This is a genomic window from Janthinobacterium woesei (assembly GCF_051380875.1).
GTDB lineage: Bacteria > Pseudomonadota > Gammaproteobacteria > Burkholderiales > Burkholderiaceae_D > Janthinobacterium.
Genome location: NZ_JBNYXW010000026.1, coordinates 1 through 54,386, shown reverse-complemented (window position 1 = coordinate 54,386; position 54,386 = coordinate 1). Strand labels below are relative to the sequence as shown.

The 54,386-nt window shown below is 61.6% G+C and carries 48 protein-coding genes and 2 tRNA genes; 18 read left to right on the top strand and 32 right to left on the bottom strand.

From position 1 onward, the window contains the following. The 8 genes from ACQ4W6_RS24480 to ACQ4W6_RS24445 form a co-directional block, all read left to right on the top strand. The coding region (locus ACQ4W6_RS24480; protein ID WP_436569767.1) for a zinc ribbon domain-containing protein at positions 1-287 on the top strand (287 nt) is incomplete at its 5' end. Positions 288-454: 167 nt separating this feature from the next. After that, positions 455-1,459, top strand: a complete 1,005-nt coding sequence (locus tag ACQ4W6_RS24475) for a sulfate ABC transporter substrate-binding protein (protein WP_436569766.1) — start codon at positions 455-457, stop codon at positions 1,457-1,459. Between the two features lie 63 nt (positions 1,460-1,522). Continuing rightward, positions 1,523-2,089 (top strand): RBBP9/YdeN family alpha/beta hydrolase, encoded by a 567-nt coding sequence (locus ACQ4W6_RS24470; protein WP_436569769.1) that lies wholly within the window; start codon positions 1,523-1,525, stop codon positions 2,087-2,089. A 56-nt stretch (positions 2,090-2,145) separates the two neighbouring features. Next, the gene (locus ACQ4W6_RS24465) at positions 2,146-2,784 is read left to right on the top strand and encodes a peroxiredoxin (protein WP_436569765.1); all 639 of its coding nucleotides are present in this window, start codon (positions 2,146-2,148) and stop codon (positions 2,782-2,784) included. Between the two features lie 271 nt (positions 2,785-3,055). Continuing rightward, complete coding sequence (gene cysT / locus ACQ4W6_RS24460) at positions 3,056-3,934, top strand: sulfate ABC transporter permease subunit CysT (protein WP_436569764.1); 879 nt, start codon at positions 3,056-3,058, stop codon at positions 3,932-3,934. Next, positions 3,931-4,866, top strand: a complete 936-nt coding sequence (gene cysW / locus ACQ4W6_RS24455) for a sulfate ABC transporter permease subunit CysW (protein WP_436569763.1) — start codon at positions 3,931-3,933, stop codon at positions 4,864-4,866. Before cysT ends, cysW begins: the two co-directional genes overlap by 4 nt. Before the next feature lie 2 nt (positions 4,867-4,868). Next, on the top strand, positions 4,869-5,942 hold the full coding sequence (locus tag ACQ4W6_RS24450) for a sulfate/molybdate ABC transporter ATP-binding protein (protein WP_436569762.1): 1,074 nt from the start codon (positions 4,869-4,871) through the stop codon (positions 5,940-5,942). A gap of 12 nt (positions 5,943-5,954) precedes the next feature. Continuing rightward, positions 5,955-6,887 (top strand): CysB family HTH-type transcriptional regulator, encoded by a 933-nt coding sequence (locus ACQ4W6_RS24445; protein ID WP_436569761.1) that lies wholly within the window; start codon positions 5,955-5,957, stop codon positions 6,885-6,887. Here the strand turns inward: ACQ4W6_RS24445 and ACQ4W6_RS24440 are convergent, their stop codons facing one another. Beyond that, entirely contained in the window at positions 6,888-7,247 is a 360-nt protein-coding gene (locus ACQ4W6_RS24440) for an MmcQ/YjbR family DNA-binding protein (protein ID WP_436569760.1), read from the bottom strand. Continuing rightward, on the bottom strand, positions 7,244-7,492 hold the full coding sequence (locus ACQ4W6_RS24435; protein WP_436569759.1) for a hypothetical protein: 249 nt from the start codon (positions 7,490-7,492) through the stop codon (positions 7,244-7,246). Before ACQ4W6_RS24435 ends, ACQ4W6_RS24440 begins: the two co-directional genes overlap by 4 nt. 507 nt (positions 7,493-7,999) lie before the next feature. On the opposite strand from ACQ4W6_RS24435, the gene ACQ4W6_RS24430 reads away from it, so the two are divergent. Next, positions 8,000-8,545, top strand: a complete 546-nt coding sequence (locus tag ACQ4W6_RS24430) for an FxDxF family PEP-CTERM protein (RefSeq protein ID WP_436569758.1) — start codon at positions 8,000-8,002, stop codon at positions 8,543-8,545. Between the two features lie 84 nt (positions 8,546-8,629). On the opposite strand, the gene ACQ4W6_RS24425 is transcribed toward ACQ4W6_RS24430, so the two are convergent. From ACQ4W6_RS24425 to ACQ4W6_RS24415, 3 genes are all read right to left on the bottom strand, one after another. After that, the gene (locus ACQ4W6_RS24425) at positions 8,630-11,098 is read right to left on the bottom strand and encodes a TonB-dependent receptor plug domain-containing protein (RefSeq protein ID WP_436569757.1); all 2,469 of its coding nucleotides are present in this window, start codon (positions 11,096-11,098) and stop codon (positions 8,630-8,632) included. Between the two features lie 305 nt (positions 11,099-11,403). Continuing rightward, positions 11,404-12,450 (bottom strand): aldo/keto reductase, encoded by a 1,047-nt coding sequence (locus tag ACQ4W6_RS24420; protein WP_436569756.1) that lies wholly within the window; start codon positions 12,448-12,450, stop codon positions 11,404-11,406. A gap of 9 nt (positions 12,451-12,459) precedes the next feature. Further along, the gene (locus tag ACQ4W6_RS24415) at positions 12,460-13,509 is read right to left on the bottom strand and encodes a quinone-dependent dihydroorotate dehydrogenase (protein ID WP_436569755.1); all 1,050 of its coding nucleotides are present in this window, start codon (positions 13,507-13,509) and stop codon (positions 12,460-12,462) included. Between the two features lie 183 nt (positions 13,510-13,692). On the opposite strand from ACQ4W6_RS24415, the gene ACQ4W6_RS24410 reads away from it, so the two are divergent. Then, positions 13,693-17,007, top strand: a complete 3,315-nt coding sequence (locus ACQ4W6_RS24410; protein ID WP_436569754.1) for a S41 family peptidase — start codon at positions 13,693-13,695, stop codon at positions 17,005-17,007. Between the two features lie 30 nt (positions 17,008-17,037). Here ACQ4W6_RS24410 and ACQ4W6_RS24405 read toward each other — a convergent pair whose 3' ends face one another. Genes ACQ4W6_RS24405 through ACQ4W6_RS24395 form a run of 3 tightly spaced genes read right to left on the bottom strand, consistent with a single transcriptional unit; the run spans position 17,038 to position 19,146 of the window. Continuing rightward, positions 17,038-17,760, bottom strand: a complete 723-nt coding sequence (locus tag ACQ4W6_RS24405; protein ID WP_436569753.1) for an arginyltransferase — start codon at positions 17,758-17,760, stop codon at positions 17,038-17,040. A 60-nt stretch (positions 17,761-17,820) separates the two neighbouring features. Beyond that, entirely contained in the window at positions 17,821-18,537 is a 717-nt protein-coding gene (gene aat / locus ACQ4W6_RS24400) for a leucyl/phenylalanyl-tRNA--protein transferase (RefSeq protein WP_436569752.1), read from the bottom strand. 21 nt (positions 18,538-18,558) lie between these two features. Further along, positions 18,559-19,146 carry an NUDIX hydrolase gene (locus tag ACQ4W6_RS24395; RefSeq protein WP_436569751.1) on the bottom strand — a complete coding sequence of 196 codons (588 nt, stop codon included), beginning with the start codon at positions 19,144-19,146 and terminating at the stop codon, positions 18,559-18,561. A 198-nt stretch (positions 19,147-19,344) separates the two neighbouring features. Between ACQ4W6_RS24395 and ACQ4W6_RS24390 the strand changes: the two genes are divergently transcribed. Both ACQ4W6_RS24390 and ACQ4W6_RS24385 read left to right on the top strand, forming a co-directional pair. Beyond that, positions 19,345-19,421: transfer RNA gene (locus ACQ4W6_RS24390), tRNA-Met, on the top strand. A gap of 130 nt (positions 19,422-19,551) precedes the next feature. Further along, positions 19,552-19,628 (top strand) — tRNA-Met (locus tag ACQ4W6_RS24385). A 123-nt stretch (positions 19,629-19,751) separates the two neighbouring features. Here ACQ4W6_RS24385 and ACQ4W6_RS24380 read toward each other — a convergent pair. From ACQ4W6_RS24380 to ACQ4W6_RS24350, 7 genes are all read right to left on the bottom strand, one after another. Next, positions 19,752-22,058: a xanthine dehydrogenase family protein molybdopterin-binding subunit gene (locus ACQ4W6_RS24380; RefSeq protein ID WP_436569750.1), complete on the bottom strand. Its 2,307-nt coding sequence runs from the start codon at positions 22,056-22,058 to the stop codon at positions 19,752-19,754. Continuing rightward, positions 22,055-22,531: a (2Fe-2S)-binding protein gene (locus ACQ4W6_RS24375; protein ID WP_436569749.1), complete on the bottom strand. Its 477-nt coding sequence runs from the start codon at positions 22,529-22,531 to the stop codon at positions 22,055-22,057. Before ACQ4W6_RS24375 ends, ACQ4W6_RS24380 begins: the two co-directional genes overlap by 4 nt. A gap of 159 nt (positions 22,532-22,690) precedes the next feature. After that, entirely contained in the window at positions 22,691-23,473 is a 783-nt protein-coding gene (locus tag ACQ4W6_RS24370) for an anti-sigma factor family protein (protein ID WP_436569748.1), read from the bottom strand. Beyond that, positions 23,470-23,991 (bottom strand): RNA polymerase sigma factor, encoded by a 522-nt coding sequence (locus ACQ4W6_RS24365; RefSeq protein WP_436569747.1) that lies wholly within the window; start codon positions 23,989-23,991, stop codon positions 23,470-23,472. The genes ACQ4W6_RS24370 and ACQ4W6_RS24365 overlap by 4 nt, the downstream gene beginning before the upstream one ends. Positions 23,992-24,012: 21 nt before the next feature. After that, on the bottom strand, positions 24,013-24,387 hold the full coding sequence (locus ACQ4W6_RS24360) for a COG4315 family predicted lipoprotein (RefSeq protein WP_436569746.1): 375 nt from the start codon (positions 24,385-24,387) through the stop codon (positions 24,013-24,015). Positions 24,388-24,445: 58 nt separating this feature from the next. Then, entirely contained in the window at positions 24,446-25,363 is a 918-nt protein-coding gene (locus ACQ4W6_RS24355; protein ID WP_436569745.1) for a DNA-3-methyladenine glycosylase family protein, read from the bottom strand. Positions 25,364-25,367: 4 nt separating this feature from the next. Further along, positions 25,368-26,375: an XdhC family protein gene (locus tag ACQ4W6_RS24350; RefSeq protein WP_436569744.1), complete on the bottom strand. Its 1,008-nt coding sequence runs from the start codon at positions 26,373-26,375 to the stop codon at positions 25,368-25,370. A gap of 99 nt (positions 26,376-26,474) precedes the next feature. Here ACQ4W6_RS24350 and ACQ4W6_RS24345 point away from each other — a divergent pair, with 99 nt between their 5' ends. Next, complete coding sequence (locus ACQ4W6_RS24345; RefSeq protein WP_436569743.1) at positions 26,475-26,615, top strand: hypothetical protein; 141 nt, start codon at positions 26,475-26,477, stop codon at positions 26,613-26,615. Between the two features lie 142 nt (positions 26,616-26,757). On the opposite strand, the gene ACQ4W6_RS24340 is transcribed toward ACQ4W6_RS24345, so the two are convergent. The 14 genes from ACQ4W6_RS24340 to ACQ4W6_RS24275 all read right to left on the bottom strand — a co-directional run bounded on the left by ACQ4W6_RS24340 (position 26,758) and on the right by ACQ4W6_RS24275 (position 43,773). Then, positions 26,758-27,864, bottom strand: coding sequence for a M48 family metalloprotease (locus ACQ4W6_RS24340; RefSeq protein ID WP_436569742.1), 1,107 nt, complete (start codon positions 27,862-27,864; stop codon positions 26,758-26,760). Positions 27,865-27,875: 11 nt separating this feature from the next. Further along, positions 27,876-28,325 (bottom strand): dUTP diphosphatase, encoded by a 450-nt coding sequence (dut, locus tag ACQ4W6_RS24335; protein WP_436569741.1) that lies wholly within the window; start codon positions 28,323-28,325, stop codon positions 27,876-27,878. Between the two features lie 20 nt (positions 28,326-28,345). Continuing rightward, positions 28,346-29,566 (bottom strand): bifunctional phosphopantothenoylcysteine decarboxylase/phosphopantothenate--cysteine ligase CoaBC, encoded by a 1,221-nt coding sequence (gene coaBC, locus ACQ4W6_RS24330; RefSeq protein WP_436569740.1) that lies wholly within the window; start codon positions 29,564-29,566, stop codon positions 28,346-28,348. Between the two features lie 22 nt (positions 29,567-29,588). Then, positions 29,589-30,098, bottom strand: a complete 510-nt coding sequence (gene lspA, locus ACQ4W6_RS24325) for a signal peptidase II (RefSeq protein ID WP_436569739.1) — start codon at positions 30,096-30,098, stop codon at positions 29,589-29,591. A gap of 103 nt (positions 30,099-30,201) precedes the next feature. Beyond that, positions 30,202-33,102 (bottom strand): isoleucine--tRNA ligase, encoded by a 2,901-nt coding sequence (gene ileS / locus ACQ4W6_RS24320; protein WP_436569738.1) that lies wholly within the window; start codon positions 33,100-33,102, stop codon positions 30,202-30,204. An 82-nt stretch (positions 33,103-33,184) separates the two neighbouring features. Continuing rightward, positions 33,185-34,156 (bottom strand): bifunctional riboflavin kinase/FAD synthetase, encoded by a 972-nt coding sequence (locus tag ACQ4W6_RS24315; RefSeq protein ID WP_436569737.1) that lies wholly within the window; start codon positions 34,154-34,156, stop codon positions 33,185-33,187. A gap of 296 nt (positions 34,157-34,452) precedes the next feature. Beyond that, positions 34,453-35,664, bottom strand: a complete 1,212-nt coding sequence (locus tag ACQ4W6_RS24310; RefSeq protein ID WP_436569736.1) for a tetratricopeptide repeat protein — start codon at positions 35,662-35,664, stop codon at positions 34,453-34,455. Between the two features lie 77 nt (positions 35,665-35,741). Next, positions 35,742-36,173 (bottom strand): ExbD/TolR family protein, encoded by a 432-nt coding sequence (locus ACQ4W6_RS24305; RefSeq protein ID WP_436569735.1) that lies wholly within the window; start codon positions 36,171-36,173, stop codon positions 35,742-35,744. Between the two features lie 105 nt (positions 36,174-36,278). Continuing rightward, the gene (locus ACQ4W6_RS24300; RefSeq protein ID WP_436569734.1) at positions 36,279-36,707 is read right to left on the bottom strand and encodes an ExbD/TolR family protein; all 429 of its coding nucleotides are present in this window, start codon (positions 36,705-36,707) and stop codon (positions 36,279-36,281) included. A gap of 5 nt (positions 36,708-36,712) precedes the next feature. Next, entirely contained in the window at positions 36,713-37,642 is a 930-nt protein-coding gene (locus ACQ4W6_RS24295; protein WP_436569733.1) for a MotA/TolQ/ExbB proton channel family protein, read from the bottom strand. 86 nt (positions 37,643-37,728) lie between these two features. Beyond that, positions 37,729-38,385, bottom strand: a complete 657-nt coding sequence (locus tag ACQ4W6_RS24290; RefSeq protein WP_290607162.1) for an energy transducer TonB — start codon at positions 38,383-38,385, stop codon at positions 37,729-37,731. Positions 38,386-38,923: 538 nt separating this feature from the next. Beyond that, entirely contained in the window at positions 38,924-40,525 is a 1,602-nt protein-coding gene (locus ACQ4W6_RS24285) for a SpoVR family protein (protein ID WP_436569768.1), read from the bottom strand. Continuing rightward, positions 40,525-41,793: a YeaH/YhbH family protein gene (locus ACQ4W6_RS24280; protein ID WP_436569732.1), complete on the bottom strand. Its 1,269-nt coding sequence runs from the start codon at positions 41,791-41,793 to the stop codon at positions 40,525-40,527. Before ACQ4W6_RS24280 ends, ACQ4W6_RS24285 begins: the two co-directional genes overlap by 1 nt. A 57-nt stretch (positions 41,794-41,850) precedes the next feature. Then, positions 41,851-43,773 (bottom strand): PrkA family serine protein kinase, encoded by a 1,923-nt coding sequence (locus tag ACQ4W6_RS24275; protein WP_436569731.1) that lies wholly within the window; start codon positions 43,771-43,773, stop codon positions 41,851-41,853. A gap of 595 nt (positions 43,774-44,368) precedes the next feature. On the opposite strand from ACQ4W6_RS24275, the gene ACQ4W6_RS24270 reads away from it, so the two are divergent. Together ACQ4W6_RS24270 and ACQ4W6_RS24265 are read left to right on the top strand one after the other, a co-directional pair. Continuing rightward, positions 44,369-45,400: an adenosine deaminase gene (locus ACQ4W6_RS24270; RefSeq protein WP_436569730.1), complete on the top strand. Its 1,032-nt coding sequence runs from the start codon at positions 44,369-44,371 to the stop codon at positions 45,398-45,400. Between the two features lie 35 nt (positions 45,401-45,435). Continuing rightward, entirely contained in the window at positions 45,436-47,967 is a 2,532-nt protein-coding gene (locus ACQ4W6_RS24265; RefSeq protein WP_436569729.1) for an ABC transporter permease, read from the top strand. Here the strand turns inward: ACQ4W6_RS24265 and ACQ4W6_RS24260 are convergent. Together ACQ4W6_RS24260 and ACQ4W6_RS24255 are read right to left on the bottom strand one after the other, a co-directional pair. Further along, positions 47,964-48,971: a response regulator gene (locus ACQ4W6_RS24260; RefSeq protein WP_436569728.1), complete on the bottom strand. Its 1,008-nt coding sequence runs from the start codon at positions 48,969-48,971 to the stop codon at positions 47,964-47,966. The two genes, ACQ4W6_RS24265 and ACQ4W6_RS24260, sit on opposite strands and share 4 nt — an antisense overlap. Before the next feature lie 3 nt (positions 48,972-48,974). Beyond that, the gene (locus ACQ4W6_RS24255) at positions 48,975-50,282 is read right to left on the bottom strand and encodes a sensor histidine kinase (protein ID WP_436569727.1); all 1,308 of its coding nucleotides are present in this window, start codon (positions 50,280-50,282) and stop codon (positions 48,975-48,977) included. Positions 50,283-50,434: 152 nt separating this feature from the next. Between ACQ4W6_RS24255 and cqsA the strand changes: the two genes are divergently transcribed. The 3 genes from cqsA to ACQ4W6_RS24240 all read left to right on the top strand — a co-directional run bounded on the left by cqsA (position 50,435) and on the right by ACQ4W6_RS24240 (position 53,559). Beyond that, complete coding sequence (cqsA, locus tag ACQ4W6_RS24250) at positions 50,435-51,685, top strand: alpha-hydroxyketone-type quorum-sensing autoinducer synthase (protein ID WP_436569726.1); 1,251 nt, start codon at positions 50,435-50,437, stop codon at positions 51,683-51,685. A 73-nt stretch (positions 51,686-51,758) separates the two neighbouring features. After that, on the top strand, positions 51,759-52,169 hold the full coding sequence (locus ACQ4W6_RS24245) for a group II truncated hemoglobin (RefSeq protein ID WP_436569725.1): 411 nt from the start codon (positions 51,759-51,761) through the stop codon (positions 52,167-52,169). Between the two features lie 4 nt (positions 52,170-52,173). After that, entirely contained in the window at positions 52,174-53,559 is a 1,386-nt protein-coding gene (locus ACQ4W6_RS24240; protein WP_436569724.1) for a DNA recombination protein RmuC, read from the top strand. A 36-nt stretch (positions 53,560-53,595) separates the two neighbouring features. Here ACQ4W6_RS24240 and ACQ4W6_RS24235 read toward each other — a convergent pair whose 3' ends face one another. Further along, positions 53,596-54,249, bottom strand: coding sequence for a hypothetical protein (locus ACQ4W6_RS24235; RefSeq protein WP_436569723.1), 654 nt, complete (start codon positions 54,247-54,249; stop codon positions 53,596-53,598). Positions 54,250-54,386 lie beyond the last annotated feature (137 nt).

The following is a 54,386-nucleotide window of genomic DNA, read 5'->3' as shown; positions in this document are numbered from 1 at the left end:
CAAAATCCGTGCTCGACGCCAGTTGGTCGATGTTCCGAACCATGCTGCATTACAAAAGCGATGACGCTGGCGTGTGGTTCGAGGAAGTCAACGAAGCTTATTCAACCCAAACCTGTTTTGCCTGCGACGCACGCAGCGGCCCGAGAGGGCTGCAAGGTCTTGGAATAAGAGAGTGGAGCTGCTCGAACTGCGGTGCAGTGCATGACCGCGACGTCAACTCGGCAAATATCATTCTCGCGCGCGGACATGCGCGTCTCGCAGGAGGAATCCCCTTCCTTTCCGCCTAAGCGGCAGCCGCAAGGCTGAGGTGGGGGAGGATATCAAACTCTACATCCCCCGTTGTGCTGCGTTCATATGCGAAAAACGCATATCAAACGGCAAAACGCTTCGTTCTCTTTGCGGCCGATGCGCCGTAATCTGGTGGCTCTGAAAGTTCAACCACTGGGGATCTTAGATGCTGTCGAAAAAAATCATCATTGCCGCCGCCATCAGCGCGTTTGCCGTCCTGCAAACCGCGCAAGCTGCCGATATCACCCTGCTCAATGTGTCGTATGACCCGACGCGCGAGCTGTACCAGGATGTGAATACGGCGTTTGCCAAGGAGTGGAAAGGCAAGACGGGCGACAACGTCAAGATCAAGCAATCGCACGGCGGTTCCGGCAAGCAGGCGCGCGCCGTCATCGACGGCCTGGAAGCGGACATCGTCACCCTGGCGCTGGCCTACGACATCGACGCGCTGGCCGAGCGCAAGCTGCTGGCCGCCGACTGGCAAAAGAAATTGACGCACAACAGCTCGCCTTACACCTCGACCATCGTCTTCCTCGTGCGCAAGGGCAATCCGAAAGGCATCAAGGACTGGAATGACCTGATCAAGCCGGGCGTGTCCGTCATCACGCCGAACCCGAAAACCTCGGGCGGCGCCCGCTGGAACCATTTGGCAGCCTGGGGCTACGCGCTGCGCCAACCGGGCGGCAATGACGCCAAGGCCAAGGATTTCCTCGGCAAGCTGTACAAGAACGTACCGGTGCTCGATTCCGGTGCCCGTGGCGCCACCACCACCTTCGTCGAACGTGGCATCGGCGACGTGCTGATTGCCTGGGAAAACGAAGCCTACCTGGCTGTCAAGGAACTGGGCCCGACCAAGTTTGACATCATCACCCCGTCCGTCAGCATCCTGGCCGAGCCGCCGGTCGCCGTCATCGATAAATTTGCCGATAAGCATGGTACGCGCAAGGTGGCCGAGGCTTACCTGAACTACCTGTACACGGACGAAGCGCAAGACATCATTGCCAAGAATTACTACCGTCCGGCAACGGAAAAGGCTGCGAAGAAATACGCATCGCAGTTCGCCAAGGTCAATCTGTTCACCATCGAGCAAGTTGCCGGCGGCTGGACGGCCGCACAAAAGGCGCACTTTGCTGATGGCGGCATCTTCGACCAGATCTATCAGCCTAAGTAATCTTAGGTAAGCTCGACCGGCGGGCGGCAACGCTGGCCGGAACGCATGACGAAAGGAAGCATCATGGCGCTGCGCAGCTTTTCCGATTATCGTGTACTGATCGTGCCGGGCTTGCATAACAGCGGCCCCGAGCATTGGCAGAGCCGCTGGCAGCGCCTGTATCCGCAATTCGAAAGAGTCGAGCAGGACGACTGGGCCAAGGCGGACCTGGCCACCTGGTCGGCGCGGCTGGACCGGGTGCGGCGGCAAGAGTCGCGTCCGACACTGATCGTCGCCCACAGCTTCGGCTGCCTGGCAACAGCGCACAGCCTGGCGCGCGACCCGCATGGCGTGGCCGGCGTGCTGCTGGTGGGGCCGGCCGATCCGGACAAGTTCGGCGTGGCGAAAGCCTTGCCGCAGAAACGTCTGCCTTGCCCCGGCATCCTGATCGCCAGCCAGACGGACCCGTGGATGACGGCCGAGCACGCCACGCAGTGGGCGCGGCGCTGGAATTGCAAATACATCGATGGCGGCGCCTTGGGCCACATCAACGGGGAATCGGGCCTGGGCGACTGGATTGATGGCCAGGCGCAATTGCAGGCGCTGTTTGATCTGGCGCAAAATGAACGCCGCCAACGTCAGGCAGCCTGATTGTCTGGCGATGCACTACACTCAAGTTCTATCCACTACCTGTTGAGGAGATCACGATGACCTTACGCCTGGGCGATGTCGCCCCTGATTTTGAACAAGACAGCTCGATCGGCACGCTCAAGTTCCACGAGTGGGCCGGCAATTCCTGGGTGGTGCTGTTTTCCCACCCGGCCGACTTTACCCCCGTGTGCACCACGGAACTGGGCTTGACGGCCAAGCTCAAGCCGGAATTCGACAAACGCAACGTGAAGGCCATCGCCCTGTCCGTGGACGCGGCCGAGTCGCACAAGCGCTGGATCAAGGATATCGAAGAGACGCAAAACACGGTAGTGGGCTTTCCCATCATCGCCGACGTCGACAAGAAAGTGGCCGTGCTGTACGACATGATCCACCCGGAACAGTCCGTCACCGCCACCGTGCGCTCCGTGTTCCTCATCGATCCGAACAAGAAAGTACGCCTGATCCTCACGTATCCGCTCAGTACGGGCCGCAACTTCGATGAAATCTTGCGCGTCATCGACGCCCTGCAATTGACGGATGGCTACACGGTGGCCACGCCCGGCAACTGGAAAGATGGCGACGACGTCATCATTCCCCTCACCGTGCAAGATCCGGAGGTGATCGAGCAGAAATATCCGAAGGGGTTTACGGCAGCCAAACCGTATCTGCGCTTGACGCCACAGCCCAACAAGTAAGAGCACCGAAAAAACGTCCATGGCGTTGTTGCATTGCCTCGCCGTACATTCGTACTGTCTTCGGCAACGCGCCTAGCCCTGAACGTTTTATTCGGCACTCTTTGCTCCCTCAAAAACGCACCTCGCCGGTGCGTTTTTTTCGCCCGGCGATTCCCCGCTCAAGTATGCAAAATTCATCTAAGCAAATGAGAAATGGTTAGTTCTTTTTATAACGATTGCATGTGAATATTGCACCCTGTTAGTCGAAAATGTAATAAGAAGGAGTTTTTCTATGTCTGCAGCATCAGCAGCGTCAACCTCGGCAGTGCCGTTCAAGGCGCGCGGAGCGCCGTTTCGCGTCATGCCAGGGTTTAAGTTGTCACTGGGCTTTACCATTTTCTACCTGGCGCTGATCGTCCTGATCCCGCTGTCGGCGGTGTTCCTGAAAACCTTCACCATGACATGGGAGGCCTTCTTCAATGCCGTCACATCCGAGCGCGTGATGGCGTCGTACCGCCTGACCTTTGGCGCGTCGCTGATCGCCGCCTTTTTGAATGTGATATTTGGCGGCATCCTGGCTTGGGTGCTGGTGCGCTACAAGTTCCCTGGCAAGCGCATCATCGACGCGCTGGTCGATTTGCCGTTCGCCTTGCCGACGGCCGTGGCCGGCATCACGCTGACGGCGCTGTACTCGTCGAACGGCTGGTTCGGCCAGTTCATCGAAGGCGTGCTGGGCATCAAGGTGGCGTTCACGCCGCTGGGCGTAGTGGTGGCGCTGACCTTCATCGGCTTGCCGTTTGTCGTGCGCACCGTGCAACCGGTGCTGGAAGACGCGGAAAAGGAACTGGAAGAGGCCGCTGCCAGCCTGGGCGCCAATTCGCTGCAAACTTTCCTGCGCGTCATCTTCCCCACGATCCTGCCGTCCCTGTTGACGGGCTTTGCGCTGGCCTTTGCCCGCGCCACGGGCGAATACGGCTCCGTAATCTTTATCGCCGGCAACATGCCGATGATCTCGGAAATCACGCCGCTGTTCATTATTACCAAGCTGGAGCAATACGATTACGCTGGCGCCACGGCCATTGCCGTGGTGATGCTGGTGGCGTCCTTCCTGCTGTTGTTGACGATTAACCTGCTGCAAGCATGGACGCGCGGAAAGGCGAAGAAATCATGAGTACGAATGTTAGCCCCGCCTCTGCTGTTGCCAAGGTGGAAGATGCGCTGCCGAAAGCGCGCCGCTTCGAACCGAATGTCGGCCCCGTCGTGCTCGAACCGCTGTGGGTGCGCACCGTCCTGATCACCATCGCTTTGCTGTTCCTGACGGCTTTCCTGATCGTGCCGCTGGTGGCCGTATTTGCCGAAGCGTTCAAGAAGGGCTGGGAAGCGTATATCGCCGCCATCATCGATCCGGACGCGATTTCCGCCATTAAATTGACCCTGATTACGGCCGCCATCGCCGTGCCGCTGAACCTGGTATTCGGCGTGGCCGCTTCGTGGTGCATCGCCAAGTTCGAGTTTCGCGGCAAGAGCATCCTGCTGACCCTGATCGACTTGCCGTTTTCCGTCTCGCCCGTCATTTCCGGCCTGATCTATGTGCTGATGTTTGGCGCCCAGGGCTGGTTCGGTCCGTGGTTGCAGGAACACGACATCAAGATCCTGTTTGCCGTGCCCGGCATCGTGCTGGCGACCATCTTCATTACCTTCCCGTTTGTTGCGCGCGAATTGATACCGCTGATGCAGTCGCAGGGCAGCGAAGAGGAAGAGGCGGCGCTGGTGCTGGGCGCGTCGGGCTGGAATACGTTCCGCCGCGTGACTTTACCGAATATCAAATGGGGCTTGCTGTACGGCGTGATCCTATGCAATGCCCGCGCCATGGGCGAGTTCGGCGCCGTCTCGGTGGTCTCCGGCCATATCCGCGGCGAAACCAACACCATGCCGCTGCAAGTGGAGATTCTGTACAACGAGTACAACTTCGCCGCCGCGTTTGCCGTCGCCTCGCTGCTGGCCCTGCTCGCCCTGGTGACCCTGGCCTTGAAAGCCTTCATTGAGTGGCGTTTGAACGAGAGCGACGCCGACGATTCCGCCTTACGTTCCACGGAGCACTGATCATGACTATCGCAGTTAAAAACATCCACAAGCGTTTCGGCGATTTCGTCGCCCTCGACAATGTCTCGCTGGATTTTCCCGCCGGCGAACTGACGGCCCTGCTGGGGCCATCGGGTTGCGGCAAGACAACCTTGCTGCGAATTATTGCTGGCCTGGAACATCCGGACAGCGGCCAGGTGCTGCTGGACGCGGAAGATGCGTCGAACCGCCACGTGCGCGAACGGCAAGTGGGCTTCGTGTTCCAGCATTACGCGCTGTTCAAGCACATGACCGTGTTTGAAAACGTGGCCTTTGGCTTGCGCGTGAAGTCGCGCAGCGAGCGCCCGTCGGAAGACCAGATCCGCCGCAAGGTGAAAGATTTGCTCGAATTGGTACAGCTGGACTGGCTGGCCGACCGCTATCCGCCGCAACTGTCGGGCGGACAGCGCCAGCGCATCGCCCTGGCGCGCGCCTTGGCTGTCGAGCCGCGCGTGCTGCTGCTCGACGAGCCGTTCGGCGCGCTCGACGCCAAGGTGCGCAAGGAATTGCGCCGCTGGCTGCGCCGCCTGCATGACGACTTGCATGTCACCAGTATTTTCGTCACGCATGACCAGGAAGAGGCGCTGGAAGTGGCCGACCAGGTGGTGCTGATGAACAAGGGTACCGTGGAGCAACTCGGATCCCCCGAGCAAGTCTACAACCACCCGGCCTCGCCCTTCGTGTATGGCTTCCTGGGCAACGTCAACCTGTTCCACGGCCGCGTGCATGACGGCGTGATGGCCACCGGCGACGCCAGCTTCGAGGTGCCCGACTATGCAGGCGTGAGCGACAGCAAGGGCACGGCCTATGTACGTCCGCACGACCTGGAAATCGACCGCTACACGCCGGGCGCGGAAGGCATCGTGGTCAAGCTGAGCCGCGCGCATGCGATCGGCCCGCTGGCCCAGCTGGACTTGCAGCGTGTGGATAACAGCGAACTGATCGAAGCGGTGATGTCGAACGAGCGCTTCAGCCATTTGCAGCTGAAGGAAGGCGAGACGTTAGTTGTCCGCCCGAAACGCCTGCACGTCTTCGTCGAACCCACAGCACGAACTTAATACTGGAATGCCATGAACTTTCAACAACTGCGCTCGATCCGCGAAGCGGCGCGCCGCGGCTACAACCTGACCGAGGTGGCCAACGCCCTGTTCACGTCGCAGCCGGGCGTGAGTCGGCAAATCCGCGAACTCGAAGATGAGCTGGGCGTGGTCATTTTTGAGCGCAACGGCAAGCGCCTGACGGGCTTGACGGAGCCGGGCAAGGGCATACTGAAGATCGTCGACCGCCTGTTGATCGAGGCGGAAAACCTGCAGCAGGCCAGCCTGGAATACAGCGGCCAGACCAGCGGCACCTTGTCCGTGGCGGCCACGCACACCCAGGCGCGCTATGCGCTGCCGAAAGTGGTGCAAAGTTTCCGCGCCGCCTTTCCCGACGTGCGTATTGCGCTACAACAAAGCGCGCCCGAACATATCGCCGAATGGGTGTTGTCGGGCAAGACGGACATCGGCATCGCCACGGAAGGCCTGAGCCAGTTCCCGGACCTGGTGTCGTTCCCGTGCTACCGCTGGAGCCATCTGATTGTCGTGCCGGACGGCCACCCGCTGCTGGAGCACTCGCCGATCCGCCTGGAAGACCTGGCCAAGTATCCGCTGATTACCTATGACAAGGGTTTCACGGGACGCGGCCATATCGACGACGCGTTCGCCAAGGCGGGCGTGGCCACCGACATCATCTTGACGGCCATGGATTCGGATGTCATCAAGCAATACGTGGCGCTGGGGCTGGGCGTGGGCATCGTCGCCTCGATGGCGTTCGACCATGGCCGCGACAAGGGCTTGCGCGCCGTGGAAGCGTCGCATTTGTTTGCCACCAACACGACGCGCCTGGCCGTGCGCCGCGGCGCCTACCTGCGCGCGTATGCCTACGAATTCATCCTGCAACTGGCGCCGGACCTGACGCGCGCAGACATCGACCGCGCCATGGCTGGCGAGGGAGCCCTTTAACTATTTATTCGCCAGCGCGGCCCGCTGCGCGCGCGTCAGGCTGGCGACGGCGCGCGTGTGGGAATCCTGCACCAGTTCCAGCAGATAATCGGCCGGGAAGCGTGCCACGTCAACGACAGTCACCCAGTGAAAGCGGCCCATGTAGCGGGCCGGTTTCACGCCGGGCATGTCCGTCAATTCAATGAAACGCTCCGCGCTGACGCGCAGGCTGAAACGCCACTGCTCGGGCGTGCTGGTTTTAAAGTAGGCAAATTTCTTGCCACTCACTTCATAGACGAGGATATTCGACGGCGGGCCGTACGGCACGGCCTGCGCACCGGGCTGGGCCGCGCAATAATCTTTCACCTCATCGCTTGTCATGCGTCAACCGCCACGTAGCCTTGCGTGGCATGATCGAAGGCGAAAGCCGAGCCGGCGGGCGCATCGAGCAGTATCCACATGCGCTCGGCGCCGGGCGCTTGCGGGTCGTCGCTGTGGAAGGCGAAGATCAGCTTGACCACGTCGCCGGGGCGCACCTGGGCGATGGCCTCGGGCGGTGATTTATAGAAGGTATAGGGGTGGCGCGCGGCCAGTTCGGCAGCGTCGGCCAGGTGCCAGCTGGGCATGGTGGTCCGTTGTCAAGGTAAGTACGTTCCATGGTAGCCGATTGCACGCCTGAAAGCACACCGCGCGCAGCCCTTAATATGGCTATTTCCCCTCTCAGGCAAGGGCAGGCATGACTGGCGCTGCCCCTCAACGATGGCCAGCGCATCGCGCAGATCGGCGTTGGCACCTGGCTGCTCGGCCGCGCAAATAATGCTGGGCTGGCATGTATGGCACGGCTTGGTGGCGATCCCGCTAGCAAACTGGAATGGTAGTTTGAGCAGTCTCGCCATGTGCTGATCTGCAACAGCTGCGCGGCCGGCCTCGACACCTGGCTGCAGCCGCATGGACCACGCTCTTGGCATAGCCTGTCCCACCGATAAACAGCAGGGAGATTGGAAATGCCAATGATGAAGAGAGTTTATTTTATTGCATTATAATTTTAAAAATGATATCTTTTGTCTTGTCGCAAAAAAAATAATAAATATACAATTTAATTTCAATATTGAACAATAAGCCAGGGGAAAAATATGAACATGATTAAACATGTGGTATTGGGACTTTGCCTCAGCGCGTCGGCCTGCCTGGCACCGTTGGCCAGCGCGGCCACCTGGGTCCAGATCAACGATCCAGCCATGGCCGGCTTTTTGGTCGGCAGCAAGACCGTTACCTATGGCACCGTCGCAGCCGATTCCGTATGGGTCTATGACGGCGACAATGTGGTGCAGAGCCCAGCGGCCATCAAGAATCTGATCGTCAGCCAGTTTGGCTTGTCATCCAGTGCAGCGGCTTCCCTGACGCTGGTCGATAAAGGCGGCTTGAACGGCAATAAGCCCAGCTCCGCTAGCATCGACAAAAGCTTCGACTACCTGGCCATTCATTACAACAAGGGAGAATTGCTGTTCCACTGGGATACCCTTGTTGCTGCGAATACCGTGTTTTCTCTGAATAATTTAACCGGCGCCGACTACCGCGCCTACAGCTCGGTATCGGCCGTGCCGGAACCGGCCACCTACGGCATGCTATTGATGGGACTGGGCCTGCTGGGCTTCATGGCCCGCCGCCGCCGCAGTTGAGCCTGATGCGCCGCTGGGCGTAATGCCAGAAAAAAAGCCCGGAAATGCAGTGCATTCCGGGCTTTTTGCATGGCGGCCTGCTGCTTACCAGCTATAGCCGGCCTTGGCGTAGTAATAACGGCCGTTGAAGCCGTTTGGTGCGAAGCCGCTGTATGGCTGGGTGCCGTTGACGTTCAGGTTGCCCAGCGAGGTGATTTGCGCTGGGTAGCGGTCGGTCACATTGTCGATACCGGCCACCAGGCGCCAGTTCTTGCCCAGCTTGACGCTGCCCGACACGTCCAGCACCCATTGCGGATCGTAGGTCTGGTCCAGCTTGGCATCGTTTTGCGGCACGGTGAAGCTGCCGTAGCGCGTCACCACGCCATGCGCATTCCAGATGCCGAAGGCATAGTCGGCGGCCAGGCTGAATTTATCTTTCGGCGAACCGACCGTGGTGCGGTTGATGGTCTGGCGGTCGATCAGCAGCAGATTGTTCGCCGTCAGCACGGCCGGGTTGGCGGCGATTTTTTCTACCGAGCTCTTGTTGTGGTTGTAGGCCACCGTGAAGTCCAGGCGGTACTTGTCCTGCAAGTCGATGCGGTAAGTGCTGACGATGTCGACGCCTTGCGTGCGCGTGTCGACGGCATTGGTGAAATAGCGCACCGCGCCCACTGCCGTGCCTTGCGCCGCCAGTTGCGCCTTCAGCGCGTCGTTCAGCGCCAGGTTGGCCGAGAACAGGATGCGGTTGTCGATGTCGATGCGGTAGGCGTCAACTGTCGTCGTGAAGTTGCGGTTCGGCTGGAATTGCAGGCCCAGGCTGTAGTTGCGGGCTTTTTCCGGCTTCAGATCCTGTGCGCCCAGGGCGCGTGCCTGCGGCGTGTTGACGGCAAAGGTGCCCGTCTCGGTGGCTGTGTTGACGCCATTGATGACCTGGAAGTTGGTGGTGGTGATGGTGTAGTACTGCTGCGCCAGCGATGGCGCGCGGAAGCCGCTCGATACGGTGCCGCGCAGCGAGAATGCATCGTTGAAGGCGTAGCGCGCCGAACCCTTGGCCGACGTGGTGCTGCCGAAATCGCTGTAGCGCTCATGGCGCAGGGCAACGCCGCCCGACAGCTTTTTTGTCACTTCCGCTTCCAGGTTGACATAGATCGACTCGTTGTGGCGCGAGTGGCTGCCCGCATTGGCCGGCCGGAAGCCGGCAAAGCCCTGCGCGCCACCTGCTGTAGCGGGAGTGGTGACGACAGTGATGTAGGATGCTTCATCACCGGCGCCGATCGTGTATTTTTCATGGCGCGCTTCCGCACCCACGGCCACGGTCAGGGGGCCTTCGATGCCAGCCACGGGGAATTCGCGCGCCGCGTCCAAGTTGAACACCGTCTGTTCGTTTTTCAGCGAACCGGCATAGAAATGCGTGGGGCTGTTCGCTCCCAGTGACTGGTTGACCGTGTTGTCGAGGTCCAGCTCGAACTTGTTGCTGCCGTAATTGAGGCTGGCATCCCAGCGCCAGCCGGCCGCTTCGCCGCGCAAGCCCGTGACGATGGACTGGTCGGTCAGGGTGCTGTTTTGCAGTGGCAAAAAGCCTTCCGAATAGATGGGCGTACGCTGCACAAATTCCTTGTGGGCAGGAACGGTGGGTGTGGCCGGTACCGTGACTTCGATCAGCGTCGTGCGCCAGGTGGCCGCAGCCGAAGTGTCGCGCTGGCCGTAGCTGCCGAAGCCATACCAGTCCAGGTTGTCGCTGATATGGTATTCGCTGTTGACGAAAACAGTGGCCGGCTTGCTCTCGGCGTCGCCATAGCGCTGGTTGACCTTGCCATAGCGCGGTTCTAGCGGGTTGCGGAAATCGGCGCCGGCGCGGTTGGTCGGATCGCGCTCGGCCACTTCCGCCGAAACGCGCACCCAGCCGTCGTCGCCCAGTGTGAAACCGGCCGAACCCTTGATGCTTTTTTGCTTGCCATCGTGTTCCTGCGTCTGGCCATAGCCGACTTCGACGTCGCCGCCGGCCGCGCCTTTTTTCAGGATGATGTTGATCACGCCGGCAATCGCGTCGGAGCCGTATTGGGCTGCCGCGCCATCGCGCAGCACTTCAATGTGGTCGATAGCGGCCAGCGGAATGGCGTTCAGGTCGACGGGCGCCGAGCCGCGGCCCAGGGTGCCGTTGACGTTGACGACGGCCGAGGTGTAGCGGCGCTTGCCGTTCACCAGCACCAGGGTCTGGTCGGGCGACAGGCCGCGCAACTGGGCCGGACGCACGGCGTCGCTGGCGTCGGCGCCCGTCGGACGGGGGAAGTTCACGGATGGCAGCAAACGCGCCAGCACGGTGGCCAGTTCGGTCGAACCCGTGCTTTGCAGGTCGCGCGAGGTGAGGATGTCGATCGGCGATTCGGAATCGATGGTGCGGCGGTTTTTCGCGAAGGTGCCGGTGACCACCACCGACTGCAATTCGCCTTCGGCTGGCAGTTCCTGCTGCGCTTGCGCTTGCATTGGCAAGCTGAAGCAAGCGATCAGGCTGGCGGCAATGACGGTTTTGACGGGGAGGGCGGGAATCTGGGTGAGGGCGGTGCTTGAACTCATCGACAATATCTCTTCGGTTAGTGAATCAGGTTGCGCAAACCATGGCGCTCAGGTAATGAAAACAGATTAACAGTGGGCACTGGGCGTGCTTACGAATAGTTCTGCTTATCGTTATGCAATAAACAGATAATGCGAATCAAATTTGCGGGTGTACTGCATATGGCCTCGTCTCCAGCATACGACCGGGCATGGCAAGGCCGCAATGCTGCACTGCAGTAAATTGCTTGTTGTTGTATAAATACGACTAGCTGGGGTGAGAGTTGGTAGTCTGGCGCCGCGCTGCCGCGCCAGACGGAAGCGCTGACTTAATGCCCAGGGTTGGGCACCCTGGCGTGGATGGCGTCGACGGCCGCCACCAGTTCCGGCGACAGGGTGATTTGATGCGCGTCGATATTTTGCCGCAGCTGATCGACGCTGGTGGCGCCGATGATGGTGGAGGCCACGAACCAGCGCGTATAGCACCAGGCCAGCGCCAGTTGCGCCGGCGTCAGGCCATGCTCGCGCGCCAGGGCCGCATATTGCCGGGCCGCTTCGACGGTGGCGGGACGGATGTAGCGGGGACTCCAGCCGGCCGGGAAAATCGTCAGGCGTCCGCGCGCCTGCGGATCGTCGATGTATTTCGCCGTCAGCTGGCCGAACGCCAGCGGGCTGTAAGCCAGCAAGCCCACGTTCTCGCGGTGGCAGGTCTCGTCAAGCAAGCTGGTCTCGAAATGGCGCGCCGTCAGGTTGTACAGGTTCTGGATCGAAGCGATGCGCGGCAAGCCTTTCATCTCAGCCTGCTTGATGTATTCGCACACGCCCCACGACGACTCGTTCGACACGCCGATGTGCCCGATCTTGCCTTCGTCGATCAGCTTGCCCAGCACAGCCAGCGTGTCTTCGATGGCCACGCAGTCGTGCTCGCGCTGCGGCTGGTAGACGCTGGCGCCGAAGATGGGCAGGTTGCGGCTGGGCCAGTGCAGCTGATACAGGTCAATGTGCCCGGTCTGCAAACGGCGCAAGCTGTCTTCGACGGCGGCGCGGATATTCACCGCATCGTGGTCGCTCTTGCCATTGCGTATCCAGTGCATGCGCGCGTTCGGCCCGGCGATCTTGCTGGCCAAAACGACCTCGCCGCGCTTGCCGCTTTTCTTCAGCCAGCTGCCGATATAACGCTCGGTGCTGCCCTGCGTCTGGGCGCTGGCCATGACCGGATACATCTCGGCCGTGTCGATGAAGTTGATGCCCCGTTCGAGCGCGTAATCGAGCTGGCTGTGCGCTTCGGCTTCACTATTTTGCTCACCGAAAGTCATCGTGCCCAGGCAGATCTTGCTCACTGCCAGGCCGCCGGAACCCAGTTTGATCTTTTCCATGCCGCTGCCTTAGCGCGCCTGCTTGCCGCGCAGCGCGCGCGCACAATCGCCCACCAGGGCGGGGCCCGCGTAAATCAGGCCGCTGTACAGCTGCACCAGCTGTGCGCCCGCCTCGAACTTGGCTACGGCATCCAGGCCCTGCATGATGCCACCCACGCCGATGATGGGCAGGGCATCGCCCAGTTCCGCCCTCAGCAGGCGGATCACGGTGTTCGACAGTTCGAACACGGGCGCGCCGGACAGGCCGCCCGCTTCCGCGCCGTGCGGCATGCCTTCCACGGCGCTGCGCGACAAGGTCGTGTTGGTGGCGATGACGCCGTCGATCTGGTGGCGCGTGAGCGACTCGGCGATGCTTTTGACTTGTTCGCCATCCATGTCCGGCGCGATTTTCAGGGCCAGCGGCACGTAGCGCTTGTGCTTGTCGGCCAGGCGCGCCTGCGCCTCCTTCAGTTGCGACAGCAGGGCGTCAAGTTCCGACGCGCCCTGCAGCTGGCGCAGGTTTTTCGTATTTGGCGACGAGATGTTCACCGTCACGTAGCTGGCGTAGGGGTAGACTTTTTCCAGGCACAGCAGATAGTCGTCGGCCGCCCGTTCGATGGGCGTGTCGGCGTTCTTGCCGATGTTCAGGCCCAGCACGCCGGCGCGGTTCTGGTAAAACTTCGACGCCTGCACATTGGCCACGAAGGCATCCACGCCGCCATTGTTAAAGCCCATGCGGTTGATGATGCCCTGCGCCTGCGGCAGGCGAAACATGCGCGGTTTCGGATTGCCCGCCTGCGCGCGCGGCGTGACGGTACCCACTTCGATCGAGCCGAAACCCAGGTCGGCCAGCGCGTCGATGTAGGCGCCATCCTTGTCCAGGCCAGCGGCCAGGCCCACGGGATTGGGGAAGGTGATGCCCATCACCGTGCGCGGATCAAATGCAGGTTTACTGGCCAGTTTCGTCAAGCCCAGCGCGCTAGCGCGTTTCAGCGCTGGCAAGGTGAAATGGTGGGCCGCTTCGGCATCCATCGAGAACAGCAGCGGGCGGGCGAGGGAGTACAGGAATTTTTCAGACATGGGGGCGCTTTTAGGATGGTGCGCAGGCCGCCGGGAAGGGCTGGCGGCGCGCTGTTAATTGACGGTATTTTACCGTGTTCCGCGCCCGCTCCGGTGTATAGTTGTTATTGGCCTCATGCAACATTGAGTCCACACCAGACCGTTGACATCCTCTGCTTCCTTACATCATAAGTGAGACATCGATTGAAAAAGACACGCATCTTGACCGCCATCGCGGCCGCCAGCGCACTGCTGCTGAGCCACCCGGCCCTGGCCCTGCCCAATACCCAGGACACCCGCATGCTGAGCGAGCCGGCCGTCTCCAGCCGCCACATCGCCTTCATCTATGCGGGCGATCTGTGGCTATCCAACCTCGATGGCGGCGGTGCGCGGCGATTGACGTCGGACCTGGGCGACAAGTCCAATCCTATCTTCTCGCCCGATGGCAGCCAGATCGCGTATAGCGCCAACATCGATGGCAATATCGACGTGTATGTGATCGCGGCGGCGGGCGGCGTGCCGCGCCGCCTGACGTTCCACCCGGGCGTTGATCTGGCGCAATCGTTTACGCCGGACGGCAAGGCCGTGATGTTCACCTCGCCCCGCGCCGCCTTCAACAACCGCTTCCAGAAGCTGTTTACGGTACCCGTCGCCGGCGGCGTGGAAACGCAGCTGGACATTCCCAACGCCTCGCGCGCCACCTATTCGCCCGATGGCAAGCGCATCGCCTATAACCCCTTGATGCCCGCCTTCAAACAGTGGAAGCGCTACCGGGGCGGCACCAATTCCTGGCTGTGGCTATTCTCGTCGTCCGACAAGTCGATAGAGAAAATCCCCCAGCCGAGCACGCGCTCGAACGACGTCGACCCCATCTGGCTTGGTGATACTGTTTACTTCCGCTCCGACCGCAATGGCGAATTCAACCTGTTCGCCTACGACGTGAAGACGAAAGCGGTGCGCCAGTTGACGCAGCATGCGGATTTCCCCGTGCTGAACGCCTCGGCGGCGAACGGCAAGATCGTCTACGAGCAGGCCGGTTATTTGCATGCGTTCGATATCGCCAGCGGCCAGGCGCAAAAACTCACCATCGCCGTGGCCAGCGACCTCGGGCAGACGCGCCCGCGCTGGGTGAAGAATGCGAAATACATCCGCGACGCCTCCATTTCGCCCTCGGGCGCCCGCGTCGCCTTCGAGTACCGGGGCGAGATCGTCACCATCCCCGCCGACAAAGGCGACGTGCGCAACCTGACGCAGACGGCCGGTGCCAATGAGCGCACGCCGATCTGGTCGCCCGATGGCCGCTCGGTGGCGTATTTCTCGGACGAGTCGGGCGAATACGAGCTGCATGTGCGGGCCCAGGATGGCAAGGGCGCAGTGAAAAAACTCAAGCTCAATGGCAGCGGTTTCTATGACAACGCCGTCTGGTCGCCCGACAGCAAGAAGATCGCCTTCGCCGACAATGGCTGGAGCATGTACGTGATCGATGTGGGCACGGGCAAGGTGCAGAAGGTTGCCACGGAGCCGATGTATGGCGTCGACAAGAGCATGCGCGCCTCGTGGGCGCCCGATTCGCGCTGGCTGGCCTACACGCTCAATTCGCCCACCTATACGCGCAGCGCCTACATTTATTCCATCGAGCAGAACAAGTCGATGCCTGTGACCGATGGCCTGTCGGACGTGGCCGAACCTGTGTTCGACAAGAGCGGCAAATACCTGTACTTCTTCGCCTCGACCAATGCGGGCCCCAGCAACAACTGGTTCTCGCAACAGAATGAAGACAATCTGGTGACGCGCACGGTATGGATGGCCGTGCTGCGGCGCGACCTGCCGTCGCCGTTGATCAAGGAAAGCGACGAGGAAAAGGCCGCCAGCGCGGAGCCGAAGAAGGAGGCGGCGGCGAAAGCCGAACCGGAAGCGAAGAACGAGCCGAAGATCGATCCGAAGACGGGCCGCGACGACCCGAAAGTCACGGTGGCACCCGTGGCGCCGATTGCCATCGATTTCGACGGCATTGCCACGCGCATCGTCGACTTGCCGCTGCCAGCCGCGCAATTTTCCAGCCTGGCCGCTGGCGCTGCGGGGCAAATCTTCCTGCTGCGCGAAAACGATGGCAAGAAGGCCGTGCAGCGCTTTGACTTGAAGGAGCGCAAGGCGGAAACCGTGGTGGCGGAAGCGGACGACTTCGAAGTCTCGGCCGACGGCAAGAAGCTGCTGTACCGCCAGAAGGACAACTGGGCCATGGGCACGGCTACGGGCAAGCTGCTGGCGCCGGGCGAAGGCAAGATCAAGGTCGACGCCATCGAGGTCAAAGCCGATCCGCGCGCCGAGTGGACGCAGATTTTCAATGAAGTGTGGCGCATCAACCGCGATTACTTTTATGATCCGGCCATGCATGGCGTGGACTGGAAGGCCATGCGCGACAAGTACGCCGTCTTCCTGCCCGAGCTGTCTAGCCGCGCCGACCTGAATCGTTTGATCCAGTGGATGTGCAGCGAACTGTCCGTGGGCCACCATCGCGGCGGCGGCGGCGATGACTTCATCGAAGCGAAGAAGGTGCCGGGGGGACTCTTGGGCGCCGATTATGAAGTGAGCGATGGCCATTACCGCTTCAAGAAGGTATATGGCGGCTTGAACTGGAACCCCGCCCTGCGCGCCCCGCTGACGGAACCTGGCCTGAACGTCAAGGCGGGCGAATACCTGCTGGCCGTCGACAGCCGCCCTTTGCTGCCGCCGACAAATATCTACAGCGCGTTTGAAAACACGGCCGGCAAGGCCATCGACCTGAGCGTGGGCCCGTCGGCCGACGGCAAGGGCGCGCGCACCATCACCGTGGTGCCCGTGCCCAGCGAAGATGCTTTGCGCAACCGCGACTGGATCGAAGGCAATATGCGCAAGGTCAATGCGGCTACGGGCGGCAAGGTGGCGTATGTGTACGTGCCCAATACGGCGGGCCTGGGCCACACCTACTTCAAGCGCTATTTCTTCCCGCAGGCGGACAAGCAGGCCATCATCGTCGACGAGCGTTTCAACGGCGGTGGCAGCGTGGCCGATTACTACATCGAGATCCTGCAGAAGAAGGAAATTGCCTGGTGGGCCATGCGCTATGGCGCCGACATGAAGACGCCGTCTGCCTCGATCCAGGGCCCGCGCGCCATGCTGATCGACGAGACGGCCGGTTCGGGCGGCGACCTGCTGCCGTGGATGTTCCGCAAAAATAACATGGGCCCGCTGATCGGCAAGGCCACCTGGGGCGGCCTGGTGGGCATCCTGGGCTTCCCCGTGCTGATGGATGGCGGCACGATCACGGCGCCAAACCTGGCGTTCTGGACCCGCGAGAATGGCTGGGGCGTGGAAAACGAAGGCGTGGCGCCCGATATCGACGTCGAGCAAACGCCGGCCGACGTCATCGCCGGCCGCGATCCGCAGCTGGAAAAGGCCATCGAGGTGATCCAGGCCGAACTGGCGAAGAACCCGCCCGTGCGGCCAACGCGCCCGGCATATCCGGACAAGAGTAAATAAGCATGAACAAAGGGGCGCAAGCCCCTTTTTTTACATCACCACCCACTGCCCCTTGATGCGTGCTTCCAAAGGCTTGAAGTTGATCTTGTAGGCCATCTTCTGGCTTTGTTCTATCCAGTAGCCCAGGTAAATATACGGCAGGCCCAGTTCCCGCGCCTGGGCGATTTGCCACAGCACGTTGTAGGTGCCGTACGAGGCGCCTGGCACGTCCGGATCGAAGAAAGTGTAGACGGACGACAGGCCATCGGCCAGCACGTCGATGATGCTGACCATGCGCAGGGTGCCGTTCGGATCGCGGAACTCCACCAGGCGCGTGTTGACCCTGCTTTGCAGCAGGAATTGCGCGTACTGGTCGCGGCTGTCCTGGTCCATGCCGCCGCCCGCGTGGCGCGTGCTCTGGTAGCGCAGGTACAGTTCGTAGTGCTCGTCAAGAAAGGTGAGGGTGGCCACGCCTGCCTGCAGGCAGGCGTGCCGGTTCCAGGCGCGGCGTTGGTTGCGGTTCGGGGCGAAGTCGCCCGCCACCACGCGCACGGGGATGCAGGCCTGGCAGCCGTCGCAATACGGGCGGTAGGTAAAAATGCCGCTGCGGCGAAAGCCGTTGCGCACCAGTTCCGAATACACGTCGCTGTTGATCAGGTGCGAAGGCGTGGCCACTTGCGAGCGGGCTTGGCGGTCGTCCAGGTAGCTGCACGGGTAGGGCGCCGTCGTATAGAACTGCAGGGTGGCAAACGGTAGTTCGTTCAGGTGCGTCATGCTGATCCTGTCTGGTCTGTCCGCGGCAATGGAATTGTGCCTGCAGATATCATAGCTTTTTTATGCGGATGTTGCAGCATGCCAGTCGGTGATTTGCGCTGCTTCAATGGCGCTGCGCAGATGGGCCAGGAAGCGCGCGCGCGAAATGGGCGCCGCGCCCAGCGAGGCCAGGTGTCTTGTTTCTTGCTGGCAGTCAATCATGGCCACGCCGCGCGCTTTCAAAAAGTGCACCAGGTGCGCCAGCGCGATCTTCGAGCCATCCGTCACGCGGGCGAACATCGATTCGCCATAGAACATGCGCCCGATCGACACGCCATACGCGCCACCCACCAGTTCGCCGTCCAGCCACAGTTCCGACGAGTGCGCGTAGCCCAGTTTGTGCAAGCCCGTGTAGCCGGCGATGATCTCGTCGGAAATCCACGTGCCCGGGCCATCCTTGCGCGGCGCCGCGCAGGCGCGCATGACGGCTTCGAAATCGCCGTCGAAACGCAGTTGCCAGCGCCCGTCGGTGGCGGCGCTGCGCTCGACCTTGCGCATGGTCTTGGCTAGGCTGTCGGAGACCTTGAAGTTTGCCGTCATCAGCACCATGCGCGGATCGGTGCTCCACCATAAAATGGGCTGGCCCTCGGAAAACCAGGGAAAGATGCCGCGCCGGTAAGCGTCGAGCAGGCGCTTGGGCGACAGGTCGGCACCGGCCGCCAGCAAGCCGGGCGCCTCGCCGGTCAGGGCGCGCGAGACGTCGGGAAACGGGGTGTGGATATCGAGCCAGGGAATCATGCGGTATCGCTTGCGACGGGGTCAGGAGGCTTGCTCGGCATCCGTGCGCGCCATCGGGCGGGTGATGTCGCCCGTATGGAAGCCGTAGCTGCCACCTTCGCGCATTTTCACGCGGTCGGCAAAGAACAGTTCCAGCGTGGCGCGGATGGTGGGGAAGGCCAGATCATCCCAAGGAATCTGCGCTTCCGTAAACAACTGCACTTCCAGGCTTTCGATGCCGGGCGCGAAATCGAGGTCGCGCAAGCGCGCCAGGTAAAACAGGTGCACCTGGTGCACGCGCTGCACGTTCAGCAGCGAAAACAGGGGGCCCAGCTCGATATTGGCGCCCGCTTCCTCCACCGTTTCGCGTTCGGCCGCGTCGGACGTGGTTTCGTCGTTTTCCATGAAGCCCGCTGGCAAGGTCCAGTAGCCATGGCGCGGTTCGATGGCCCGCTTGCACAGCAAGACCTGCAACTGGCCATCCTCTTCCCATACGGGAATGGAGCCGACCACCATTTTCGGATTCTGGTAATGGATGGCGTCGCAGTTGGCGCAGACATAGCGCGGACGGTTGTCGCCTTCCGGAATGGACAGGCTGACGGGATGGGCGCATTCGGAGCAGAATTTCATGGGCAGGCTTAGGGTAAGAATGATGTCAGGTAAGGCGCTAGTGTAACGCTTACTGTACACCGATTGCATGCGGCGTGGCGTGTGCGCAGGCATGATTGCCAGCTGCGCATGGCGCTGGAGAGTCTATTAAACTGGTCTATTACAGTTGAAGTTGAGATAGCTATTGCCTAAGCCGCCAGTTTGCCCTTATAATTCGAGTGCGGGGTGGAGCAGTCTGGCAGCTCGTCGGGCTCATAACCCGAAGGTCACAGGTTCAAATCCTGTCCCCGCAACCACATTCGAAAGCCGCTGATTCTTGCAAAGGGATCAGCGGCTTTTTCTATTGCGGCGCAGCATGTTCAGGCCATCCATCGCTTGAGTGACACTAGCCATTGCGCAACGCAACAAACCTCTATATAATTCGCCTGCGGGGTGGAGCAGTCTGGCAGCTCGTCGGGCTCATAACCCGAAGGTCACAGGTTCAAATCCTGTCCCCGCAACCAATATCGAAACCGTTGATTTCTCGCAAGAGAGTCAACGGTTTTTGGTTTTTGCGGCGCCATTAATCCGGTCGCGCATGCCGCCCCTCCCTGCTGGCCAGGGATGGGGCGGGGCGGCCTTTGACGCTAGCGCTGCTTCGCCAGCTGCATGCCCACGGGCAGGGCGCGGATGCGCTTGCCCGTGGCGGCGAAGATGGCGTTGCACAGGGCCGGTGCAATCGGCGGCGTGGCCGGTTCGCCCACGCCGCCCAACTCCATGTCCAGGGTGCCCGGCACCAGGTGCGTGTGGATCACGCGTGGCGCGTCGGCGGCGCGCAGCACGGCGTAGTCGTGGAAATTGCTTTGCTCGACGCGGCCATTCTTGAAACTGATCTCGCCGCTCATGGCCAGCGAGAGGCCCATGATGCAGGCGCCCTCGATTTGCGAGCGCACGCGGTCAGGGTTGATCTGCGGGCCGCAATCCATGGCGATATCGACCCTGGGCACGACGACTTCGCCCGCCGCGTTGATCTCCACCTCGATCACGGCCGCCACGTAGGTGACGAAACTGTAGGACACAGCCAGGCCCAGACCCCGTCCCTTGGGCAGCTTGCGGCCCCAGCCCGCCTTGGCCGTCGCCAGCTCGATCACGTGGCGCATGCGGCCAATATCGACCGGATATTTGGCCGGGTCTTCGCCATAGTTCCAGCTGTCGGACAAGTCCGCCGGGTTGATCTTGCGCGCGGGACCCAGCAATGCCAGCAGGTAGTCGCGGTGGTCGATTTTTGCCGCATGTGCCAGTTCGGCCGTGAACGACTGGATGGCAAAGGCGTGCGGGATGTTCGACACGGAACGGAACCAGCCGATGCGCGTGTGGGCCGGCACTTCGGGCACCTCGACACGGATATTCGCAATCGCATACGGCACGTTGATGGCCGACATGCCCAGCTCGGACGCCGACTGCGTCTTTGCGTCCAATGCAAAGGTCGAGCTGATGGTGGGCGCGGCCGTGCGGTGCAGCCAGGCCGTGGGATAGCCCTTCGCGTCCAGCGACGCTTCCAGGCGCTCGACCGATACCGTGTGCAGGTAGTCATGCTGCAGGTCGTCGTCGCGCGTCCACGTCAGCTTGACGGGTGCGCCGTCCATGGCCTTTGAGAGCAGCGCCGCTTCGACGGCGAAATCGGGTTTTGACTTGCGCCCGAAACCGCCGCCCAGCAAGGTGACGTGCACGCTCACGTCGTCAAATGACAAGCCCAGGGCCTTGGCCACGTTGCTGCGCGTCGCTTGCGGCGCCTGCACGCAGGCCCATACTTCAGCCTTGCCGTCGGCGATGCGCACGGTGGCGGCCGGCGGCTCCATGGTGGCGTGGGCGAGGTGGGGCAGATAGTACTCACAGCTCAATTTGCGCGCGGCCGGGGCGGCCGCCAGCGTGGCCACCGTCTTGCCCTGGTCGCGCGCCGCTTTTGCCGGTTGGCGCACGGCCGCTTCCAGCGTCTTGCGGAAGGCCTTCGAGTCGTAAGCACCATTCGGGCCGTCTTCCCATTCCAGCACCAGCGCTTCGCGCCCCTTGATGGCGGCCCAGGTATTTTTCGCGATGACGGCCACGCCGCCCAGCGGATTGAACATGGCTGGCGGCGGGCTGCCCGCCAGTTCCACGATGCGCAGCACGCCCGGCACTTTCAGGGCTGCCGTCTTGTCCACGCTTTTCAGCTTGCCGCCAAACACGGGCGGACGGGCGATGACGGCATACATCATGCCGTCCAGGCGCGTGTCGATGCCGAAGTGGGTATTGCCGGTGACGATATCGTGCAGGTCGATGCCGCGCGTATTGTTTTGGCCTATATAGCGCAAGTCGCCCGCCGCTTTCAGGCTGATGCGCGCGCGCGGCGGCACGGGCAGCTTGGACGCTTCTTCGGCCAGGGCGCCAAACGACAGCGTGCGCCCGCTGGCCGCATGCACGACGGCATGGTTGACGGCCTTGACTTCCGTGACTGGCACGTCCCAACGCACGGCCGCCGCCGTTTCCAGCATCAGGCGCGCCGTGGCGCCCACGTGGCGCATGGCGCGGAACGAATGGCGCATGCTGCGCGAACCGTCCGTATCCTGGCTGCCGTAGCGCGCTTCGTCTGCCGGCGCCTGCTGCACGCGCACCTGCGCCCAGTCGGCGCCCAGTTCGTCGGCCGCCACCATGGGCAGGCTGGTACGGATGCCCTGGCCCATTTCGGAACGGTGCACGACGATGGTGACGATGCCGTCGGCGCCGATGGAGAGGAACACCAGCGCGTCGTCGACTACGCCGCCGGCCATGCGCGCGCCGCCATATTTGACGGCGTCGGCCGCCATCACCAGGCCCGAGGGGCCGGCCACCAGCGTCAAGCCGGCCAGCGCGCCAGCGGCCTTGAGCCAGTTGCGCCGCGCAGGCGACTGTGGGACAGGGTTTTCAAGGATGCTCATTTGGCCGCTCCTTTCGCGCTGATGGCGCCGGATGCCTGTTTGATGGCCGCGTGGATGCGCGTATAGGTGCCGCAGCGGCAGATATTGCCACTCATCGCTTCGCGGATTTGCTGGTCGTTCGGCTTCGGCGTCTTGTGCAGCAGGGCCGTGGCCGACATGATCTGCCCGGCCTGACAGTAACCGCATTGGGGCACGCCGTGCTCTTGCCAGGCTTGTTGCAGCGCAAGGCCGATCTTGTCTTCACTCACCGCTTCGATGGTGGTGATCTGCTTGCCGGCCGCGGCCGACACGGGCGTCACGCAGGAGCGAATGGCCTCGCCATCGAGGTGCACGGTGCAGGCGCCGCACAGGGCCATGCCGCAGCCGAATTTGGTGCCGGTCATGCCCAGTTCGTCGCGCAGGGCCCACAGCAGGGGCGTGTCTTCAGGCAAGGCAAGGTCGTGCTGCTTGCCATTGATGGTCAGGGTCGTCATGGTGTTCCTCGGTGGTGAGGTGGTGAGGTTGTGCGGGGATGCGTGAAGGGCGCGCCCGCGGCTGGCTGGCTCTTCAGTAAGCGATGTTAGCGCCAGCGCGCGGTTTGCGGTGAGCAGATGGGTGGAATTAAGAATTCCATAAAATGGAAGTATTGTTGTTTAATGGACTTCCAGCTGCGCATACACGGCGTTGGCGATTGTGCCCAGTTCCTTTTTGGGCAGGCTGGCCGAGAGGGCGTAGCCCAGCTGGCCGTCGATCCAGTAAAACACGCTGAGTTCCTTTTCCTGCGTATAGCGAAATGCCGTTTCCTGCTGGCCGGCCCGCTCTTTTGCCACATACAGTGTCAGGCGCTTGCCAGCGCCATCTTCGTACATGAACAGCGCCACGGGGCCGTCGCCATCGCCGGGCAGCAAACGTCCGCCGATCAACTGGTAGCCCAGTGGCGACAGCAGGGGCGGCTGCAGCTTGCTGCCCAGGCGCTTCGACAGCCATTGCACCAGGTGCGCTTCCTGTTCCGCGCCCACTTCCACGGGGTGGCGCACTTCGGGCGTGTAGACGGCATGGGCGATGGCGGCGCTGCGCGCAAGAGAAATAGGGCTGGCGCTGGCAGACCCGCCGTCGCTGCCGCGCAGCAGCCAGCCGCCCGCGCCGCCCGCGATCACCAGCACGACGGCAGCCGCCGCCTGCATGGCATGGCGGTACCAGGCGCCGTTCGCCGCCGGCGGGGCCGTGGCGCGCCATAGCGGCTGCGGCACGCTTTCTTCCAGCACGGGGTCGAACAGGGCGCGCAACTGCCGGTTTTGTTCGCGCCAGGCGTCCACCCTGGCGGCATCTTCGGGATGTGCGCGCAGGTGGGCGTCGATGGCCGCGCGCTGTTCTTCGGGCAGGACGCCGTCGGCCAGGGCGTGCAATTGCGCTTCGCTGATGGCTTGCGTCTTCATTTCACGACTTTCAGGGTGGGCGCGCCATGGCCACTGGCCGGGCTGCCGTCGAGCAGCGCGCGCAGTTTGTCGCGCCCGCGCGACAGGCGCGACATGACAGTGCCGACGGGGATGCCCAGGGTGGCGGCCACCTGCTCATACGGCATTTGTTCGAGCGCGACGAGCAGGATCACTTCGCGCTGCGCCAAAGGCAGGCGGGCCAGCGCCGCATCCATTTCGCCGATGGCGATGGCCTGTCCCGGCGCCCGTTCCTGGGCGGGCAGCAGGGTGGCGTCGTCGATTTCCTGCAACACCAGGCCGGGGCGGCGCATGTGGTCCACGTGCAGGTTATGCATGATGGAAAACAGCCAGGGCCGCATCTCGCCGCCGCGCTGCCACTGGCCCAGCTTGCGCCAGGCCCGCTCCACGGTGTCTTGCACCAGGTCGTCCGCGTGCACGGCGCCGGCCAGTGCGCGCGCATAGCGGCGCAGGCCCGGCAGGCAGGCTTGCAGCGCGCGGCTGTCCTCTGGCGTAGTCATGCTGGCGGCGCGATGGCTTGCTTAGGGCTTGACGACGTGCCACACGTTCTTGAAATTGTCGCCCGCCACGTCGCCCGGCTTCTTGTCTTCCTTGTACAGGTACAGCGGCTTGCCCTTGTAGGTCAGCTGCATGGCGCCATTGTCATCGCGCTTGATGCTGCCGTACGGGGCGGCAGGCGCCGCTTCGGTGGCGATGACGGCGGGCCAGGCGAGCAGGCAGCCGCCGCTGCAGGCGCTCTTGCCGCTGCCGGCGGCATCCTTGTCGAACATATACACGGTCATGCCGCTGGCATTGACCAGCATGCCGTTGGCAGGCATGACGTCGGCGGCGAAAGCCAGCGGGGCGGACAACACGGTGAACAGGGCGGTGGCGGTGAAACAGGTGGTAAGGCGCATGATGGTCTCCTTGGGGTTTTTTGGGGCTTGCAAGGGATAGACGCACGGCGTTCCCCGCTTATTCCCCTTCTTGCGGCATATTTTTTTCAGGCGCATGCAGGCTGGCCCACAGGTGGGCGGCGGCCATGGTGCGGTGTGGCGCGTACTGCCGCAGCCACTGCTCCGTGCGTGCCATGTCCGGCTTCGCTCCTTCACCCAGCAGCTGTTGCAGGGCGGCGCGGATGGCCACGTCGCCATGCAGCGAGCAGTCGGCATAGCCGTAGCCGCGCAGCAGCGCGTAATTGACGGTCCACGGGCCGATGCCCTTCACGGCGAGCAGCGCCTGCGAAATAAGCTTCACCCCATCAGACTCGGCCAGCTCCAGCGACAATTGTCCGTCATCGACCAGGCGCGCCAGGCGCAGCAGGGTTTCCGCCTTGGCGCGCGAGAATTTGCGGCTGGTCAAATCGTCGATGGATAGCCGGGCCACGTCCCGCGCCTCGGGGTAGCACCACAAGCCGCTGCTGTGCTGGCGGCCAGCCTGCAAAATGAAGGTGCGGCGCAGGGCGATGGCGAACGACAGGTTGATCTGCTGGCCGATGATGGCCCAGGTCAGGGCCTCGAAGGGGCTGGCCGACTGCACGATGCGCAAGCCCGGGTTGATGCGCGTCAAAGGCGCCATCAGCGGATCGTGCGCCACCTGCTGCATGAATGGCTGCGGGTCGATGCGCAGGCCCAGTATGTTCAAGAGCGCGCCATGCAGTAGCGCTGGCATGTGCTGCGCGGTCTCGCCGTCGATTTCGGCGCGGCAGATGGCGGTATCGTCCGTCAATGCCACGTCCAGCACGACTGGCATACCTTGCAGCAAGATGCCCTTGCGCAGCCCCTTTTGGGTGACCTGTTCCGCCACGGCTTGTGTATCGCGGCTGTGGAAGGCGATGACGTCGTCGCGGCGGTAGCCGGCGGGCAGGGGGAGGGTCCAGTGCAGCAGGGTCATGGCTTCATCGCTCGCAGATGGCGCTGCCGGGTGGCGTAAGGGCCGCCGCGTGCTGGATCTGCAGCGCATCGGGCACGCCGTTTTTGACGGCCGTCAGCTCGGCCAGGATGGAAATGGCGATTTCGGCCGGCGTCTTGCTGCCGATGTACAGGCCGATGGGGCCGTGCAGGCGCGCCAGTTGCGCGGCGCTGACGTCGAACTGCAGCAGCCGTTCGCGGCGTTTGGCATTGTTGGCGCGCGAGCCGATGGCGCCCACGTAAAAGGCGGGCGACTTTAATGCTTCCATCAGGGCCAGGTCATCGAGCTTGGGGTCGTGCGTGAGGGCGACGACGGCGCTGCGGCTATCGAGCTGCAGTTCCAGCACCAGGTCGTCCGGCATGGCGTGCAGCAGGGGCACGCCGGGCACGTTCCAGCCGCCGCGATATTCCTCGCGCGGGTCGCAGACGATGACGTGGTAATCCATGGCCATGGCGATTTGCGCCACGAAGCGCGACAGCTGGCTGGCGCCGATGATCAGCAAGCGCCAGCGCGGGCCGTGCTGGGTGGTGAGAAGCCCGTTTTCCAGGGTCAGCACGGCACCCGGCGCGGCGCGCTGCAAGGTGACGGCGCCGCTGCGCAAGTCCAGGCGGCGTTCGATCAGCTCATGGTTTTCCAGGCGCGCCAGCAGTTCGGCCACGCGGCTATGTTCGTGCAGCGGTTCGATGGCCAGTTCAATGGTGCCGCCGCAGGGCAGGCCGAAGCGGTGCGCCTCGTCGGCGCTGATGCCGTAGCTGACGATGTCGGGCTGCGTGCGCACGATGCCGTGCACGCGCACCGTGTCGATGAGGTCATCTTCGATGCAACCGCCTGAAACGGAGCCGACCACCGTGCCATCGTCGCAGATGGCCAGGGTGGCGCCCACGGGGCGGGGACTGGAGCCCCAGGTCTTGATGACGGTGACCAGCTCGCAGCGGTGCCCGGCGGCAATCCACGCGGCGCTGGTTTTCAGAACTTCAAGGTCGATGCTGTCCATGGGCGCGTAGGTTGCTTGCCGCGCGAGGGCGGCAAAGTATGGAATGGTCTGCAATATTGTGGCTATACTACCCTCTCCAACAGAGCGCGGAGAGTTTTCATGTCAAACGACCACGAGACACAAGACGACGGCATCCCCAAGTTCGGCAAGCTGCTTGTCGTGTTGTTCCTGGCGGTGGTGTTTTGCGGTGCCCTGACGTGGGTCATGGGCACTTATTTCCCCAACTTCCCCGGCGCCTGACCAAACCTGCTGCGCGTCGCGCTTTGCGGCCTGCGATGCTCACCGGCTCGGCGCCCCCGTACTAAGGTACGGTTGCGCTTGTTAGCCACAAATCACTGCCGCTCGCGACGGTTTTGTCAGGCGCCTCCCTCGTTGATCCGGTCTAGGGTTTTAGCGGCTTCTTGGCCGCCTGCTTGGCGCGTACGTCGGTCACGGCACGGTTGATGGCTGCCATGCGCGAGTTGATGCCGGGATGCAGGACCGTGTAGCCGTTGGCGACGCTGGCTGGCACTTGCGTGGCCAGGCGCTGCCAGAAGCGGGCGGCGTTGTCGATATTGTAGCCGGCGCGCGCCAGCAGATAGATGGCCAGCGTGTCTGCCTGCACGTCGAGTTCCTGTGGCATGGCCTTGATGCCGGCCGCGCCGGTCAGCATCGACACGTCCGGCTGCACGGCACCCAGGCTGTCGATGATGCTGCCGGCCGTACCGTTTGTATGCTGGCTGCGCGCGTGGTCGAGGATGTTGTGCGCCATTTCGCGGGCGATCACAAAGGCGATGCCTTCGTCGTTTTGCGCCGCGCCCACCATGCCGCGCGTGAGCATGATGCGCGAGCCGTCCGAATACGCGTTGGCATTGTCCGCATTGCCCAGGGCGACGCGGAAAGCGCAGGCGCGCGTGACGGGGATTTTCAAGTCCTGCTGCTGGCCATCGCGGGCGATGGTCATGTTCAGGCTGGCGCTCTTGGAGGCCAGTGGGCCGACGATGGCGCCAAACGGGCCTTCCGCCCTGGGGCCGGACGGCAGCGGCTTGCCTTCGGCTGCCAGCAAGCCGTCGCCCTTGCGCAGGCCGGCGCGCGCCGCGCCGCTGCCCGGCAGCACGCTGGACACCTGCATCTGCTCACCATAGCCGAGCGCCGCCTGCGCCGCGTCGGCATAGATGCCAGGATACGAGTACTTGTTCTGCGCCGTGAATCCCAGCAGGTTGCGTGCATACGTCTTGCACAAGTCTGCATTGTTGATCAACAGGGGCGCCGAGACTTTCGACAGGCGGTCTTGCAGCGCCACCATCTTGACCAGTTCTTCCTGCGCCGCCTTTTGCTGCGCCGTGTAGGTGGCCGGCGCATCGGGCGCCGGCACCACATTGAACGGGCCGCTGACATTCATGCCAGGGGTGCTGCAGCCGGCCAGGATGGCCGCGCTGGCCAGTAGTAGCGGCGTGGCCAATCGGCGCAGCGAAGTTTGGGCTGGGATCAGATGGCGTAAACCTGGCATAGAACTATTCCTTAATGTTTGCCGGTGCTGCCGAAGCCGCCAACACCGCGTTCGCTGTCGCCGAATTCCTCGACGACGTTAAAGCCCACTTGCAGCACCGGCACGATAATGAGCTGCGCCAGGCGATCCATGGGATTGAGCGTGAATGCGCTCTGGCCCCGGTTCCAGGTCGATACCATCAGCTGGCCCTGGTAATCGGAGTCGATCAAGCCTACCAGATTCCCCAGCACGATGCCGTTTTTGTGGCCCATGCCGCTGCGCGGCAGGATCATGGCCGCATACGACGGGTCGCCGACGTGGATCGCCAGGCCGGTGGGAATGAGCACCGTCTGGCCAGCTTCGATAGTGATGGGCGCGTCGATGCAGGCGCGCAGGTCCAGGCCGGCGCTGCCCGGTGTGGCGTAGGCCGGCAGTTGTTCCTTCATGCGGGCGTCGAGGATCTTGATGTCGATAGTTTTCATTGATTTAAAGCGTTAGAGGGTTACTTGAGCAGCGATTTTTTTGCAATGCGCTTGGAAATTTCCGAAATCAGCTGGCGCGCCAGGTTCAGTTTCGAGGCGCGCGGCAGCACGGTATGGCCCTCTTCATCGAAGAGGATGATGGTGTTGTCGTCCTGGCCAAAGGTGTTCTGGCCGATATTGCCGACCAGCAGGGGAATGCCCTTTTTCTCGCGCTTGGTCGAACCGAATTCCACCAGGTTTTCCGATTCGGCGGCAAAGCCCACGCAATACGGATAGCCGGCCAGGTTGGTGCGCGCAGCTACCGTGGCCAGGATGTCGGGATTTTGCGCGAACTGCAGTTCGGGCACGGAGCCGTCAGCCTGCTTTTTTATTTTCTGTTCGCTGGCGTTGACGACGCGCCAGTCGGCGACGGCGGCGACGGCGACGAAGACATGCTGGCCGTCGACGTGGGTCATGACTGCATCGTGCATCTGCTGCGCGCTTTGCACATTGATGCGGCGTACGCCAAACGGCGATTCCAGGGCCGTGGGGCCTGAGATGAGCAGCACTTCCGCGCCCGCTTCGCGCGCCGCGCGTGCTACCGCATAGCCCATCTTGCCAGAGGACAGATTGGTGATGCCGCGCACGGGGTCGATGGCCTCGAAAGTGGGGCCGGCGGTGACCAGCACGCGCTTGCCCGCCAATACTTTCGGTTGGAAGGCGGCGATCAGCTCCGTCAACAGCTGTTCCGCTTCCAGCATGCGGCCCAGGCCCACTTCGCCGCACGCCTGTGCACCGGCGGCGGGGCCAAACAGCTTGATGCCATCGTCGCGCAGCTGCTGCACGTTGCGCTGCGTAGCGGGGTTCTGCCACATTTCCACGTTCATGGCCGGCGCCACCAGCAATGGCAGCTGGGAAGGGCGGGCCAGGCACAGGGTCGACAGCAGGTCGTCGCACACGCCATGTGCGAGTTTGCGCAGGAAATCGGCCGAACACGGCGCGATCAGGATGGCGTCCGCGCCGCGCGTCAAATCGATATGCGCCATGTTGTTGTCGATGCGCGCATCCCACTGGCTGGTGTGCACGGGTTGGCCGGACAGCGCCTGCATCGTCACGGCCGTGATGAAGTGGCTGGCCGCATCCGTCATCACCACTTGCACCGAGGCGCCGGCGCGGGTCAGGGCGCGGCACAGTTCCGCCGCCTTGTAGCAGGCGACGCCGCCCGAGAGTCCCAGGACGATTTTTTTGCCGGACAATTCCATGCTGTTCTCCTGCTGTATTGGCTTACTTGTTTACCCGGCGCAGTTCATCGATGATGAACAGTGCCGCGCCGATGCAGATGGCGCTATCGGCGATATTGAAAGCGGGGAAATGGCCCCAGCTCTTCCAGTGGAAATCGAGGAAATCGACCACGTGGCCGTACATCAGGCGGTCGATGGCATTGCCCAGCGCACCACCGAGTATCAGCGCCAGGGCCCAGCAGAACAGGCGCTGGCCGGCATGCTTTTTCAGCAGATAGATGATGTAGATGGCCGCCGCCAGGGCGATACCGGTGAAGAAATAGCGCTGCCAGCCGCCTTGGTCGGACAGGAAACTGAACGCGGCGCCCTTGTTATACGCCAGCACCAGGTTGAAATACGAGGTGATGACCTTTTCCTGCGCATAGCTGAAGGTGCGCAGTATCGTGATCTTGCTGATCTGGTCGAACAGGATGACGATGGCGGCGATGCCCAGCCAGGGAACCAGGGACGATGAGGACGACGATTTCGATGAAAAACGGTTTTTAGTGGCCATATTTTTCCAGGGAAGGTAAAGCCGCCGCTGGCCTGATGCAGGCAGCGGCGGTGGGAGGCGGCACGGAGTGGGTATTAGTCCCCGTCCCGCACCGTCTTAACGGTTAGGCATAGCGGCGAACTTCGCCCTTGCCAAACAGGTTGCTGACGCAGCGGCCGCACAGGGTTGCATGTGCGGCGTCGCTGCCCACGTCGGCGCGGTAATGCCAGCAGCGCTCGCATTTCGGCGCCGTCGACGCAGCCACGAGCACTTCTTCTGCCGCTTCCTCAAGCACTTCGACAACGCTAGCCTGCGAGGTGATGAAGACGAACTTCAAGTCCTCGCCCAGCGTCGTCAACAGCTTGTACTTCATCGGCGCGGCCTTGATCGTCAGCTCCGCCTGCAGCGAGGAGCCGATGGCGCCCGAGGTGCGCAAGTCTTCCAGCTGCTTCGTCACGTCCGTGCGCACGGCGCGCAGGGCCGTGTACTTTTCCAGCAGGGCAGCGGCGTCCGAGACTTCCGGCAGCTGCCACCAGGTTTGCGTGAAGATGGTTTCATCGCTGGCGGCATACGCTTCCGGTCCCGCAAACACGGCCCACGCTTCTTCGGCCGTGAACGACAGGGCAGGGGCCATCAGGCGCAGCAGGCTTTGCGTGATGTGCCACAGGGCCGTTTGCGCCGAGCGGCGTGCTGGCGAATTGAGGCCCGTCGTATATAAACGGTCCTTGAGGATGTCCAGGTAGAAGCCGCCCAGGTCTTCCGAGCAGTACGTTTGCAGCTTCGAGACGATGGGGTGGAACTCGTAGCGCGCGTAGTTGTTCTCGATCTGCTGCTGCAGCGAGGCCACATTGGCGAGCACATAGCGGTCGATTTCGAACATGTCTGCCACCGGTACGGCGTCGGTGGCAGGGTTGAAGTCCGAGGTGTTGGCCAGCAGGAAGCGCAGGGTGTTGCGGATGCGGCGGTACGCTTCGGTCACGCGCTTGAGGATTTCGTCGGAGATCGACAGTTCGCCCGTGTAGTCGGTCGAAGCGATCCACAGGCGCAGGATGTCGGCGCCCAGGCTGTCCGAGATCTTTTGCGGCGCCAAAGTATTGCCCAGCGACTTGGACATCTTCTTGCCTTCGCCATCGACCGTGAAGCCGTGCGTCAGCAATGCCTTGTACGGCGGACGGCCGTTCAGCATCGACGACACCAGCAGCGACGAATGGAACCAGCCGCGATGCTGGTCCGAGCCTTCCAGGTACAGGTCGGCCGGGAATTGCAGCTGCGTCGAGTGCGAACCGTGGGCTTGCGGGCCGCCCAGCACCGTCTGGTGGGTGGCGCCGGAATCGAACCACACGTCCAGCGTGTCCTTGTTCTTGGCGTAGATGGCCGCTTCGTCGCCGATCAGGTCAGCCAGGTCCAGCGCCTGCCAGGCTTCGATGCCGTCTTTTTCGATCAGTTTGGCCACTTGTTCCAGCAGTTCGGCAGTGCGCGGATGCAGGTCGCCCGTTTCCTTGTGCACGATGAAGGCCATCGGCACGCCCCACTGGCGCTGGCGCGAGAGGGTCCAGTCGGGACGGTTGGCGATCATGCCGTGCAGGCGCGCCTGGCCCCAGTCCGGGAAGAATTCGGTGCCGGCGATGCCTTTCAGGGCCGTTTCGCGCAAGGTTGCGCCGCCGTCTTTTGGCGTCACGTCCATGCCGGCGAACCACTGCGAGGTGGCGCGGTAGATGATCGGCGTCTTATGACGCCAGCAATGCATGTAGCTATGGTCGAACATCTTGACTTCGAACAAGGCGCCGGCTTCTTTCAGGGCGTTGCAGATCGGTTTCGACGCTTCCCAGATGGTCATGCCGCCAAACAGGGGCAGGGTCGAGGCAAATTTGCCGTCGCCCATGACCGGTTTGATGATGTCGTCGTCCTTCATGCCGTGCGCCTTGCACGAGATGAAGTCGTCCAGGCCATACGCTGGCGCCGAGTGCACCACGCCCGTGCCGCTTTCTGTGGTCACGTATTCGGCCAGGTACAAAGGCGACAGGCGGTCATAGAAGGCGTCTGCTGCGTGCAGCGGGTGGCGGAAGGCGATGCCGCCCAGAGCTGCGCCGTCGCAGGTGGCAATCGTCGTGCCTTCCAGCTTGAAGCGCGCCAGGCTGGCCACGACCAGGTCTTGCGCCAGGATCAACAGCAACGGCTGGCCATCGCGCTCGGTCTTGACCAGCGCGTATTTCACTTCCGGATGCACGTTCAGGGCCTGGTTCGATGGGATGGTCCATGGCGTGGTGGTCCAGATGACGATGAAACCGTTCTCCGTCGGCAAGGAAGGCAGGCCAAAGGCAGCCGCCAGTTTTGCCGGTTCGGCGAATTTGAAGCCGACGTCGATGGAAGGATCGCGTTTTTCCGCGTATTCCACTTCCGCCTCGGCCAGCGCCGACTGGCAATCGAAGCACCAGTTGACCGGTTTCAGGCCGCGGTACACATAACCTTTTTCCAGCAGCTTGCCCAACGCGCGCAATTCGTCGGCTTCATTGCCATGCGCCATGGTCAGGTAAGGGTTGTCCCACTCGCCCAGCACGCCCAGGCGGATAAAGTCCTTTTTCTGGCGCTCGACCTGCACGGTGGCGTAGGCGCGGGCCTTTTCCAGCACCTCGGCCGTCGGCAGGTTCTTGCCGTGCAGTTTTTCGATCTGGATCTCGATCGGCATGCCGTGGCAATCCCAGCCAGGTACATACGGCGCATCAAAACCGGCCAGCGAGCGCGATTTGACAACCATGTCCTTCAGGATCTTGTTGACGGCGTGGCCCAGGTGGATGTCGCCATTCGCGTACGGCGGGCCGTCATGCAGGATGAATTTCGGACGGCCGGCGGCAGCCTTGCGCACGCGCTCATAGATTTTCTTGTCTTGCCATTGCTGTACCCATTGCGGCTCGCGCTTGGCCATGTCGCCGCGCATCGGGAATGGGGTTTCCGTCATGTTGACCGGGTATTTGCTTTCTGGCTTTTTGTTCTGCTTGGGCGTGGCTGGCTTGTTTTGATCGGACATAGTTTTCTTTACTGGTATTGAATATGTTTTGCTGCGGGGGTGTGGCGGCGCAGGCGCCGCCAGGCGGCGGAGTTGGCCAGGATCAAATTCGGTCGGTAGCGGTAATGGCGCCGCTGCGCTGTTCAAAATAGGCGCGTGCCTGGTTCGAGTCGCGCTCGATGGCGGCCGTCAGGGTGGGTAAATCGTCGTATTTTTCTTCGTCGCGCAGTTTTTGCAGGAATTCCACGCGCACTAGCTTGCCGTAGCAGGATTGCGCGAAATCAAATAGATGCACTTCCAGCAAGACGCGGCCACTGTCATCGACGGTGGGGCGCACGCCCAGGCTGGCGACGGCCGGCAGCGGCAGTAAGCCCAGGCCGTGGACTTGCACAATGAAGATGCCGGACAGGGCCGGGCGGTGCGCCACGCGCAGGTTGAGCGTGGGGAAGCCCAGGGTGCGGCCCAGCTTCTGGCCGTGGATGACATGGCCGGAAATGGCGTACGGATGGCCCAGCAGCTGCGTGGCCAGCGTGAAATCGCCTGCGGCCAGCGCCAGGCGCACGGCGGACGAGGAAATACGCGTGCTGCCATTCATGACGGTGGGTAATGTTTCCACGTGGAAACCATATTGGCGGCCCGCTTCTTGCAGCATGGCCACATCGCCGGCGCGCCGGGCGCCATAGCAAAAGTCGTCGCCGACCATCAGCCATTTCACGTGCAAGCCGTCGACCAGGACTTTTTCCGTGAATTCCTGCGGCGTCAACGCGGCGAACTGGGCGCTGAAATGCTCGACGACGACGCGGTCGATGCCGGCGTCGTCCAGCGATTGCAGCTTGTCGCGCAGGTTGGCGATGCGTTGCGGGGCTTTCGACAGGTCGCCCGCGCGCTGCGCAAAGAATTCGCGCGGGTGCGGCTCGAACGTCATGACAGCAGCTTCAATGCCGAGCTCGGTTGCTGCCTCGCGCACGCGCGCCAGCAAGGCTTGATGACCGATGTGGACACCGTCAAAATTGCCGATGGTCAGAGCGCAAGGCGCTCGTGCCTGGGCATTGGGAAGTCCGCGGAATACCTTCATAGGAATCTGATGAAAAACTGTGCCAAATGGGAGATTATACGGACTGTTTCAGGGATGCACAGCCGCAAGGGCGGGCTGAGGGGTAATTTCACCCCTGAAATGGACAAAAAGCGTTGCCGGCGGGTGGCTGGCAACGCTTTTTGGATGTACTAAGTAAGTATTCAGCGCAATCTCAACGTCGAACCCAAGCGTAGCGAGCGGCAGTGATTTGTGGCCGAGAAGCGCAACCGTACTCTAGTACGGTGAGCATCACAGGCCGCAAAGCGCGACGCGCAGTAGCTTGGGTTCGATGTTAATTACTTGTTCATCAGGGTCCAGTAACGGGCCAGGTCTGCCGCGCCATCCGTGCCCTTGACGGCTTTCAGCGCGGTCGTTGCGTTGGTTTTTTTGCCGGCCTGGATGTAGGCGATGCCCAGGTGCAACTTGGCTTCGTCTGCATACTTGGCTGTGCCCATTTTCACGGCGTCGTTCATCAGCGCCAGACCCTTGTCGGCCTGGCCATCGGAAACCAGGGCAAAGCCCAGCTTGCTCAAGCTGTCGGCGTCCTTGTTTTTCACATATTCAGCTTCCGACTTGGCGGCGTTGGCTTTCAGCTCAGCCTGCGTCTTCAGGGCCAGGTCTTTCAGGCGCTGGTGACGCGCTGCATCGGCGCCTACACCCAAGATGCCTTTTTTATAACCTTGGTCGATGATTTTCAGCGCTTCGCCTGGATTGCCTGCTTGCAACGCCAGCTGGCTGGATTCCATGTATTCGGAAGGCTTGGTGAACAGGCCGTTAGCCAGGCGCAGACGCTGGACGTCCAGGCCCAGGCGTTGCGAGAAGCCAGGCTTGCCCGATACGCGGTTCAGCAAGTCAGCCCAGTAGCTGGTCTTTGGATAGTTTGCCGCCAGTTTTTCCAGCGTGGCCACATAGCCGGCTTTGTCGTTTTGCTTGAGCTGGATGTTGGCCAGCATTTGCAGGCTCGCTTCCGAGTTGCCGCCGCGCGATTGCAGCTCTTTTGCCGCTTCGGCATAGTTGCCGCTGACGTAGTAGGTCTGGATCAGCAGTTCGCGCATCTGTGGATCTTCGCGGTCTTTCAGCGAACGTTTGATCCAGGTGATGGTATTTGGCCAGTCCTTGGCGCGGTAGTACATGCCGGCCAGGCCTTGCGTGAATTTGGGGGCTTCGGCGCCGCTCAGGCGGCCGGAATTGATGACGGCTTCGAAGGCCTTGATAGCGGTGGCATTGTCGCCGGCGCCAGCGGCGGCCGAAGCGCGTACGCGTTCGATCTGGTAGCTTTCAAAGGCGGTCTTGCCGCCGACGCTGTCTGCTTCGCGCAGTTTGGCCAGCGCTTCCTTGTTCTTGCCGCTGCTAGCGAGTTTTTGTGCTTCTTGCAGTGGCTTGCCCACTTCGGAGCGCACGGTGTCCGCGGCATATGCCAGTGAGCCCAGGCCGATTACGGGAGTTGCTGCGGTAAAACCGATAGCGGCCATGACGAGGCCGAGATGAGCGAGACGAAACTTGGACATGAGAAAGTCTTTCAGTAAAAAGCGAATAGGCAGGAAGGCCTGCCTATTCGGATGTAAAGAGAACCTGATACAACAGCTTACTGGAATTGCTCGTTGCCGACCAGACCGATTTTGGTCACGCCCAGACGTTGCGCCGACGCCATCACACCGGCGACGACTTTGTATTCCACCAGCTTGTTAGGACGCAGATGCACTTCCGGCTGATCTGCTTGCGCAGCGATGTTGCTCAGTTTGGCTTCCAGCGTATTACGATCAGGCACGACCTGATTGTCCCACAAGATAGTGCCATCAAAATCGACATCGATCGTGACGACCACTGGTTCGGTTGTCGGTGGCGGCGGGGTGCCGACCGGCATGTTCAAGTTCACCGAGTGGTTTTGCTTAGGAATCGTGATGATCAACATGATAATCAGCACCAGCATCACGTCGATGAGGGGCGTCATGTTCAGTTCCATCATTGGTTCCGGATCCGCGCCTGCTGCGCTTCCCGAACCGACATTCATACTCATAGTGTTTCCTTTAAGAAGTCCAACGAAGCACCGGGCGATACTGCCGCCCGGTAAACTTCCGCCAGTGGCGCCCCTGTGTTGCCGGGGCGCCGCTGCCAGTCGCTATCAGCCCTTGTCAGGTGGTTCGGTGATGAAGCCGACCTTCTGGATCCCGGCACGTTGGGTCGTGAAAATAACCCGGCCGATCGATTCGTAGCGTGTTTCTTGGTCGCCACGAACGTGTACTTCCGGCTGCGGTACTTTCACTGCTTCAACTTTAAGATAATCGAACAGTTCGTTCGTATCTTTCAGTCTGGTCTGGCCCAGATAAATCTCGCCATCCTTGTTAACAACGATGTTGACATTTTCTGGCTTGGTTTGAAGCGCTTGGTTGGCCTCGATCGGCAGATCGATTTTCTGCAATTTGAGGACAACCGGGCTGGTGATCAAGAAAATGATCAGCAAAACCAACATGATGTCGACGAGCGGCGTCGTGTTGATTTCGGACATTACTTTATCTTCATCTCCGCTGTCGGAGCCGACGGACATCGACATGATTCTTATCCGATCTTTTTAGCGCCGGCAGCACGGCCAGCTTCGCTGGTCGACATTGCGCCGGAGATCAGTACCGAGTGAACGTCGGCGCTGAACGAGCGGATGTCTTCCATTGCGGTTTTGTTACGACGCACCAGCCAGTTGTAACCCAGAACGGCAGGAACGGCGACCAGCAGACCGAAAGCGGTCATGATCAGTGCTTCACCAACTGGACCTGCCACTTTATCGATCGAAGCGTTACCGGTCATGCCGATAGCGGTCAGTGCGTTGTAAATACCCCAAACGGTACCGAACAGACCGATAAACGGCGCGGTCGAACCAACGGTTGCCAGGAACGACAGGCCATCTTGCAGACGCGATTGGACTTTTTCCGAAGCGCGTGCGATCGACATCGTCACCCAGGTCGACAGATCGATTTGTTCCAGCAGGGCGCCGTCATGGTGAGCGGTTGCCTTGGTGCCCGATTCAGCGATGAAGCGGAATGGCGAACCTTCTTCCAAGGTTGCCGAACCAGCAGCGATCGAAGGTGCTTTCCAGAATTTGGCAGCGGCTTCTTTAGCTTGCTTGAAGATCTTCATTTGATCGATCAGCTTGGTGATGATGATGTACCAAGTGCCGATCGACATGATGACCATGATGATCAGGGTAGCGCGTGGCACGAAGCCGCCGTCCCATACTGCAGACAGGCCGAACGGGTTGTGGACTTCTTCGGTTTTGGCTGGAGCTGCTGCATCGGCGGCTGGAGCTGCTGCGTCTGCTGCTGGAGCGGCTGCATCTGCAGCAACTGGTGCTGCTGCAGCGTCTGCCGCAGGAGCCGTAGCGGCTGCCGATGCTGGCGCGTCAGCGAATGCTGGTGCTGCTACCAGAGCGGTAGTAGCGGTGACGGACAACAGAACCGCGGCAAAAAATGCGGACAAACGGGTATTCTTAAACATGCTTCCTCCAAAATTAAAAATAACAGATCGCTGAACGTAATGACAACGAAATCATAGTGTGAGACAGGGGATAACTGTCTCGGGTTTTAATCCAGCGACCAAACGTATTGCATTTGCTGCCAGCCTTGTTCCGGCTTGCCGTCAACTGTTGCCGGCTTAAATGTACAGCGGCTGATACCTTGCACCGCAGCTCTATCCAAGTCTCTGAAGCCGCTCGACTTCACGATCTTCGAATCAGCGACCTTGCCATCTACACCGATCAGGAACGACAGTGTCACGACACCGGTTTCCTCATTGCGCTGCGACGACTTCGGATACTGCGGTTTTTCGCAGACGCTGAAGTCAACCACGGCCGGTGTACGCACCGATTTGGCTGGTCCAGGAGTTGGCGCAGGCTGTGCAGGCGGTGCTGGCGGTGCCAATACATTCGTGGCTGGCTTCACAGCAGTCGTATTTGCAATCACGTTCTGTTGTGGTGGCGGCTGCTGCACGTTCACCTCGACTGGCGGAATGAATGGCGGCGGTGGTGCCTTCATTTCTGGCGGCGGTGGTGGCGGTGGAAGATCCTTCGGTGGAGGCGGTTTGACTTCCTCGATAATCTTGGTTTCAACCGGTTCCATCATTTTGGTGACCAACCGCTTGCCCAAGCCCGTCACGATCCCGTAAGCCGCGAGAACGTGCAGCAGGACAACGATAGTGATGCCTGTGTAGTTCTTGGGACTTTTCTCGTTCGAAAAATTCATGCCTGCTTTCTCCAAATACCATCTCTTGTCTTGCAACTGAACCCCAAAATGACGACACAAAGCTCCAGCCGTATCCGGGACGTCGCCGAATTATACATACGAATTCTTTATTTTACACAGATTTTTAACGCCTAAAACCGGTTAAATTTTTGGCGCTTTTGCGCCCTGAAAACGTACTTGCTTATGCCATCTTTGCACGCTTTCGGACATAAAAAAAGGCGGTCCTATCGGTTTTTTACAGCCGTTTTGGGCGACCACTGCTAAGTTCTCCGATGTGCCATTATGGCGGAATTATATTTCGTGATATCGAATATGGAAACAGCTAAATTTGGAGAAAAATCTTTCTTTTTGGAAATGTTTTAGCTCTGAACCAGACCACTTAGGCTTGCACCCGCACCAAACGGGTGCGGCAAAGGCTTTGCCCAGGTCAAAAAACGCGCTCCCGGAGTCGCTTCCGAGGCCGATTAGCCATACTGAATTCCTATGCGGGTATAGGCTGCGCTTATATTCTTGCTAAAATTATTGCCAAGAAATTCATTTATGGCCGTGCTGCAGGATCGTCGCGCCGGTTGCGTTTCTCGCGCCGGCAATTCAAGGTACCCAATACGACGCCCTGCGGATCGACCGTATCGAGGTGGACATCGAAGCCCCACAGCCGGGCCACGTGTTTCAGCACTTCCACTGCCTGCTGGTTCAGCGGCCGGCGCTGGAATTGCGTGTGGCGCAGGGTCAGTGCGCGGTCGTCGCGCGTATTCACGGACCAGACCTGGATGTTCGGCTCGCGGTTGCCGAGGTTGTACTGTTCGGCCAGCTGCTGGCGCACGTAGCGGTAGCCGGCGTCGTCGTGGATGGCGGAAATGGCCAGTTTTTCATTCTTGTCATCGTCGAGCACGGCAAAGAAGTGGAATTCGCGTATCAAGCGGGGCGACAGGTACTGGGCGATGAAGCTTTCATCCTTGAAATTGCGCATGGCAAAGTCCAGGCTCTTGCGCCAGTCGCTGCCGGCGATGTCGGGAAACCAGACGCGGTCTTCATCGGTCGGCTGTTCGCAGATGCGGCGGATATCGCTCATCATGGCGAAACCCAGCGCATACGGGTTGATGCCGCTGTAATACGGGCTGTCGATGGGCGGTTGGTAGACCACGTTGGTATGGCTTTTCAGAAATTCCATCATGAAGCCGTCGCCCACCACGCCTTCATCGTAGAGCTGGTTCAATATCGTGTAGTGCCAGAAGGTGGCCCAGCCCTCGTTCATGACCTGGGTTTGCCGCTGTGGATAGAAATACTGGGAAATCTTGCGCACGATGCGCACCATCTCGCGCTGCCACGGTTCCAGCAGAGGCGCATACTTCTCGATGAAGTACAGCAGGTTTTCCTCGGGCTCGGGCGGAAAGCGCGGCGCGGCCTTGCGCTGGTCTTCATCCTCCTCGTCATCTTCGCGCCGGGGCAGGGTGCGCCACAGCTGGTTGATCTGCGACTGCACGTACTCTTCGCGCTCTTTCTGGCGCGCATATTCCTTGGCCATCGACAGTTTCGCCGGGCGCTTATAGCGGTCCACGCCATAGTTCTGGATCGCGTGGCACGAGTCGAGCAGCAATTCCACGGCTTCGACGCCATGGCGCTGCTCGCATTCGCTGATGTAGTTCTTGGCAAACACCATGTAGTCGATGATGGCGTCCGCGTCCGTCCAGGCGCGGAACAAATAATTACCCTTGAAGAAGGAATTGTGGCCGTACGCCGCATGCGCGATCACCAGCGACTGCATGGTCAGGCTGTTTTCCTCCATTAAATAGGCGATGCACGGGTCAGAATTGATGACGATCTCGTAGGCCAGGCCCATCTGGCCCCGCTTGTAGCTTTTCTCGGTGGAAAGGAAATGCTTGCCGAAAGACCAATGATTGTACGAAACGGGCATGCCGACCGAGGTATACGCGTCCATCATCTGCTCGGCCGTGATGATTTCCAGCTGGTTCGGATAGGTATCGAGGCCAAATTGTTTCGCTACCCTGCGGATTTCCTCGTGGATTTGCTCGATCAGCTCGAACGTCCATTCGGACTGCTCGGGCAAGGCGTTCGGATGGCGCCGGCGCACGAACGGTACGCCCGGGGTGCTGCTGGCACGGTCAAAGGCTGCACTCATCATTTCACCTGTTTCTTGAACAGTTCGCGGAAGACCGGGTAGATATCGGCCGGCGTGACGATCTTTTGCATGGCGAAATGGGCGTGATGGTCGAGCACGCCCGCGTATTGCTCCCACAGGTTTTGCTGCGGGCCGTCGGTGATCTCGACATAGGTGTAGTACTGCACCTTGGGCATGATGGTGTTGATCAGCAACTGCCGGCACAGCACGGAATCGTTGTCCCAGTTGTCGCCATCGGACGCCTGCGCTACATAGCTGTTCCATTGCCCGGCGCCATAGCGCTCGTCAATAATCGTGTTGAGCAAGTGCAGGGCCGACGAGACCACGGTGCCGCCGGACTCGCGCGAATTGAAAAACTCCTGCTCGTCGACTTCGGCCGCCGCCGTATGGTGGCGGATGAACACCACCTCGATCTTGTCGTAGGCGCGCTTGAGGAACAGATATAAAAGGATGAAGAAGCGCTTGGCCGTGTCCTTGCGCGACTCGTCCATGGAACCGGACACGTCCATGATGCAAAACATCACCGCTTGCGTCATGGGCTTGGGCACCTTGATGCGGTTGCTGTAGCGCAAGTCGAACGGGTCGATGAAAGGGATCGCCAGCAAGCGCGTGTGCAGGTGATGGATCAGGCGGCGCAGTTCGACTACCAGCGGGTCGTTGTCGGGCACGCCTTCGTGCAGCAGGGCGGCCACGTCTGCCTCTGCCTGCGCCAGTTTCTTGCGGGCGCCGCCGCCCACGGCGATGCGCCGCCCCAGCGCGCCGCGCAGGGAACGCAGCACGTGGATGTTCGATGGCGTGCCCGACATGTTGTAGCCGGCGCGCTGGTTCTTGAATTCCGTGGTGGCCGTCAGCTGGGTTTTCACCATGTGCGGCAATTCGAGGTCTTCAAAGAAATAATTCATGAATTCTTCGCGCGACAATTCAAAGATGAAATCGTCTTCCGTCGTCTCGTCGCTATTGCCCGCCTTGCCGCGTCCGGCACCGCCGCCGCCTTTCGGGCGCGCGATCTGGTCGCCTTTCAGGTATTCCTTGTTGCCGGGATTGACCACTTCCCACACGCCGCCATGCGCGTGACCAAACGACGGTTCGCCCACGTCCTTGACGGGGATGCTGACCTTTTCGCCATTTTCAACGTCCGTGATCGAGCGCCCCTTGATGGCGCGCCCCACGGCATCCTTGATCTGGCCTTTGTAGCGCCGCAAGAACCGCTCGCGGTTGACGGCGGATTTATTCTTGCTTTGCAAGCGCCTGTCGATGAGGTATGTCAAAGGGTGCCTCCTTGCTTCTCGTCTTGCGCGTCCCGCCGTCCGCCGGGCCTGTCCGTGCTATGACGACTTGCGTACGCGCAAGTACCATTCGCATAACAGGCGTACCTGCTTGGCCGTATAGCCTTTTTCCACCATGCGGGCCACGAAGTCGGCGTGCTTGTTGGCATCGTCGGCGCTGGCCTTGGCATTGAAGGAAATGACGGGCAGCAATTCTTCCGTATTCGAGAACATCTTCTTCTCGATCACGGTGCGGAACTTTTCATAACTGGTCCAGGCGGGATTCTTGCCGCCGTTGGAGGCCCGCGCGCGCAAACCGAAGTTCACGATTTCATTGCGGAAGTCCTTCGGATTGGAAATACCCGCCGGTTTCTCGATCTTCTCGAGTTCATTGTTCAGCGATTCGCGGTCGAAGCTTTCGCCCGTGTCCGGATCGCGGTATTCCTGGTCCTGTATCCAGAAGTCGGCAAACGTCACGTAGCGGTCAAAAATGTTCTGTCCGTATTCCGAATAGCTTTCCAGGTAAGCCGTCTGGATCTCCTTGCCGATGAACTCCACGTAGCGCTGCGCCAGGTGCTCCTTTATATAAGAGAAGTAGCGCTGCTCGAGTTCCGGCGCGAACTGTTCGCGCTCGACCTGCTGCTCCAGTACATATAATAGGTGCACCGGATTGGCCGCCACTTCGGAATTATCAAAGTTGAACACTTTAGACAGGATCTTGAAGGCAAAGCGCGTCGACAGGCCATTCATGCCTTCGTCCACCCCCGCGTAATCCACATATTCGTGCATGGACTTGGCTTTCGGGTCCGTATCCTTGAGGTTTTCGCCATCGTAGACCAGCATTTTCGAGAAGATGCTGGAGTTTTCCGGATCTTTCAGGCGCGACAGGACGGCAAACTGCGCCATCATGCGCAGGGTGCCGGGCGCGCAGGGCGCCTTGAGCAGCGAGGAATTGGCCACCAGCTTGTCGTAGATCTTGATTTCATCGGAAACGCGCAGGCAGTACGGCACCTTGACTATATAGATACGGTCAAGAAAGGCCTCGTTGTTGCGGTTGTTCTTGAACGTCTTCCATTCCGACTCGTTCGAGTGGGCCAGGATGATGCCGTCGAAGGGAATCGCACCGAAACCTTCCGTGCCCTTGTAATTGCCTTCCTGCGTGGCCGTCAGCAAGGGGTGCAGCACCTTGATGGGCGCCTTGAACATTTCCACGAATTCCATCAGGCCCTGGTTGGCCAGGCACAGGCCGCCCGAATAGCTGTAGGCGTCCGGATCGTCCTGCGCGTAGTCTTCCAGCTTGCGGATATCGACCTTGCCCACCAGGGAAGAAATATCCTGGTTGTTTTCATCGCCCGGTTCCGTCTTCGAGATGGCGATCTGTTTCAGCACGGAAGGATAGCGTTTGACGACGCGGAACTGGTTGATGTCGCCATTGAATTCATGCAGGCGCTTGACGGCCCAGGGGCTGGGAATGGTGCGCAGGTAGCGGCGCGGGATGCCGTAATCCTCTTCCAGGATGGTGCCGTCTTCCTGCTCGTTGAACAGGCCCAGCGGCGATTCGTTGACGGGCGAGCCTTTCAGGCAATAGAAGGGCACGAGTTCCATCAGCGACTTGAGTTTTTCCGCGATGGACGATTTGCCGCCGCCGACAGGTCCCAGCAAATACAGGATCTGCTTGCGTTCTTCCAGGCCTTGCGCCGCATGGCGGAAGTAGGAGACTACTTGCTCGATGACTTCCTCGGTGCCATAGAACTCGCGGAAGGCGGGGTAGAGCTTGAGGACCTTGTTGGCGAAGATGCGCGACAGCCGCGTGTCGTTGCGCGTATCGACCAGTTGCGGCTCGCCGATCGCGGCCAGCATGCGTTCGGGCGCGCTGGCATACGTCAGCTTGTCCTTCTTGCACAGGGCCAGGTATTCGGTGAGCGACATTTCCTCTTCGCGGGTGCGCTCGTAGCGTGCTGCATAGTTGTCAAAAATGGTCATGTCAAATGTCCTTTAATGTAAAACTAAACTGCCAGTCACCATTGCCGCCCGCCTGGCACTCGCCTGGGCTTGCCGCTTCAACTTTCCACTACCCGATACCGATTTTTATAGTTGTTTCAAGCCCGGCTGTCTTTGCGAGTCCGGATTGCCCGGACCAAAAAACTGGCGCTTGATGCCGTGTGCTGACGTAGCCAGCCGGCTTTTTTTTACCATTGATAGCGCTTGATGCATCTACCTTTACCCCATGAAATTAATTATTGCTCTAAAGGATCAGGAAGTCAAAAGATAATCTCAGCATATCTTTAATACTTGTTTGTAAATTGTTGATTTAATTGGATAAATCCTAAAAATTTTTAGTCTTTTCAATGCACGTTTTACTGCCTCTCTCTTCATCATACGACAATTTGCCAGCGTGTGCCGGTGCCGCTCCGGCAAGGGTGGCAGCCACCGCCGCGACGGCCCGGCGCCGGTGAGGCCGGCCATCTTGCGCTAAGATGCCTGCATGTTTGATGGCAGCGGCCAGCGCGCGCATTGTGTACGCCGCGCCTGGTGCGTGCAGGCCAGCATTTTTATCGTCACCCTATAAGGAATACCCATGATGAACCCACAATTGCGCGCCATCGTGCGCGGCATGCCGAAAGCCGAGCTGCATATCCATATTGAAGGTTCGCTGGAACCAGAACTGATTTTCGCACTGGCCGAGCGCAATGGCGTGCCGCTGGGCTATGAATCGGTGGAACACTTGCGCAGCGCCTATGCTTTTACAGATTTACAGTCTTTTCTCGACATTTATTACGCTGGCGCAAGCGTGCTCCTGAAAGAGCAGGATTTTTATGACATGACGCAAGCCTACCTGCTGCGTGCCGAAGCGGACAATGTCTTGCACACGGAAATTTTCTTCGATCCGCAAACGCACACGGCGCGCGGCGTGGCGATGGCTGATGTTATTAATGGCATCTACCGTGCCTGCCAGGACAGCCCCGTCAGCGCGGCCCTGATCCTGTGTTTCCTGCGCCATCTGAGCGAAGCGGAAGCCATCGAGACACTGGAAGATGCGCTGCCGCACCGCGACAAATTTATCGGCGTCGGCCTCGATTCCTCGGAAGTGGGCAACCCGCCCGAGAAATTCTCGCGCGTGTTTGCCCGTTGCCGCGAGCTGGGCCTGCACCTGGTGGCCCACGCGGGCGAGGAAGGTCCGCCAGCCTACATCCGCACGGCACTGGATGACTTGCAAGTCGAGCGCATCGACCATGGCGTACGCTGCCTGGAAGACGCGGAACTGACGGCCCGCCTGGCGCGCGAACAGATCGCCCTCACCGTCTGCCCATTGTCGAACACCAAGCTGCGCGTGTTTGACCAGATGCACGAGCATAACCTGGTGCAACTGCTCGACGCGGGCTTGCTGGTGACGGTGAACTCGGACGATCCGGCGTATTTTGGCGGCTACATGAACGATAACTTCGACGCCATCTTTGACTCCCTGCCGCTGGGCCTTGCGCATGCGCAGCGTTTGGCGCGCAACGGTTTCATCGCCGCCTTCCTGCCACAGGCCCGGAAAGACGCGTTCCTCGCCACCGTCGATGCGTATTTCGCGCAGCACGCCGCCGCCCACGGCGCAGCGCAATAAGCAGCGCAAACCACTTTCATAAAGACCCGCCGCCCATGCTCCGCCTCTCCCTCAAAATGACCGGCCGCGACTGGCGCGCCGGGCAACTGCGTTTCCTGCTCGTCGCGCTGATCGTGGCCGTGGCGGCCCTGTCGGCCGTGGGCTTCTTCGTCGACCGCCTGCGCGCGGGCCTGAACCGCGACGCGCACCAGCTGCTGGGGGCCGACCTGGTCATCAGCGCCGACCAGCCCGTCAATGCCGCGTGGCGCGCCGAAGCACAGAAGCGTGGCTTCGTCCTGGCCGACACGGTGACCTTTCCCAGCATGGCGCAGGCGGGCGAGGGCGAGCAGTCGCAGTCGCAGCTGGCCTCCATCAAGGCCGTCTCGCCCGGCTACCCGCAGCGCGGCAAGCTGAAAATCACCACCAATATCAGCGCAGCGCAGGATGCCTTGGGCCAGCCGACGAACCTGGTGCCGGCGCCGGGCACCGTGTGGGTCGATGCGGCCATCCTGTCCAGCCTGAACGCCAAGCTGGGCGATACCCTCACATTGGGCGACAAGGCGTTTACCGTCACGCAACTGATCGCGTCCGAGCCGGACCGCGGCGCGTCTTTCCTGAACTTCGCCCCGCGCGTGATGCTGCCTTTGAGTGACTTGGCCGCCACGGCGCTGGTGCAGAACGGCTCGCGCGTGTCGTACCGCTTGCTGCTGTCGGCGCCACCGGCCAGGGCGGGCGAGATTGCGGCATATCAAGCCTGGCTGGAAAACCAGATCAAGACGCAATCGATAAAAGGCGTGCGCATCGAATCGCTGGAATCGGGCAGTCCGCAGATGCAGTCGACACTGGACCGCGCCGACCGCTTCCTGTCGCTGGTCGGCTTGCTGTCGGCCATGCTGGCCGCTGTCGCCGTGGCGATGGCGGCGCGCCGCTTCATGCTGCGCCACCTGGACGCCTGCGCCATGCTGCGCTGCCTGGGCCTGACGCAAAACCAGGTCACGGCCATGTATCTGATCGAATTCCTGCTCGTCGGCCTGGCCGGCAGCGTGGTGGGCGTGGCCGTGGGTTTCGGCGGCCACCTGGTGCTGCTCGAATTGCTGGGCAAGCTGGTGCAAAGCGATTTGCCGCCCGTGTCGATGCTGCCCGCGCTGCAAGGCGTGGCCACCGGCATGCTGCTCTTGCTGGGCTTTGCCCTGCCGCCGATTTTGCAGTTGCGCAATGTTCCCCATAACCGCGTGATCCGCCGTGAACAGGAGCCGCCGCAGGCGCTGGCCCTGGCGACCTACGGCCTGGGCATCGCCGCCTTCGTCGTGCTGCTGCTGTGGCAGGCGGGCGATGTGAAACTGGCGCTGCTGACGGCGGCAGGTTTCCTGGGCGGCTTCGCCCTCTTCGCCCTGGCCGGCTGGCTGGGCATCAAATCGCTGAAAACCTTGCGCGGCGCGTTCAACCACCAGGGCTGGCGCTTCGCCGTCACGTCCTTGCAGCGCCGTCCGGGCGCCACCGTCATCCAGGTGGTGTCGCTGGCCTTGGGCCTGATGGCCTTGCTGCTGCTGACGGTCGTACGGGGCGACTTGATGGTGGCCTGGCGCAACGCCACGCCGCCCGATGCGCCGAACCGTTTCATGATCAACATCCTGCCCGAGCAAAAGGAGCCGATCGCCGCGCGCCTGGCGCAGGCCGGCGTGGCCAACGCACCACTGTATCCGATGATACGCGGGCGCCTGGTGGCCGTGAATGGCAACACTATTACCGAAGAGACTTACCAGGACGACCGCGCCAAGGGCCTGGCCGACCGCGAATTCAACCTCTCGACGATGGCCACCATGCAGGAGGAAAACAAGCTCGTCGCCGGCAAGTGGTTCAGCAATGCGCCCGGCGCGCCGGCCGAAGCGTCGGTGGAAGAGGGCATCGCCAAGACCCTGAAGCTGAAACTGGGCGATAAATTGCGCTTCGACATCGCCGGCCAGCCGGTGGAGGCGGCCATTACCAGCTTGCGCAAGCTGGAATGGGGCTCGATGCGCGTCAATTTCTTTGTCATCATCAACCCGGCCGCCATGGCTGACACGCCGCAGACGTGGATCACGGCGTTTCATCTGCCTGCCGCGCAGGCGGACCTGGGCAATGCCCTGCTGCGCGACTACCCGAACCTGACGGTGGTGGACGTGGGCGGCGTGCTCAAACAGATCCAGGGCGTGCTGGACCAGGTGGTCACGGCCGTCGAATTCCTCTTCGTCTTCACCCTGGCCTCGGGTTTACTGGTGCTGTATGCGGCCTTGATGGGTTCGCAGGACGAGCGCACGCGCGAGGCTGGCCTGCTGCGTGCGCTGGGCGCCACGCGGCGCCAGCTGGCGCAGGCGCAGCTGATCGAGTTTTCTCTCGTCGGCGCGCTGGCCGGCTTGCTGGCGGCGACGGGCGCGGCCGCCATGGGCTGGGCGCTGGCCACCTATCAGTTCAAATTTGCCTGGAGCTTTGCGCCCGGCGTGTGGGCCTTCGGCCTGCTGGCCGGCGCCCTGTGCGCGATCGCTGGCGGCTGGCTGGGACTGCGCAATGTGCTCAAGCATCCACCCCTGCAGACTTTACGCGAAGGTTAAGCTTTCATGCTGTCGTCCGCCTGCGCGCGTAAAAATTGCGCGTAGGACATGACTGGCTGCCCCAGCTGGTGGGGCGGCACGTCGAACAGGGCCCAGAAATACGCCACGCGGCCCAGGCAGATGGTGGGCGCGGCGCAGTAGCGGAACCAGTTTTCGCCGATATGCGCGGCGTACATGCCGTCGCTGCCGGCGTCGGAAAAATACGGAATCACGCGCATTTCCAGCAGCGCCTGCAGCAGTGACTGGGGCGCGTCGTTGTCGCGCGCCATTTCGTACTGCGTGTGCAGGCTGCGTTCCGTTGCGATGATCATTAGCCTGGCCTGGCCGTCGCGTGTAAAAAACAGGATGCCGGTGGGATTGGGGAAGATGTAAAACTCGACGAAGCCATGGCGCAGGCACAGCTCGTGCACGACGGCGGCCAGCGCTTCGTCCTGCAGAAAACTGTAGTCGTGCAGCAATAACAAGTCGCGCACGGTGTCCGATTGCTGCAGGAAAAACGCGCGCTGCAGGCTGACGATTTCCTGCTCCAGGATGTCGAGCGCATCGTCGTCGCTCTTCTTGATATAGCGGTCGATCAAGCCCCGGTTGAAGGCCGTCACGGCCATTTTTTCATCGGCCGCCCCTGTAAATAAAATCTTCTTGCACGGCAAGTCGCGCACGGCCTGGCAAAATTCCAGGCCGTTCATCTGCGGCATCGAATAATCGACCACCAGCACGGACGGCACGGCAAAGCGCTGCGCCTGGCCGCTGATGCGCCAGATGCGTTCGATGTCGATGCCCACGTTGCAATCGTTGGGCGCCATGTTCTGCAGGTCGTAATTCACGTGCAGGGGCATGTCCCCGCGCTGGCTCGTTTGCTGCAGCCAGCGCAATGCAGTGCTCGTATCGTGGAAGGTCTTGCGCGCCAGCGCAGGGTCGAGCTGGAAAGCCATGCTTTTCAGGAAGGAATCGCTGTCATCGATCAGTACAGTGAGCGTCGGATGGGTGTAGACGGGCAGTTGCATGCATCACCTTGCGAGGGGAGAGAGTTGGAAGCGGGCCGGCACGGGCAGGGGGAATTCCAGGATGAAAATCGCATACGCATGCTCGCGCGAGACGCAGCGGATGCGCGCCTGCCAGGCGTCGGCGATCTGCCGGCACAGGGCCAGGCCGATGCCGCTGCCGTTGTGCACGGGATACGAATAAAACCGTTCAAAGATCAGCGGCAGGCGGTTCTGCGCGATGCCGCAGCCCGTGTCGATGAACAGCAGGCGGGGCACGGGGCGCTCGCCGTCGATGATGATGCGCACGCGGCCCTTGCCGGCCCGCTGGGTGGCTTTCAGCGCGTTTCTCAGCAAGTTCAGCAAGATCACCACGCACAATTCATCCTGGCCGGCAAACTGGAAGTCGGCGCGCACGTCCAGCGTGACGCTGCTGCGCTGCTTGCTGCCGGTAAAAGGATAGCGCTTGAGCACGGCGTTCACCATGTCTTGCATCGACAGCGCCTGCCGGGGTTCGAGGTTGCGGTTGACGGCGCTGGCGCTCATGAGGAACAGATCGATCATGTGCTGCATGTGGCGCACTTCAAACTGGATGCGCGACAGCGCTTCCTGCACGGGCGGCACCTCGTCGGCCTTGCCGGCCTCGTTGGGCAGCTGCGGCAGCAGCCGGCGCAGGCCCCGCACATTGGCCTCCACGCTGGTGAGCGGCGTGCGCAGCTCGTGCGCCACGGAGCCGAGTCCGGACGCCAGGCCGGCCAGGCGCTCCTGTTCCAGCACCTTGCTGCCCACTTTCACCACGGACAGCGCGGCGATGGTGAACCAGTGCACGGGCAGTTGTTGCAGTACCTCGGGCTGCAGCAGGAAATTGCCTTCCCCCTGCACGATGACGGCCAGGCAGGCGGCGCTGGTGCCGATCAGGTAGGCGCGGCAGGCCAGCCCCGTTTCGAAATGAAACAGCACCACCAGGCCGATCAGCAATGATTCGCCCCAGATGGACGAAGCATGATTCATCACGAACATGAAGGTAAAGAAAAAGGGCAGAATGTAGCTGAGGGCGAACAGCAGATAGCGCGACAGCCAGCGCGCCGTGAAGCGGCGCGCAAACAGGCCGGCCACGCAAATGCCCACGCCCGTCAGGCGCAGGATCAGGTTTTCATAGGCTTGCGGGAAGAAAAATTGCCACAGCAAATAGTACAGCGGCATCGCCACCGTGCCCACGGCGGCCAGCAAGGCGACACGGTTGGCCAGGTGTTCATGCGGCGCGCGCTCATGCAGCAGCGCATGGAGCAGGCGCCGCCGCCAGTGTGTCCATCGTGCGTGCAATTGCTGCGTCATGACTGTGCCTTGATGCTCTTCAGAACGTCATCATCGCGTAATTTTTTCCAGTTGAATGGTTATCTGGACGGTCTTTGATATACGTCAATGGATAGATGGGCAACACGGTCAAGGCTTTAACGGGTAACCAACCTATCCCCAGGAGAAAACTCATGAGCATCGCAAGCAGCCTTCACGCCCCATCCTTCGCCCGTGCCGAACACTGCATGCCCGACTATATTGCGCGGCGCATGGATGCGCATCACATCACGCGCATCGAAAAATTGCTGGGCGGCCAGCATCCCCATGCCTGGCAACCCACGCCAGCGCACGCCGTTTTTCTGGCGGGCAATGATTACCTGTCCATCGCCGCCGAGCCTGCCCTGGTGGCGGCCCAGGTGGCTGTCCTGCAGGCGAACGCGGGCGGCATGCTGATGTCGGCCGTGTATTTGCAGGAAGGCAGCGACCAGCATCGCCTGGAAAACCGGCTGGCCCGCTTCATGGGCAGCGAGGACGGCATCCTGGCGCAGTCCGGCATGGCGGCCAACGTGGGATTGCTCCAGTGCATTGCCGGCCCCGGCATTCCCGTCTACCTGGACATGCAGGCCCACGCCTCGCTGTGGGAAGGCGTGCTGTCGGCGCAGGCCCAGGCCGTCGCCTTTTTGCATAACGACATGGCGCACCTGCGGCGGCAAGTGGAAAAGCACGGCCGCGGCGTGATCGTCGTCGATGCCCTGTACAGTACCAACGGCAGCCTGGCGCCGCTGCTGGAACTGCTCGACATTGCCGAGCGCAGCGATTGCGTGGTGGTGGTCGACGAGTCGCATTCGCTGGGCACGCATGGCCCGCAAGGCGCGGGCCTGGTGGAGCAATGGGGACTGGGCCACCGCGTGCATTTCCGCACGGCATCATTGGCCAAGGCGTTTGCCGGACGCGCCGGCTTCATCAGTTGTTCCAGCCGCTTCAAGGGCTATTTCTTGTCCGAATCGCGCCCCGCCATCTTCAGCTCCTGCCTGCTGGCGCATGAACTGGCGTGGCTGGACGCGGCGCTCGATTTCATCATGGCCGCCGACGCGCGCCGCGCCACCTTGCGCCAGCACACGCTGCAGGTGCGCGAGGGCTTGCGCGAGCTCGGCTATAACGTCAGCGACGGCACGGAGCAGATCGTGGCGCTAGAGGCGGGCGGCGAACCGGCGACCCTGGCCCTGCGCCAGGCGCTGGAGCGCCATGGCATCTACGGCGCCATGTTCTGCGCCCCGGCGACGGCGAAGAACCGCGCCCTCGTGCGCCTGACCCTGAACGCAGCACTCGACGAAGCGGGTATCGCCAGGCTGCTGCGGGCCTGCGCCGCCATCCGCAGCGAAGTGGGCGTGGAGCAGTGGCAGTCGACGCGGCGCCTGCGCAAGCTGGCGCTGGTCAGCTAGGCCGTGTTATTCCGTGTTATGGATACGGCCCTTCCTGCCGCGCTGCCTGCCGGAAAGGCCGCGCTGCGCTATCATGACGGCCATGACTGATACCACTGCCCCTGCCACTACCTTGTATGAGACCATCGGCGGCGCGCCCGTGCTGCGCCAGATGGTCGACCGTTTTTACGATTTGATGGAACTGGAAGCAGAGTTTGCCGGCATCCGCGTCATGCATCCGCCGGCCACCGATGGTTCGCGCGACAAGCTGTATTTCTTCCTGACAGGCTGGATGGGCGGGCCGGACCTGTATATCGAAAAGTTCGGCCACCCGCGCCTGCGCGCCCGTCACTTGCCGTATGCCATCGGCACCAGCGAGCGCGACCAGTGGCTGCGCGCCATGGCCTGGGCCATGGAAGACACGGGCATCGAAGAATCCCTGCGCGTGCGCCTGATGGAGTCGTTCTATCAGACTGCCGACTGGATGCGTAACAAACCTGATTGATCCCATGAGTCCATTCGAGTTTTATAGTCTGCTGGGCGCCATCGCGGTCGCCATCATCTTGCTGTTGTTTAATATGTTGCGTCCGCGCACGGGCGCCAGCGACGGCGCCACCACCCTGGCGCTGGTGCAGCAGCACCAGCAGCAAAGCCTGGAACGCATCGACCGCGTCGAGCGCGAAGTGCGGCTGCAATTGCAAGCGTCGGCGCAAGCGACGCGGCACGACCTGGCCGCCGGCCTGGCGCAATTCCAGGCGGCAACATTGCAACAGCTCGACAGCCTGCGCGCGCAGATGCAGGCGCAGGGCCAGAGCGGGCGTGAGGAGCAGGCGCAGAGCCTGGCGCGCTTTGCCGACAGCACCAACCAGACCCTGGCTAAACTGACGGAATCGAATGCGCAGCGCATGCTGGAAGTGCGCGCCACCCTGGAAAGCAAGATCCGCGACTTGCAGGCCGATAATGGCGCGCGCCTGGAAGAGATGCGCAAGACGGTCGATGAAAAACTGCACGCCACCCTGGAGACGCGCTTGAGTGCGTCGTTCCAGCAAGTGTCGGAGCGGCTGGAAAAAGTCCACCAGGGCCTGGGCGAAATGCAGCAGCTGGCGCTGGGCGTGGGCGACCTGAAGCGAGTGCTTACGAATGTGAAGACGCGGGGTACCTGGGGCGAAGTGCAGCTGGAAATGCTGCTTGAGCAGGTGCTCACTGTCGACCAGTACGCGAAGAACGTGGAAACGGTGGCTGGCAGCGGCGCGCGCGTGGAATTTGCCCTGAAGCTGCCGGGCATGGTCGATGGCGGCCCGCCCGTATGGATGCCCATCGATGCGAAGTTTCCCAAGGAGCAATATGAGCGCCTGGTCGAGGCGGCCGAGCGGGCCGATGCCGAGGGCGTGGCCTTGGCCGGGCGCGAGCTGGAACGCGCCGTGCGCGGCGAGGCGAAGACCATCGCCGAAAAATACCTGGCGCCGCCGCAGACCACCGATTTCGCCATCCTGTTCCTGCCCACCGAGGGGCTGTATGCAGAAGTCATGCGCCGCCCGGGCCTGGCCGACGAATTGCAGCGCCTGCACCGCGTCAGCATCGCGGGGCCGTCCACCCTGACGGCCTTGCTCAACAGCTTGCAGATGGGTTTCCGCACGCTGGCGCTGGAAAAACGTTCATCGGAAGTGTGGCAGGTGCTGGGTGCCGTCAAGACGGAATTCGGCAAGTTTGGCGACGTTTTGTCGCAAACCAGGCTGACCCTGGAAAAAGCGGCCAAGAACATCGAGAGCGCGGAAGTGCGCAGCCGGCAGATGGCGCGTAAATTGAAGTCGGTAGAAGCCTTGCCGGGCGAGGCGGCCGCCTTGCTGCTGGGCGCGGCGGACGCAGGCTTGGCTGCCGAGGCTGACGGCGAGTAGCGTGGTCTTGCGTTTTTTGCGTCTGGCCGCCGCTGGCTAGCCCTGGATGGCTGGCCTTTCCTGCGCCATGTGCCGCTCGACCAGCAGTTGCGTGATGCTGCCCGCCGCATCGAGTTCGCGCTGCGCCAGCGCGCGCAGATCGTCTTGCGCCAGGCCGGCCAGCAAGGCGCCGCGCAAGGCGTCAGCCTCGGCGGCATGCCCCTGTCCGCGCAGCACGGCGATGGCGATGCGCACGTCCTTGACCAGGTTCGTCAGCTCTGCCGCCAGGCGCGGCGCCGTGCCTGGCACGGGAAACAGGGGCAGGCTCGCGGCCAGGGCATTGACCATGTCGAGCTGCGCGAGCGGCGCGCCGCGATAGCGGTCCGCGAGGGCGAAATCGCCCGCTTCAATGACTGAGGGCAGTGCTTGCCAGGCGTACTGCCGTGCCAGCTCGGCGTCGCTGGCGTCCAGCCGCGCGAACAGTGCGTAGGTCGAGCGGCTATCGCCTAGCGTCTCGTTCATTTCGACGATGAGGGAGAAGCGCGATGCGCGGCCAAACGGCATTTCCGTTTGCTGCCCGCCGCTGTCGTCACGCCCCACATACTGCCCGCCTGCGAGTAGCCGGCGTATTTGCTCATCGCGCTCTGCCTTCAGTGCGGCGTGCGCAGGCGCGTACGCGTCGGCCAGGAATTTCCACTCCAGCATCGTCATGAAAAAGCTGGACCGGGGCGGTAATGCCGTTCAGTTAAGACTGGACGGCATTTTTATTTTGAGCTTGTAAACGCCCATGTCAGATGTTAACCTGCGTGGCGATGCTTGATGACCCTCTCCATTTCCTGGCAAACCAC

What these genes read in the sequence shown, in the direction of transcription:
- ACQ4W6_RS24475 (WP_436569766.1), top strand. Translation starts at nt 455, where the DNA reads ATGCTGTCGAAAAAAATCATCATTGCCGCCGCCATCAGCGCGTTTGCC.
- ACQ4W6_RS24470 (WP_436569769.1), top strand. Translation starts at nt 1,523, where the DNA reads ATGGCGCTGCGCAGCTTTTCCGATTATCGTGTACTGATCGTGCCGGGC.
- ACQ4W6_RS24465 (WP_436569765.1), top strand. Translation starts at nt 2,146, where the DNA reads ATGACCTTACGCCTGGGCGATGTCGCCCCTGATTTTGAACAAGACAGC.
- cysT (WP_436569764.1), top strand. Translation starts at nt 3,056, where the DNA reads ATGTCTGCAGCATCAGCAGCGTCAACCTCGGCAGTGCCGTTCAAGGCG.
- cysW (WP_436569763.1), top strand. Translation starts at nt 3,931, where the DNA reads ATGAGTACGAATGTTAGCCCCGCCTCTGCTGTTGCCAAGGTGGAAGAT.
- ACQ4W6_RS24450 (WP_436569762.1), top strand. Translation starts at nt 4,869, where the DNA reads ATGACTATCGCAGTTAAAAACATCCACAAGCGTTTCGGCGATTTCGTC.
- ACQ4W6_RS24445 (WP_436569761.1), top strand. Translation starts at nt 5,955, where the DNA reads ATGAACTTTCAACAACTGCGCTCGATCCGCGAAGCGGCGCGCCGCGGC.
- ACQ4W6_RS24440 (WP_436569760.1), bottom strand. Translation starts at nt 7,247, where the DNA reads ATGACAAGCGATGAGGTGAAAGATTATTGCGCGGCCCAGCCCGGTGCG.
- ACQ4W6_RS24435 (WP_436569759.1), bottom strand. Translation starts at nt 7,492, where the DNA reads ATGCCCAGCTGGCACCTGGCCGACGCTGCCGAACTGGCCGCGCGCCAC.
- ACQ4W6_RS24430 (WP_436569758.1), top strand. Translation starts at nt 8,000, where the DNA reads ATGAACATGATTAAACATGTGGTATTGGGACTTTGCCTCAGCGCGTCG.
- ACQ4W6_RS24425 (WP_436569757.1), bottom strand. Translation starts at nt 11,098, where the DNA reads ATGAGTTCAAGCACCGCCCTCACCCAGATTCCCGCCCTCCCCGTCAAA.
- ACQ4W6_RS24420 (WP_436569756.1), bottom strand. Translation starts at nt 12,450, where the DNA reads ATGGAAAAGATCAAACTGGGTTCCGGCGGCCTGGCAGTGAGCAAGATC.
- ACQ4W6_RS24415 (WP_436569755.1), bottom strand. Translation starts at nt 13,509, where the DNA reads ATGTCTGAAAAATTCCTGTACTCCCTCGCCCGCCCGCTGCTGTTCTCG.
- ACQ4W6_RS24405 (WP_436569753.1), bottom strand. Translation starts at nt 17,760, where the DNA reads ATGACGCACCTGAACGAACTACCGTTTGCCACCCTGCAGTTCTATACG.
- aat (WP_436569752.1), bottom strand. Translation starts at nt 18,537, where the DNA reads ATGATTCCCTGGCTCGATATCCACACCCCGTTTCCCGACGTCTCGCGC.
- ACQ4W6_RS24395 (WP_436569751.1), bottom strand. Translation starts at nt 19,146, where the DNA reads ATGAAATTCTGCTCCGAATGCGCCCATCCCGTCAGCCTGTCCATTCCG.
- ACQ4W6_RS24380 (WP_436569750.1), bottom strand. Translation starts at nt 22,058, where the DNA reads ATGAGCATCCTTGAAAACCCTGTCCCACAGTCGCCTGCGCGGCGCAAC.
- ACQ4W6_RS24375 (WP_436569749.1), bottom strand. Translation starts at nt 22,531, where the DNA reads ATGACGACCCTGACCATCAATGGCAAGCAGCACGACCTTGCCTTGCCT.
- ACQ4W6_RS24370 (WP_436569748.1), bottom strand. Translation starts at nt 23,473, where the DNA reads ATGAAGACGCAAGCCATCAGCGAAGCGCAATTGCACGCCCTGGCCGAC.
- ACQ4W6_RS24365 (WP_436569747.1), bottom strand. Translation starts at nt 23,991, where the DNA reads ATGACTACGCCAGAGGACAGCCGCGCGCTGCAAGCCTGCCTGCCGGGC.
- ACQ4W6_RS24360 (WP_436569746.1), bottom strand. Translation starts at nt 24,387, where the DNA reads ATGCGCCTTACCACCTGTTTCACCGCCACCGCCCTGTTCACCGTGTTG.
- ACQ4W6_RS24355 (WP_436569745.1), bottom strand. Translation starts at nt 25,363, where the DNA reads ATGACCCTGCTGCACTGGACCCTCCCCCTGCCCGCCGGCTACCGCCGC.
- ACQ4W6_RS24350 (WP_436569744.1), bottom strand. Translation starts at nt 26,375, where the DNA reads ATGGACAGCATCGACCTTGAAGTTCTGAAAACCAGCGCCGCGTGGATT.
- ACQ4W6_RS24345 (WP_436569743.1), top strand. Translation starts at nt 26,475, where the DNA reads ATGTCAAACGACCACGAGACACAAGACGACGGCATCCCCAAGTTCGGC.
- ACQ4W6_RS24340 (WP_436569742.1), bottom strand. Translation starts at nt 27,864, where the DNA reads ATGCCAGGTTTACGCCATCTGATCCCAGCCCAAACTTCGCTGCGCCGA.
- dut (WP_436569741.1), bottom strand. Translation starts at nt 28,325, where the DNA reads ATGAAAACTATCGACATCAAGATCCTCGACGCCCGCATGAAGGAACAA.
- coaBC (WP_436569740.1), bottom strand. Translation starts at nt 29,566, where the DNA reads ATGGAATTGTCCGGCAAAAAAATCGTCCTGGGACTCTCGGGCGGCGTC.
- lspA (WP_436569739.1), bottom strand. Translation starts at nt 30,098, where the DNA reads ATGGCCACTAAAAACCGTTTTTCATCGAAATCGTCGTCCTCATCGTCC.
- ileS (WP_436569738.1), bottom strand. Translation starts at nt 33,102, where the DNA reads ATGTCCGATCAAAACAAGCCAGCCACGCCCAAGCAGAACAAAAAGCCA.
- ACQ4W6_RS24315 (WP_436569737.1), bottom strand. Translation starts at nt 34,156, where the DNA reads ATGAAGGTATTCCGCGGACTTCCCAATGCCCAGGCACGAGCGCCTTGC.
- ACQ4W6_RS24310 (WP_436569736.1), bottom strand. Translation starts at nt 35,664, where the DNA reads ATGTCCAAGTTTCGTCTCGCTCATCTCGGCCTCGTCATGGCCGCTATC.
- ACQ4W6_RS24305 (WP_436569735.1), bottom strand. Translation starts at nt 36,173, where the DNA reads ATGAGTATGAATGTCGGTTCGGGAAGCGCAGCAGGCGCGGATCCGGAA.
- ACQ4W6_RS24300 (WP_436569734.1), bottom strand. Translation starts at nt 36,707, where the DNA reads ATGTCGATGTCCGTCGGCTCCGACAGCGGAGATGAAGATAAAGTAATG.
- ACQ4W6_RS24295 (WP_436569733.1), bottom strand. Translation starts at nt 37,642, where the DNA reads ATGTTTAAGAATACCCGTTTGTCCGCATTTTTTGCCGCGGTTCTGTTG.
- ACQ4W6_RS24290 (WP_290607162.1), bottom strand. Translation starts at nt 38,385, where the DNA reads ATGAATTTTTCGAACGAGAAAAGTCCCAAGAACTACACAGGCATCACT.
- ACQ4W6_RS24285 (WP_436569768.1), bottom strand. Translation starts at nt 40,525, where the DNA reads ATGAGTGCAGCCTTTGACCGTGCCAGCAGCACCCCGGGCGTACCGTTC.
- ACQ4W6_RS24275 (WP_436569731.1), bottom strand. Translation starts at nt 43,773, where the DNA reads ATGACCATTTTTGACAACTATGCAGCACGCTACGAGCGCACCCGCGAA.
- ACQ4W6_RS24270 (WP_436569730.1), top strand. Translation starts at nt 44,369, where the DNA reads ATGATGAACCCACAATTGCGCGCCATCGTGCGCGGCATGCCGAAAGCC.
- ACQ4W6_RS24265 (WP_436569729.1), top strand. Translation starts at nt 45,436, where the DNA reads ATGCTCCGCCTCTCCCTCAAAATGACCGGCCGCGACTGGCGCGCCGGG.
- ACQ4W6_RS24260 (WP_436569728.1), bottom strand. Translation starts at nt 48,971, where the DNA reads ATGCAACTGCCCGTCTACACCCATCCGACGCTCACTGTACTGATCGAT.
- ACQ4W6_RS24255 (WP_436569727.1), bottom strand. Translation starts at nt 50,282, where the DNA reads ATGACGCAGCAATTGCACGCACGATGGACACACTGGCGGCGGCGCCTG.
- cqsA (WP_436569726.1), top strand. Translation starts at nt 50,435, where the DNA reads ATGAGCATCGCAAGCAGCCTTCACGCCCCATCCTTCGCCCGTGCCGAA.
- ACQ4W6_RS24245 (WP_436569725.1), top strand. Translation starts at nt 51,759, where the DNA reads ATGACGGCCATGACTGATACCACTGCCCCTGCCACTACCTTGTATGAG.
- ACQ4W6_RS24240 (WP_436569724.1), top strand. Translation starts at nt 52,174, where the DNA reads ATGAGTCCATTCGAGTTTTATAGTCTGCTGGGCGCCATCGCGGTCGCC.
- ACQ4W6_RS24235 (WP_436569723.1), bottom strand. Translation starts at nt 54,249, where the DNA reads ATGACGATGCTGGAGTGGAAATTCCTGGCCGACGCGTACGCGCCTGCG.